This is a genomic window from Shewanella fodinae (assembly GCF_014651955.1).
GTDB lineage: Bacteria > Pseudomonadota > Gammaproteobacteria > Enterobacterales > Shewanellaceae > Shewanella > Shewanella fodinae.
This window is the reverse complement of record NZ_BMXW01000002.1, coordinates 287,830-345,500: the sequence shown is the minus strand read 5'-3', so window position 1 is coordinate 345,500 and position 57,671 is coordinate 287,830. Positions and strand designations below refer to the sequence as shown.

The following is a 57,671-nucleotide window of genomic DNA, read 5'->3' as shown; positions in this document are numbered from 1 at the left end:
GGCAAAATTTGGTGAGCGGGAACCAGCGGATATGCGCTCCGTGTTTCAGTATATTGCACTGCTGGCAGCGCAGATACGCGAGCTTGGGATCTTCAATATGATCCTGAGTGATGGACGTTATTTAATGAGTTTCTGTAGCAACAATCTGTGTTATATCACCCGAAAAGCTCCTTTTGGCAAGGCCAAGCTCATTGATACCGATGTGGTAATCGATTTCCATCAAGAAACCACACCTAATGATATTGTCACTGTGGTAGCCACCCGGCCGCTGACAGATAATGAGCACTGGCAGCGGCTGCAGCCTGGAGAATGGAAACTATTCTGTCTGGGCGAGTTGATCTGTGCCGGTAGCACCCGTGAACTGCACCCGCTTTAATGTCAGTTCTATGGCGCTGCCTTTCTCTTCGTGGATAAATTTCACTGGTAGATAACCTAAATCTGGCGCCATCCATACATCGGTATGGCGTTTTTGACTTTTGCGTATGAGCTGCAGATGTACTGTCTGATAACTACCACTTGGTAAGGTCACGGTTTCCGTTCCCAGATTTCGAAAATGATAATTTTCTATTTCGTTATCTTTCACCATCTTATAGCTAAATTGCTGCTTGCCTTTGGTCAGATCAAGGCGAAATTGCAACTGTAGCATCATGGCGTCATACAAAGTGCCAGCGTAGTCGAGTTTGCTTTTTTCTCCTTTATAGACGCTGAAGACTTTTCCCAAGTCTTTGGCAAACGCAATCTGCTCACTGAAGTTTTTGCCGGTACCTGTGCGTTCATGGATAAAACGTAATGGCAGTAACTGACCATTGTCGTCGGTGAAAACACTGCTGATTTTGCGCTTATCAGAGAGCAACAATAAACCTAAATCACTATCCATTTCATAGTGATAGGTGTTGCCTTTGGGGGGGCTTAATATGAAACGGGCGCCGCCGAGGCTGAAGCTGCCATATTTCACCTGATATTCCACCACTTGTGGGGCTAACGGGCTAGGCGCAGCCAATACTGTCAGTGGTAGTAACCATAGCAGCAATAGCAAACGACAGGTTTTCAAATAGTCTCTCCTCTATATTAAAACGGTAGGCATAGCACCAGTGTTGCCAGATCTGGTCGCCACTCAAATTCAGACAAGGCAACGCGTCCATGGTTCACCGGTATTCCTTCATTACGTAACAGATAGCGCTGTTCACGAAATGGCTCAGTATCTTTGGCGAAAGCGATTTTTCCCTGTGCGTTGATTACGCGATGCCAGGGTAGCTGGAGGCTGTCTGGCGCCAGTTTTAGTGCCCGAGAAACATAACGTGCCCGTCCGGGTAATCCGGCATAATCCGCAACTTTACCATAACTTGCGACTTTCCCTTCTGGAATCATTGCCACTACCTGCCAGATACGTTGTTGCGGCGAGGGTTTGGTGGTAGCTGTGGATGATGACATAACACTATTGGGCTCCTGTTATCGTTAAGTGAATTGTAGAAAAACCCTTGTCATTACAAAAGCAACATTTTACCCACTCGTTATTGTTGGATGACTGAGAACTTGCAGCTATCAATGATTGATTTATACTGTATAAAAATACAGTATTTCGGTGGTATTGATGAACAATGCACTTGAATCCTTGTTGCAACGGCAAGATCTTTGGCGCGGTCAACCTGAGTTACAAGCTGTTGCGGGCTACAAGACTGGTTTGTACGAATTGACAGACCATATGCCTTATTGGCCAGCCCACGGTATTTGTGAATTATTCACTCCTGCACCAGGCTGTGGCGAGTTAGGGTTGCTACTGCCATTATTCCAGCAGTATCTGTCTGCCGCCACACTTAAACCTATTGCACTGGTAGCGCCAAAGTTTATCCCTAATGCCCAGATGCTGGCTTGGATGCAGCTCAGCCCAGAATATGTGTTATGGCTGGATGTGACTGCGCGTCGTGACGCTTTATGGGCAATGGAGCAGCTACTGAAAAGTGGTAGCTGTCCATTAGTATTGGGTTGGTTTGATACCTTATCGCTTAAAGAAGCACGTCAGTTACAGTTAGCCGCAGAGTCGGGTAATGCCTTGGGATTCTGTTTGTTGCCTATGTCACAAGCGGGCAACAACCATCCGATACCGTTGAAACTGGCATTGACACCGCTGATAGAGAATCGGTGCTGTCTGCAGATCCTTAAACGTCGTGGTGGTTGGCCGGTACCAGAGATCCGGTTATCCGGCATTGCAGTACCTGGCTGGCGGCCCGCAATGACGGTCACTCATGACGCAAATGTTGTTATTGGCCCTTGGCATGATTCCGAAGGCAAACAGTCGATGCGGCAACAGCATCATGGCTGAATGTTGGTTGGGGGTCTATTTGCCTCAGTTGTTACTGCAATATCAGGCTTGGCAACTGCAAACCATTTCAGCGGAAACTGCAACTTTTACTTCCGTATATGCGGGATTGCCGCCGTTGGCTTTGTATGATGCAGCGTTTAAACAACTGCATTCCGTCAGCCCCCAAGCAGCAACTATGGGTGTTAAGCCGGGAATGAGCCAAGCAACGGCACAAGCACTATTGCCGGAACTGAGATTGCTACCTTTGGCACAAATGGATATTGCTGCATTGCAACACTGGTTATGCCAGTGGAATTATGATTTCAGCGCTCGGATCTGGCCCCCACTATTATGGCCTGAAGCGATAACGCCAACGGCACCCTCAGCGATTCATTGGCCAACTGAAACCTTAGTGCTAGAGATGGGCTCTATGTTGCGATTATTTGGTAGCCAGTGGCGTTTTCTTGATAGCTATTGCCAGCGATGTCGGCAGTTCGGGTTGCATTATTCATTGGCGTTGGCGCGTTATCCCTTACATGCAGCATTGTTGGCGAGAGGTTGGATGACATCAATATTGACAGCAAATAGCGTTAAGCCGACAGCTACACCCAGATCAGCATGTTATCGACAACTGGCAGCGCCTGAGGGCCTTTTATCAGACAAACCACAGACAAAAAAACAAGCGTATGAACAGCAAGAAACAGCCTCTGCTGTGCCGGTGATAACACAGCTGCCACCACAGTTACCGCTACAATCATTGCCATTGGCGGAGAAAACACGACAGCGACTATTGGCAATGGGGATTCGGGATTGGCAGCAACTACAGTCTTTACCTCGGCCAGAGTTGGGTAAGCGCTTTGGCCCGTCATTGCTGACATCGCTGTTGCAACTGGAGGGGCGTCTCACTTATGCCCGGATGGCGTATCAGTTGCCGCCGCAGTTCCAACTCAAGCGGTTATTACCGCACGATGTTAGTTATATTCAGGGATTGCTATTCCCATTGGCTCCCATGTTCAGTCAATTGGCTACTTACTTGCGGGCACGGCAATTGGCGGTTCAGCAACTGCAGTTGCGTCTGTATTTTCGTGATAGCAGTCTTTCGCCTATGACGTTGACGATTGTTTACCCGTTGGGCGAGTTTCGTCAGCCAGAACTGTTACAGTTATGTCGTCTGCAATTGGAACGGTTGACCTTGCCTCAGCCAGTCACTGAGCTAGTGCTTGTAGCTGATCATTTTATTGCACAACAACAGCAACATCCGCCTTTGAGTAAAGCCACGCATGAACAGCAACCACTACCGGAACTGCTGGCACGGTTGCAAGCCAGACTGGGCAATCAACAGGTACGGCAACTGTGCTATCAGGCTTCACCATTACCGGAACTGGCGAGCCACAGTCGCCCCATCCAGCAATGGCCTCCGCAAACTGCAACTTTGCCTGTACCTACCGCTGCACTCAGACCATTATGGCTACTGGCTACACCACAACCGCTGCTAAGCACCGACATTGAGATTGTCAAAGGGCCGGAGCGTATAACCTCACCTTGGTTTGCGAGTGACTTCCCAACGCGAGATTACTATCTAGCGCGTCATCAGCAAGGTGGCTATTGCTGGGTATTTCGTTGTCAAGGCCAACTGTTACTACATGGCTGGATGAGTTGATGTACGCAGAGTTACATGCCATTTCGAATTACAGCTTTTTGCGCGGCGCTTCTCATCCTGAAGAACTGGTGGCAACCGCCGCCAGCTTGGGTTATCAGGCGCTCGCCATTACTGATGAATGTTCTCTGGCGGGAATAGTAAAAGCCCATGATGCCGCCAAGAAACATCAAATCTCTTTGATTGTTGGCGCAGAGTTTCAATTACCACAGGGGCTACTTGTGGTTTTAGCGCCAGATCGGTTGGGGTACGCCCGCTTAAGTGCGCTGATTACCCTGGGTCGCCGTCGGGCAGAGAAGGGCAGTTATCAGTTAGATTTGGCTGACTTTTCTACCTTGGAACAACGCTGTATTTGTTTATGGCGACCACCTTTGTGGCAAGGTACGGTAGCGGTTGACGGTCATTTTCGGCCACAGGGTTTACAATATCTACAGCAATTGCTGCAGCAATGGGTGACGGTACTAGGAACGGCTCCCTATTTATTAATGGAACGGCTGTTAGATGCTGGAGAAGCCTGGCAGCTTGAACTACAGCAACAATTGGCGGAAACGGCTGACTTAACCTGCGTCGCCGCCGGTAATATCCGTATGCATTGCTCACAGCGCCAGCAGTTATTGGATGTTCTTACATGTATTCGCCATAACACCGATATCCCCCATGCTGGAGCGTTGCTTAGCACTAATGCCGAAATGGCGATGAAGCCAATATCCGCCATACAAAAACGTTTTCCTCAAGCGTGGCTGGATAATAGTGTGCAGATTGCCAAGCGCTGCCATTTCTCACTGGATGAACTCAAATATGAATATCCGGCGGAACTCGTGCCTAAAGGCATGACGGCCGCACAATACCTAGCGCAGGAAGTAACGCTGGGGGCGCAACGGCGCTACCACAACAACGTGCCAGAGGTTGTGCGTCAGCAATATACACGTGAACTGCAAATTATCCGTGAACTGCAATATGAGTATTTTTTTCTGACCATTTACGATTTGGTCAACTTTGCCAAAGCACAACAGATCCTGCATCAGGGACGAGGTTCCGCGGCTAACTCTGTGGTGTGTTTTTGCCTAGGGATTACGGAAGTAGATCCGACGAAGATCAATATGCTGTTTGAGCGATTTATTTCCAAAGAGCGACATGAACCACCTGACATTGATGTAGATTTTGAACATGAACGGCGCGAGGAAGTCATTCAGTATATCTATCGAAAATATGGGCGAGAGCGCGCGGCATTAGCCGCCAGCGTTATCAGTTATCGTTTTCGCAGTGCCATGCGCGATGTGGGCAAGGCCTTGGCGTTGGATGAACAGCGCATTGAGACATTGATGGCTGCCGTGGATCGCCGAGATACTCAGGAAGACTGGCAGCAACAATTGCAACGTCAGTCATTAGTACCACAGCAAGGACTTGGATGTTGGTTATTGCCATTGGTACAAAGTCTTATGGGGTTCCCCCGACATCTGTCACAGCATGTGGGCGGTTTTATTATCTCTGCCGGACCGCTGGCAGAATTGGTGCCCATAGAAAATGCCGCCATGGCAGAACGTACCGTGATCCAGTGGGATAAAGACGATCTGGAAAGCTTAGGTTTGCTGAAAGTGGATGTGTTAGCGCTGGGAATGCTGACGGCCATTCGTAAGTGTTTTACCTTACTCAGTCAACATGTTAAACCGTTTTCTATGGCCCAAATTCGTTGGGAAGATCCAGCGGTTTATCAAATGTTGCAGCGTGGTGACAGCATGGGGGTCTTTCAGGTGGAATCTCGCGCCCAAACCAGCATGTTACCGCGACTGAAACCGGCTTGTTACTACGATTTAGTGATACAGATTGCCATTGTTCGTCCTGGACCCATTCAAGGGGATATGGTGCATCCTTTTCTACGTCGCCGTGATGGACTGGAAAGTGTGTCATTTCCTTCTGAAGCTGTTCGGGGCGTACTTGAGCGTACCCTCGGCGTGCCGATTTTTCAGGAGCAGGTGATCCACCTGGCAATGGTTGCGGCAGGTTTCAGTGGTGGTGAGGCTGATCAGTTACGCCGGGCAATGGCCAGTTGGAAACGTACTGGTGAACTGGAGCAGTTTGAGCAAAAGTTATTGGATGGTATGGCGGCGCGCGGTTATAGCGAAAGTTTTGCCAAACAGATTTTTAGCCAGATACGGGGATTTGGTGAATATGGTTTCCCTGAATCGCATTCAGCCAGTTTTGCGTTACTGGCCTATGTGTCTGCTTATTTGAAGCACTACTATCCGGCTGCTTTTTGTTGTGCGCTGCTCAATAGTCAGCCAATGGGATTTTATAGCCCATCACAATTGGTACAGGATCTGCGCCGTCATGGCGTTAGTGTATTACCGGTTGCCATTAACCACAGTGATTGGAACTGTACACTAGAAGCAACTACCGATGGCACTTTGGCTTTACGACTGGGGTTGCGATTGGTTAAAGGTCTAAGTTTCAGGGCTGCACTAACGTTGTTAAATGCCAAAGGTGCAGGATTTCAGCAGATGTCGCAGTTGGTATCTTTACCGATCGCCAGCGACGATCTTGAAGCTTTAGCCAGTGCCAATGCATTTGCTGAACTCAGTGGTGATCGGCATCAGGCGCGCTGGCAACTGGCTGCAGCACAACAGCAGTTGCCCTTGCTCGGCAATGTTGAAGCGACCGAAGTTGCGGTGACATTACCCGTAGTGACCGAAGTAGACGCAATATTAGCGGATTATGCGCATATTGGCTTGACACTGGGACGCCATCCCATAGCGCTATTGCGGCAACAGGGTTCTCTGCCGCAATGCTATACTGCAAAAGCATTATGGCAGTGTCGTCATGGACAGTTGGTCAATGTAGCCGGGTTAGTCGTTGGACGCCAACGACCGGGAACGGCGAGTGGCGTGACGTTTATAACGTTAGAAGATGAAACGGGTCATATTAATGTCATCGTCTGGAGTGGAACCGCCAAGGCGCAGCGGCAACCCTACCTGTCAGCCCGTATACTTAAAGTCAGTGGCATTGTGGAGTTTTCTGCCGGCGTGTTGCATTTGATTGCTGGTAAGTTACAAGATTTATCATCGGTAATGGAGCAACTGTTAGTGTCATCACGGGACTTTCACTAACGCTTTCGTTATTCAGGGATCACACCAAGGTAGATACACAGAAAATGGCAGACTGCGCCACCCAAGACAAACAGATGCCAGATGGCATGGTTAAAGGGGATGGCTTTAACTGTGTAGAATAAGACCCCAACGCTATAGCTTAATCCTCCGGCAACGAGTAACCAAAACCCCTTAGGCGAGAGATGCGCAATAAGTTGAGGCAGGATTAACATACAAAGCCAGCCCATCACTAGATATAACGTCAGACTCAGCACCTTGAATCTATGCACGAAGAAACTTTTAAACAGCACCCCGCCTGCCGCCAGCGACCAGATGGCGATCAGCACCCATTCAGTGTTAGTCCCCTGCATTGAGATCAACATCATCGGGGTATATGTACCGGCAATCAGCAGATAGATAGCACAATGATCTAATACTTTCAGACGCCGTTTCCAACGTACCTGCGGAATACTATGGTAGAGCGTGGAACAGAGGAACAACAGGATGAAGCTAGCGCCATATATGCTTACACCTGTTAACTGAACTGTATTGAGTGAATCCCATCCCTTAGTCAACATTAGCGTCAGTGCTACAACGCCCAATATGACACCTAGACCATGACTGATACTGTTTGCTACCTCTTCACTGAGTGAGTAACCCCCAATAATGGATTCTTCAGCTGCTCTTACTGCCATGACGATAGTTTCTCAACCTGCCAATTTTGTTGCCTTGAGTGTAACAACAGCAATAATCAATTACTATATTTAAGTGAACATGTGTTAGCTAAAAATTTTATCGGCTATGACTATAAACGCCTTTTGTTGTTGCGACCAATCAGCGAATACACACAACCATGCAGGGCCGTAGCAGCTATTTGGCAATTTTTACACGGCCAGAGTAGGACTAACACTGTACATGGATGCCAATTTGAACAATAATCAAACAATGTTAGTGTATGACATACACTACAACACATCTTTATTGTTGGAGGAATGACCATGCAAATACAGTCCGCTTTTGCTGCCGGAGTTCAGGGACTGCAAGCCGCTCAATCAGGTCTGACCCAAGCCACTGTTGATGTGGCTCAAGCATCCGTATCACCAGCGTCCCCGACCTCGACAGACACGAGTAGCTCTGTGGCCTCTGTCAGCAGCCCAGACACCACCAGTGCTCTGGTTTCCGCTATGGCTTCTGAGCGTCAAGGTGAAGCTTCTGTAAATGTGCTGCAACGAGCTTCTGACACTCTCGGCAGCATTATTGATATCGAGGTTTAACATGTTCCCGGCGCTTCTTTCTCTGAAAGCGCCAACCGTGACTAGCCTCAGTAACAGTGCGGTTGTTACTGTGCCAGTCAGCTTGGAAGCGTCTGCCAATCTTCATTCCGCAGTAAGTAATTCTCGTTATAACAATACTGATATTAATACGGCTGTGCTGTCTGCAGATAGCTCAGCCGTATTGCCTCAAAGAAACCGTTCTGGATTAGTCAGTTTGTCATTAGGCGTATTAGGGGCCGCTGCTTTAACGGACAATGGAACAGAAACTACCACAGAACAGGATGCTGCCATTGATGATGCGAGTCAGAATGACAGTACCGACAAAGCCAACGGCGATAGTGCTACTGTGGCACAATCACCGCAGCAACAGCAGCAATTAGAACAGCTTAAGCAGCGGGATGATGAGGTTCGCACTCACGAGCGGGCGCATGCCACCGTTGGCGGTGTTTATGCCGGACAACCTCAGTTTGATTACGAAGATGGTGTGGACGGCAAGCGATATGCCGTAAATGGGGAAGTGGACATTGATGTGTCGGTGATCCCTAGCGATCCTCAAGCAACCATGAATAAAATGAAACAGGTTTATGCGGCGGCAATGGCACCCAATGATCCTTCTTCTGCGGATATTCAGGTGGCAGCAGAAGCGATGCGCAAGTATAACAGCGCAAGAGAACAGCTCACTGCACAGCGTAGTGGCACTGATCCTCAGTTAGTCAGCGACGCGGCAAAACAGTATACCTCGCAGACGCCTGTTGCCGACAGTGAACAATCTGCCCAGGATAACGTCAATGCTTATCCGTTGAGTATTGCCAGAATTATGGGACAGGTGAATGCTCAACAACATCATGCTTCGAGTGAAGATCGTAGTCTGCCACCCGTTGCAGCCCATGATCTTGATAATATCAGCCTGCCTAATGCAACGTTAGAAGAGCAGCAATTGCAGCAACAAGATCCTCACTATGTGGGTAATCAATCGGCTTTTGCTGCTGCTTAGTTGCTACGCGGTAACTCCCCATGTTGGGCTAAAATCAAAGCTTCTAGCAATTTAGACGCGGGACCCTGCTTATCTCTTTGGGGGACGACTAGTGTCAGCACAATTCTCCGGCAACTCGAACCTTTGATCTTTAATCGCACCAAATCACCATTCGCCAATTCTTTTTCGACCATATGTGCCGGTACCCAGCAGAACCCAATGCCTTTACTGAGAATCACTTTGGCCTCATGGAAATTACTCACAGTCCAGCGTTGTTCCGCTTTTAGCCAACCCGTTTCCTGCTGTGAGTTAACTCCGGTATCCTTGATGACTATCTGCAGATGCTGCGCCAAGATGTGGTCATCTTCCAGTTCTGGGGTCAGTGCCAATGGATGTGAAGGATGACATACCAGATAAAAATCCAGTTCACATAGGGGCTGAGCGATATAACCTTTGGGAGGGATACCACATATTGCGATATCTACTTGGTTATTCTGAATCAATTCACTAGTGCCGTTGATCACAGTATCGACAACAGTGATACGAGTACCGCGACTTTCGGGTAGGAATGCCGCCAATGCGTCCGTCAACTTATCCATGGGGTATACCAGTTCCCTGGCAACGATTAATGTTGGCTCCCAGCCTTGCTCCAGGTTGTTGGCAAGTTGCTCCAACTCGCCGACAGCTTGTGTTACATGACGAGAACGCCGCAATAGCACTTCACCCTGTTCTGTGAGATAAGCTTTTCTACCACGGACTTCGAGTAATTGAATACCGAGTTGTGATTGCAGCTTGGCTACGGCGTGATTTAGCGATGACTGGCTCTTGTTGAGTTTATCTGCAGCCTGCGCATAGCCGCCGAAGTCAACTACCGCTTGCAGAATACGCCATTGTTCCAGTGTGGATTTTGGTCTATGCATCATCGTAAAAATTAGCTGATTTGATGCTCCATCATGCTAATTTCTTTCGAAATATTCAAACAAAATTCGCTCGATGCTGTGTCAGTGAGGGCGATTCCGTCAATTTACACTGCATTTCAATATTTACCTCAGGGCGTGAAGTGCTCTAAAGGACACCAGGAGGGTAGATGATCAGCAACAAACTGACCTTGATGGATCTGTGCAATGATGCGGTCAAGGGTATTTGTTCCCCAGATTTTTTCCATTAATGGTTCGATACCGCTGCTGTCTTCATTTACCACCAACTCATCAAAAAGTTGATTGGCGGAGCAAGCGGTCGTGGTCTGGTAAATGGCTAAGGCAATGATTTGTTGCCACAACGGTTCATACACTAATGGCCCAGCATCCGCGATTGCATTGAATGAGTATGCGTAATCCTCAGCTTCCGGCCAACGACCGGCAAACAGAGAAGCATAAATCTCTGGTGACGGTGTTGCATCAGGCTGTTGGTAAAACGTTAGTGCGACTGACGCCTGGAATAGTGCCAAATGCTGGCGATAATCCTCAGCAAGCTGCTCCCGACTGTGCGGTTGTGGTTGCAGTTCATGGCTAAAAGCGGCGCTGAGAAAATGCTCTAACCATAATTCACCCACTCTGCCGGCATCCTGGGGTAAGGCAAAACCATTATCAAGATAATAGCGGCCGCCAGATGCCAACTGTGTGACAGCTTCACTTATCGCGCTCACTGCTGTTTGGTAGTCCCACAGGGTTTTCAGTTGTGATTTCAACGCTAACTGACTTTGCCCTGATTGCTGACCAATGACGCTGCGGCGGATCAGTAAATGACGATTTTGGGGCGCATCTGACAGCAGGATTTCCCCTAAAAGACGGTGTTTATGCCACAAGCGGATCCAATGTTCATTAATATATTCATGGCTTATCCCTAAAGACTGCAACCGCGACAGTATGGTCTTTACGAAGGCGCTGCTCGGCATGGTATCTACTTTTGTTGATGGCAACTTTGCTAGTTCTATACCGATATTCCACGGCGATATCGGTAATTTTGTTGTCATTGAATTCAAAAATTTTGATAATTGCTCAGTGGAGCCAATTAACTGTTGTCGCAATAAAAAATCGGCGTAGTTATTGGCTCCGGCACTGATAGCCTGCTGTTGCCGTAGCTGCAGTATTCTCGATAGCATTGGCTTGATCGACGCTTTAGCTCGGGATTGGTAACGTCGCCATACTTCATAGCGGCAATGTTCATCTGGTTGTTGTATCAAATAGCTGGCGATATTGCGCACCAGCCGCTGTTTATTGTCTGCAGTCTGCTCTGATGCTGGTGTGGATACGTTTCCAGTTGTTATCTCTGGTTCTGATGAAGGTAGTGCACAGTCACCAAGCAGCAGCTGAAAATTATCGCTCTTTAAGTGTTGCCGAATGCTAGCTTGAGCGGTACTGAGTCCAGCTTTTTGTTCCAGTGGTAGCTGATGCGTCAACAGATACTGATATTTCTGTGCCAGTGGCCCAAGCCCGGGCGAATCAGTGTGGCGCATTTGGACAATCAACTGTGGGAGTTGCGGATTGGTCAGTACCCGGTCAACGGCATCTGCCAGTGTCAGTTGGCACTGTAATAGCGCTTCTCTGGCTGCATTTGGTAGTGGGAAGCTGCGGTAATAATTCACCTGATCACCGATATTCTGCAAACCGATAGTCTGCCGCTCTAACGCAATGGCCGAGCTGAAATCAGGATGAAAATCCGTACTGTAATTAAGACACTGATTTAGCAACAGTGGAATCGCCCCATTATTGGCGGCGGCGGTGGTTGCAAGACCGCCGCAGCACAGTACTGCAAGCAGTTTCAGGCATTTTGATGTTGGTATCGGCAATAGGGCATTCCTTTTTGGTGACGTTGCCAAGGCCATCCGATGGCACAATTTCCTTATTACCGTTTAGCGCGACTATTTTTTTACTTTACCGCAATAATAGTGGCTCTCTTAGGGGCGGGATAGCCTTCAACGGTAAGATCTATATTGTTTGGATCGAGATAATCCACCAAAGATTCATTGCGCATCCACGGCGTTGTGCGCTGCTCCGCTAATGACGTGACATCAAGGTTAACACAACGGATCTCTTTGAAATCACAACGTCTAAGCCACAGTTCCAGAGCTGCAACTGATGGAATAAACCAGACGTTGTTCATTTTGCCATAGCGATCTTCCGGTACCAATACGGTTTGTTGATCGCCATCGATGACCAAGGTTTCCAGAATTAATTCGCCGCCATCGCGTAGCTGGTCGCGCAATTGCAGTAAGTGTTCAATTGGCGATTTTCTGTGGTAGAGCACGCCCATAGAAAATACAGTATCAAAGGCTTCCGAAGCTGGCATATCTTCGATGCCTAATGGCAACAGATGAACAGGGAACTGGCCTCCTGCAAGTTTTTTAACCGCCTCGAATTGGCATAAAAACAGCGGTGAAGGGTCAATTCCTACCACCATTCTGGCGGCTGCTCCGTACATACGCCACATGTGATAACCACTACCACAACCAACGTCCAATATTGTACGGTTTTGCAGCGGGCTGATGTGGGGGGCCACTCGTTGCCATTTCCAGTCTGAACGCCACTCAGTATCGATGTGGATGCCGTGGATGTCATATGGCCCTTTGCGCCAAGGGTGCAGTAATTGCAGCAGATTTTCCAACTTCTCGCGTTGCCCTGCGGAAAGCTGCTGGCCACTGCCCACTGTAACACTGTCGGCGAAATCAAGCTTGTCTGGTGCCGGGTAGTTGAGTTTAGCCAAGGTTTTTTCCCATTTAGGCAACGCACCGTGATTATTCTCACGTTGCCAATTGCCTAATTTGGCTGGCAGGCTTTCCAACAGACTACTGAGTTGAGAATCGGCAATATCCTGATAAAAACTGCTGAAACTAATCACTTGATTGCTACCATTGAGGCAAAATTAAAACACTGAAACCAGAGATTGGCATGCTGGAAACCGGCTTTGGCAAATCTGGCATAATGTTGCTCGAGCGTGTCGGTTTTCATCACGTTTTCCAGTGCACTGCGTTTCTGACTGATCTCTAACTCACTGTAACCATTGGCACGTTTGAAATCCAAGTGTTGGGCTTCAATCAACTGTTGGATGGTGGCATCTTCAAAGCGCAACTTTTCTGAAATGATTAAGGCTCCACCTGGCAATAACCCCTGATAAATCCGAGTTAGCAGCGTATCGCGTTCTGCTGGCGGTAAAAACTGTAGGGTAAAGTTGAGCACTACCAGTGATGCATTCTCAAAAGTAATATCACGGATATCGGCGCACAATAGTTCAACAGGGGTGTTGCTCACATATGCCGCCAAGTTTTCGCGGCAACGCTCGACCATTGCCGCTGAATTATCCACGGCAATGATGCGGCACTGTCGGTTTTCAATATGGCGCCTGATACTTAACGTTGCCGCACCGAGTGAACAACCTAGGTCATAGACTTGGCTGTTATGTGTCACCAAACGCTTGGCAAAATCGCCAATCGTGTTAACTATCTGGCCGTAACCGGGAACTGAGCGTTTGATCATATCGCTAAAAACGCCAGCAACCCGGTCATCAAAGGTAAAATCTGCAACCTGGTCGTGCATAGTTGCGTAAATGGTGTCCTGAGAACTGTTCATGAGCATATCTGATAGGAGAAAACCGCCGCATTTTACCGAATGCTTGAGTGCGGCAGCAAGTTTGCCGCCAATATATCGCAAACTGCATATATGAATGGCATATTTTAGCGAATTTCTGGCGGAATTTTGAACGGTTATTGAACCGGCGAATAACCGCCTATAGCCAAAGCAGTTAAAGTGTTTGATACTTCACCGTCTGAAACAGAAGGGCTTTGGTAAACGGCAGTTTTTTCATATAATGCCGCCCTTATTTGTGTAATTCATTCCGGCGCCATCCGGCAGCAACAAAGGATAATAAGATGCGCAGCCATTATTGTGGAGACGTAAACAAGTCTCACGTTGGACAAGAAGTCACCCTGGCAGGGTGGGTCAATCGCAGTCGAGATCTCGGCGGCGTGATATTTTTGGATCTTCGTGACCGTGAAGGTTTGATCCAGGTGGTATACGACCCGGATATGCCTGAGGTGTTCAAAGTTGCCAGCAGTCTGCGCGCTGAATTCTGTGTTCAGGTCAAAGGGATTGTCAGAGCTCGTCCCGAAAGCCAAGTGAACAGCCAGATGCGGACAGGCGAAATTGAAGTGCTGGGAACCGAACTGACGATTATCAACGCCGCCGATCCGTTACCGCTGAGTCTGGATAACTACCAGAACAATAGCGAAGAGCAGCGCTTGAAATATCGGTATCTGGATCTACGCCGCCCTGAGATGACACAGCGGTTGATGTTCCGTGCCCAGGTGACCAGTGCAGTGCGCCGTTATATGGATACCCATGGTTTCCTTGATATCGAAACGCCCATTCTGACCAAAGCCACACCGGAAGGTGCGCGTGATTATCTGGTGCCAAGCCGCACTTATAAAGGTGAGTTTTTTGCGTTGCCGCAGTCACCGCAGCTGTTTAAGCAGTTGCTGATGATGTCTGGTTTTGACCGTTACTATCAGATTGTTAAGTGCTTCCGTGACGAAGATCTGCGTGCCGACCGTCAGCCTGAATTTACCCAAATCGATATTGAAACCTCATTTCTGACCTCGGCGCAGGTGCGTGAGATCACTGAAGACATGGTGCGTGGGTTATTCCAAGAACTGCTAAATGTTGACCTTGGTACATTCCCGGTCATGACTTGGCAAGAAGCGATGCGTCGTTTCGGTTCGGACAAGCCAGATCTGCGTAACCCGCTGGAGCTGGTCGATATTGCTGACCTAGTTAAAGATGTCGAATTTGCCGTGTTTAAAGGCCCGGCAAATGATGCCGAAGGTCGCATAGTCACCATTCGGGTACCGGGCGGCGCAGCCATGTCACGTAAACAGATTGATGACTACGGTAAATATATCAGTGTGTTTGGTGCCAAAGGTTTGGCGTGGATGAAGGTCAATGATCTGGCCGCCGGATTAGAAGGCATTCAATCGCCAATCCTCAAGTTCCTCAATGAAGACGTGGTCAATGCTTTGCTGGCACGCACTGAAGCCCAAAATGGTGATATCCTGCTGTTCGGTGCTGACAATGCCACGGTTGTGGCAGAGGCGATGGGCGCGTTGCGTTTGAAGCTGGGTCAGGATTTCAATCTGTTACAGGGCGAGTGGCGCCCGTTGTGGGTGATTGACTTCCCGATGTTTGAGAAGGTTGATGGTGGCTGGCATGCCGTGCATCATCCGTTTACCGCGCCAAGTTCAGTCACCGCCGAAGAGTTGGCTGCCAACCCTGGTGCCGCAGTGTCTGATGCTTACGATATGGTGCTCAACGGCGTTGAATTAGGGGGCGGTTCTGTGCGTATCCACAAACAGAAGATGCAGTCCACCGTGTTTAATATTCTGGGGATTGCAGAGGAAGAAGCGCAGGAAAAATTCGGCTTCTTGTTGGAAGCGCTGCGCTATGGTACTCCGCCACATGCAGGTCTGGCGTTTGGCCTTGACCGTATGGTGATGTTGATGACGGGTGCTAGCTCTATCCGCGACGTGATGGCATTCCCGAAAACCACTACTGCGGCTTGTCCGCTGACCAACGCACCAAGTCCCGCTAACCCACAACAGTTGGCGGAATTGGGGATCAATGTAGTGGCAAAAAACAGCGATAAAGCTGAATAATTATAGTGTTTAACCCGCAATCAAACCGGGGCCAGTGGCCTCGGTCTGTTTATATCAGGCCACTGTTTGCCTGATAGCATGAGGAGTGATTTATGGCAGGTCATAGTAAATGGGCCAACATCAAACACCGCAAAGGTCGTCAAGACGCTAAGCGCGGTAAGCTTTTCACCAAATTTATCCGGGAACTGACGGTCAGTGCTCGTGAAGGTGGCCCTGATCCCGATTCTAATCCTCGATTGCGGGCAGCAATAGACAAGGCCCTGTCTAACAACATGACCCGCGATACCGTCGATCGCGCTATCAAACGTGGTGCCGGTGAGCTGGATGGTGAAAATCTGGAAACCATCGTCTATGAAGGTTATGGCCCCGGCGGCACTGCCGTGATGGTGGAATGCATGACCGACAACCGCAATCGCTCGGTGACTGGTGTGCGTAACGCCTTTAACAAATCAGGTGGTAATTTAGGTACCGATGGTTCAGTTGCCTACCTGTTCACCAAACAGGGAGTGATTTCTTATGATGAAGGCACCGATGAAGATGCCATTATGGAAGTTGCACTGGAAGCGGGTGCTGATGATGTTGTGGTCAATGATGACAGTTCTGTTGATGTTTACACCACACCCAGTGCTTTCGGTGCGGTAAAAGACGCACTGGATGCGGCAGGGTTTGAATCGGTTAACGCGGAAGTGACCATGGTGCCTTCGACCAAAGCTGATTTGGATGAAGAAACGGCGCCAAAATTCCTGCGCCTTATCGATATGCTGGAAGACCATGATGACGTACAAGAGGTTTACCATAATGGTGAAATCTCTGACGAAATTATGGAAAAACTGGACATATAAGGCGGCTTATGTCGATTATTCTGGGTGTTGACCCTGGCTCAAGGATCACCGGTTACGGTGTCATCCAGTGTCAGGGAAGACACCAGCTTTATTTAGGCAGTGGCTGCATTCGTACCTCTTCTGAAGATCTTCCCTCCCGTCTGAAGCAGATTTTCGACGGTATATCTGAAATCATTCGCCAGTATCAACCCGAGCAACTCGCCATTGAACGGGTATTTATGGCAAAAAATGCGGATTCGGCGTTAAAACTCGGCCAGGCGCGGGGCGCAGCGATTGTGGCTGCTACGGTTGCGGGGCTACCCGTTGCTGAATATTCCGCGACGCAAATTAAAAGTGCTATCGTAGGCACCGGAAGGGCACAGAAGTCCCAAGTGCAGCATATGATCCAGCATTTACTGCAACTGCCAGCTAAACCTCAGGCCGATGCAGCAGATGCACTCAGCGTGGCACTATGTCATTATCATACCTGTCAAAGCCTGGTCTCTCTTGGTGGCAAGGCAAGTATCAGAACTTACGGAAGATATAAATGATAGGGCGTTTACACGGTATTTTGCTGGAAAAGCAGGCTCCAGATGTGCTGTTAGATGTGCAAGGTGTAGGCTATGAATTGCAGATGCCGCTCACCAGTTTTTACGAACTACCTGAATTGAACCAAACGGCTACCATCTACACCCATTTTGTGGTGCGAGAAGATGCCCAGCTGTTGTATGGTTTTATCACTAAACAGGAACGTTCACTATTCCGGTTGCTGATCAAAGCCAACGGTGTCGGCCCGAAACTGGCATTAACCATTCTTTCCGGTATGACTGCCCAAGAGTTTGTTAATTGTGTGGAACGCGATGATATTGCCACATTGGTAAAACTGCCCGGTGTGGGTAAGAAAACTGCTGAGCGGTTATTGGTGGAGATGCGTGACAAGCTAAAGAGCCTGCTGGAAACCGCCAGCGGTAATGAGCGCGAGTTCATGCTCAAATCCAACTATACACCTTCAAATCTCAATAGCGCCGAAGAGGATGCGATGGCGGCCTTGCTGGCATTGGGTTACAAACCGGCACAAGCCAGTAAAGCGGTGTCATCGGCCGCTGAAGAGGGGATGGATTCTGAAACCCTCATCAAGGCTGCGCTTAAATCGATGTTATAAGCAGAGACCTGGTTATGATTGAGGCAGACAGACTGATTCAGCCCCACAGTAATAATCCGCAGGAAGAGTTGATCGATCGTGCCATGCGGCCAAAAATGCTGGATGAATACACCGGGCAGAATGAAGCCAGAACGCAACTGAAAGTATTTATTCAGGCAGCCAAAAACCGTAACGAGGCGCTGGATCATATGCTGATCTATGGTCCTCCGGGATTGGGCAAAACCACCTTGGCGATGATTGTGGCCAACGAAATGGGCGTGAATATCAAATCTACATCAGGCCCTGTGTTAGAGAAAGCTGGCGATCTGGCGGCACTGCTGACGAACCTAGAAGCCGGTGACGTACTGTTTATTGATGAAATTCATCGCCTAAGCCCGGTGGTGGAGGAGATCCTTTATCCTGCGATGGAGGATTACCAGTTAGATATCATGATTGGCGAAGGCCCGGCGGCGCGTTCTATCAAGTTGGATATACCTCCGTTTACGCTGATCGGCGCCACCACCCGCGCTGGCGCATTAACCTCGCCACTGCGGGCGCGTTTTGGCATTCCACTGCGGTTAGAGTTTTACAATGTGGATGATCTCAGCACTATTGTGACTCGATCCGCCTCGGTACTCGGGTTGCCATTGGAAGCTGACGGCGCGCGTGAAATTGCCTGTCGTTCTCGTGGTACACCGCGTATTGCCAACCGGCTATTACGGCGGGTACGTGATTTTGCCGAAGTAAAACATGATGGGCGTATTACCCAAGTGGTGGCACAACAGGCGCTGGATATGCTGGATGTGGACGGCGAAGGTTTTGATTACATGGACCGTAAACTATTGTTGGCAATTATTGATAAGTTTATGGGCGGCCCTGTGGGATTGGACAATATCGCCGCCGCGATAGGGGAAGAGCGCGAGACAATCGAAGATGTGCTAGAGCCTTTCTTGATCCAGCAGGGATTTATTCAACGTACGCCGAGAGGCCGTATTGCCACCGATAGAGCTTATCGTCATTTCGATATGATTAAACCAGAATAGCGTGTTTGAACACAAAAAAAGCCGCTCGTTGAGCGGCTTTTTGATGACTTAATGTGTGCTTTCGTGATGATGCAAGTCATGGGGTAGCAACAGATTCATCAGAATCGCCACAATACCGCACAGGCTGATGCCGGTCAGGCTGAAATCCCCCACACCGAACGCCATGCCGCCGATACCAAACACCAAAGTTACTCCGACAATGGCCAAGTTGCGCGGCTGCGCTAAATCCACCTGTGCGCGGATCATGGAGTTAAGACCAATTGCGGCAATAGAACCGAACAGTAGACACATAATCCCACCCATTACTGGCACTGGAATGGTCTGCAATGCGGCGCCCAACTTGCCGACAAATGCCAGGATAATGGCAGTAATGGCGGCCCAAGTCATGGTGACCGGATTAAAGTTACGGGTAAGGGTCACTGCGCCAGTAACTTCAGAATAGGTGGTGTTTGGTGGGCCACCAAGGGCGACAGCGGCCATCGTTGCCAGACCGTCGCCAGCTAAGGTGCGATGAAGCCCGGGTTTTTTCAGAAAATCTTTACCGGTAACATTGGAGATAGCCACAATATCACCAATATGCTCAACTGCCGGTGCGATGGCGACCGGGATCATAAAGGCAATCGCTTTCCAGCTAAATTCGGGAGCAACAAAGTTTGGCACAGAGAACCACGCCGCTTTGTCAATGGCACTGAAATCCACAATACCCATTAACAAGCTCAAAACATAGCCCACAATAATGCCTGCAAGAATAGGCATCAAGCGCAGCAATCCCTTGGCAAAAACAGCCACTGCTATGGTGGTAACCAGTGACGCGATAGAAATAAACAGTGCCGTTTGTTGCGACACTAATACGACACTACCATCGCCGGTTTTCCCCAGCGCCATGTTGACTGCGGTAGGCGCCAAGCCAAGACCAATGATCATGATGACGGGGCCGACGACGACAGGTGGTAGCAATTTAGTGATAAATTCTGGCCCACGTAGTTTGACCAGTGTGGACAGCACCAAATATACCGCGCCAGCGGCGATAAGCCCGCCCATGGTTGCGGAAATTCCCCAATTCTTTACGCCATAGGTAATGGGCGCAATAAATGCGAATGAGGAAGCCAAAAAAATTGGCACTTGGCGTTTAGTCACAATTTGGAAAATCAGGGTGCCGATGCCGGCGGTAAATAAAGCAACACTGGCATCAAGCCCCGTCAACAACGGGACAAGCACCAGCGCACCGAAGGCGACAAACAGCATTTGTGCGCCCTGCAGTGGAAGGGTGAGGTTTTTCATCATTATTATCCGTGGTGTAGGTAAACCGGCATATGCTACCAGCAACCGAATTATATGTTTTGGGTTTTTTAGGCGATATAGTTCAAAATTTTTACAATTGTGCTGATGAGCTTCTCTACGATGTTATGGAACCAGCTGAAGCTGTGGATTAGTCGATTCCGCCAACAACGATCTATGGTACACTTGCGCCACAGGCGCCATTTCAGATTAACTAATTTATGCGCAAACTATTTTTCCGACTGCTCAGTTGTTACTTGTTGTTAGGCTGTATACCAGCGAACGCTGTTGAGGTTAGCCAATTAGATCAATCCATGGTCAGCGCGGCATCGCGATCTGATGCCGACCGTGATGCCGCGCTTCGAGAAGCGCTGGGAAATGTGTTACTGAAAAATTCCGGTGCTCGAGGAGTGCTAAGTAACAGTATGATTGTTGAGAAGTTGTCGCAAGCCTCTTCAATGGTGACTCAGTTCGGTTACTTTGACGATCAAGGACAGCTCAAGATCCGGGCATTATTTGAACACGACAGGATCATCGCCCTGTTACGCGCTGCCGGAGAACCAGTGTGGGGCCGACAACGGCCGTTGACGCTGCTCTGGCTAGCTGCCGACAACAATAGTCAACCGCAGATTGTGGCTGATGGCGCGGATATTGATGAACGTAAATTGTTTGCTGATGCATCTTCTCAGCGAGGCATTCCGGTGTTATTCCCCTTGATGGATCTGGATGATTTGCAAGCGGTAAACATCAACGATGTGCGCGGCCAGTTTGCGGATGCTATCGCGCGCGCTTCCAATCGCTATCAGACAGACTACTTCGCCATGGGTACGCTAGAGCCTGTCGCTGATGGGATTCGATATCAGCTGGCGTTATATACTAAAACCGCAGGCGGTCAGCCTTTTATGCTGCCGTTGGTTTCTGATCAAAATACCGTTGCCGATAAACCAGCCGCTGTCGCAGCCATGATGCTGGCGTTATCAGACTATTTTGTGTCCCGTTATGCGGTGGCAGATTCTGGCGCGTCACAGCAAACAACTGTGTCATTTTCTGGCATTAGTCAAAAGCAGTTAGTGGAAATTGAAGCCTTTTTAAAACAGCTAACCGCAGTAAAGTCTTTTACTATGAGTAAATTGCAGGGTGAGCATGTCAGTTATCGCTTGCAGCTGTTTGGTTCTGTTGATGAATTGAAAAATTTGTTTGGACTGGAATCGCGCATGACGCCGCTCCCAGCCTCAAACAGCAGTGATTTTGATACTGCGGTGAGTGCCGGGACATACGAATGGCACAGCCGTCAGTAACATCGCGGATAATAACAGGCTTGATGGGATAACGCCGATTGACTCAGAATGCGCCACTTCAGTTATCGTTGCCAGTGCACTTACCTGATGACGAAACCTTTGAAAGTTACTACCCCGCTAAGGGCAATGATCAACTGATCCAGACTTTAATCGCCTGCGCTGAAGGGCGAGGACCGCAAGCGCTATTTTTATGGGGCCCAGAAAAGTCCGGGCGTACGCATCTGATCCATGCCGCTTGTGCCCATGCCAACGAAAGTGGGCGTTCCAGCTTTTATGTACCGCTTGGGATCCACGCCAGTATTGCTACTGCATTGCTGGAAGGGTTGGAAATGATGGACTTGGTGTGTATTGACGATGTTGATGCCATTGTCGGTCATCCTTTGTGGGAAGAGGCGTTGTTCGACCTGTATAACCGGGTACTGGAGCGTCAGGGATGTGCGCTGGTTGTCAGTGGCAGACATGCGCCAGCAGACTGTGGTTTCAGTCTGCCGGATCTGGTGTCTCGCATGCAATGGGGGTTGAATTATCAACTGCATCCTATGGCTGATGATGAAAAACTGGCTGCCTTACAGCGCCGCGCCGCCATGCGAGGACTACAACTCCCCGAAGATGTCGGTAAATTCTTGCTAAACCGACTGGCGCGAGATCTGCGGACCTTGTTTGATGTACTGGATAAGCTTGATAAAGCGTCAATGGTGCATCAACGTAAGCTGACCATCCCTTTTATCAAAGAGATGCTCAGGCTTTAGTGCAACTAACTTATAAAGAAGGCCGCAACTGCGGCCTTCGACTTTCATACATAGCGACTATTGCTGCGTCCGTGGTTGGCGCTCGCCACTCAGTCGCAGCGGTTGTTCGGAAATATTCTTCGGTGAGACTAATTGTGGTGTATTTTTGCCATTGTTGCTGAGCGCCAGATTAGCCAGCCAACTTTCGCCGGCACGCATTGCCACTGGCGGTGGCAGGGCCGCCTCAATGGCCGCACCATCCAGTTCCGGCATCAGATAATCAATTATCATCGCCGCTCTTGGCTGAATTGCTGGCTCCGCTATGCGGCCACGCTGGCCCCAGTTCACCGTCACAGTGCTTGAACTGATGACTGCAGGTTTATCAGTAACGGCGACGTCGCGCTGGATCCCCAGCCGATAGCTCATCATCGCCTCTTCAAACAGCATCGCCGCATCTTCTCTGGAGGTGCTGTAGTTATAGAAGTCATTGGCACGGTCAGGGCTAAAGAAACTCGCCACGTCTGCGGGTGAGTAGCTCCTTTCTGTGGCTGTTGCGTTATCACCTAAAAAATTTACCTCAGCTAGCGATTGCATTTCTGTCGATTGCAAAGGCAATGTGTTGGTTAATTGATCTGAACCCAACGCTTTGTTGGCTGAGCGGCGATTGTAATCATCCACTAAGGTTGGCCCTTGCAGACTGCTGTGAATACTGCGCGGGAAATAGTCGTTAGCATGTGCGAGTTCATGGTAGAGCAGGGAGGCTAAATCCGGTTCTAACTCCGATAGCGAACGTGACTGGCGCAGGGCGGGGCTGCGGTATATCGAGGCATAATCGTTGTTCTTTACATAACGCCAAGGCACCAGAAATTGCAGATCTTGACCAAAGGCGGAACGATAATCTGCCGCTTCATTGATGGTATCCCGTTCTGCGGCGGTCAACCAAAGGTCTTCAGGATCGAGATAAATTGCCCCGGTGGCTACCCAATAAAACGATGGCCTGACATCGTAGCTGATCACTATGGCGGTTACTGATTGCAATAATGTGGCGAAGTCGCCATGGGGATCAAGGTTGTCTAGAAATGCTTCAAAATTCTTGCCCATCCAATCATGAGATACCAGCACCCGATTCATAATGGCGGCTTTATCACTGGCATTTTCGGCGGTTTCTTGGCCGATAAGGGGTAATGTGGTCAATGTACAACTGTTGGCCAGCTGATTAGAGTAGACACACCCTCGAAGGACATTACGCCAAGGAGAATCGGCACGATAGCTATGAGTTCGAGCAATGGGTTTGTCAAAATAAGCGGAGTCTATGGCCGCTTCATTTGTAATCAATAGATTGACGTCATCGCTGAGCTGCACATCGTTTGCGGTGCCGGTTGCTCGAAGGATCAGTAGTGAATCACTATTGACTTGTGGCGTTGTAAATAAAGGCACTTCCACATCGTCCAGATTTAATGTGACATCTGGGCCATAAGCAACACACCAACTGAGATTTTGTATTGAACTACCACTGCGACGGTCCACGCGTAGGCTGACATCAGCACCTTCCACCACTTGGTGATCTAGGCGAATACTTAAGCCATCGCCCTCTGTCACTATGACATTTATGATGGCGGTATATTGCTGTTCAGCATTAGCTATCGTCACTTCAAAACCATAATCGCCAGAGCTATCAGCCACAAAAGGTAATACCGCATTATCGGTCACTGTTAGCGTCAGCGGAGTTCCTGACGTCTGCTGCCAGTGAAACTGATAACCGCTACTTGTGCCATTTGCCAGTGTCGCCACTACACTACTTTGTTGGTGAGACAGGTATTGTGACTGCAGATAAAAGCGGATGTTATCGCTGGTGATAATCTGCGGTGTGCTTTGCACGGCGCAGCGAGAAATTGAATTGGCTGGCGTTTCTGGAGGTGTGTTTGCACCGGAATCGCTGCCAGAACCGCCACATCCGGCCAATATAATGCCTATCAGAAAAAACGCTATCCGTTGCATGTGAGGAACCTCCGGCTATATCTGTTATGGAGATATTACAGTTTTGTATCACAGAATATAACATAGCCGATTTTAAAGTCCCTAATGCTTAACGAGTTGAAGATAAGCTGAAAAATCCGAGCAATGTCAGGCGGTTCAGGGCTATTACAGAATACTCAACACTTGCTCTGGTGGCCGGCCAATGACGGCCTTGCCGTTGGCAATAGCAATAGGCCGTTCTATCAGCTTAGGGGTCTGTGTCATGGCGGCAATCAATTGTTCATCCGTCAGTTCGTGGTTGTCCAAACCAAGTTCTTTGTATTCGGCTTCTTTGGTACGCATTAGCTCCCGTGGCGACAGTTGCAACAATGCCAACAGCGTTTTGATGGTGTTGCTATCGGGCGGTGTTTTAAGGTACTCGACAATGTCAATGTGGCAACCGGTGTGTTCTAACAACGCCAGTGCTTCGCGGCTTTTGGAACAACGAGGGTTATGAAATAGGGTTACGTTTGGCATGGAACTCATCACCTTAGCTAAAATATAAACGCGAGCATAACAAAAAAATAACGCCACGTCAGACGCAGCGTTATTCATCGATACCTTGCGATTTATTGCTTCAAACTCTTCATCTGTTCCTGTGCATCTCGGAACTGCCTTAGCTTGGCCTCTATGCGGGCAATCTGTAATGGCTTGCCGTCGGATTCACGGTAAGCGAAGTTTAATTGATCAATGGCGCCTTCATAATTGGCCCGCAACGCCATCACCTCGGCTTTTTCGTAAAACTCCATTGCCTTATCGCCCGTCTGTTGGTAAGCCTCTGATAACATTTGGAAGGGCAACAGGTTTTCCTTGTCGTCAAAGGTCATCTGTTCCAATATCGGGATGGCCTTAGCGGCTTGTTTGTTTTCCAGATAAGCGTTAGCAAGGTTGGTGTTAATCACTAGTGATGAAGGTCGGAAACGTCGCTGAGATTCAAGTAATTTAATCGCTTGATCGTATTTTTTGGCTTCTGTCAGCAAGTCGGTTTTGGTATCCAGATAAAACAGGTTATCAGGATCCTGCTTCAATAAATCATCAATGATTGCTTCAGCGCCTTTGTAATCTTTGAGGCGGAATAATGCTAATGCTTTACCGTACAGCGCTGCTTCTTTGAATACGTAATCCTTTTTATCTAGCTGTTGGTTAAACAGTGATAAAGCTGCCGTATCGCTATAGCTGGAAAAACGCACCTGGATCCTCGCCTTTGCAAGGTGAAAATTCAGGTTAGGTTGCACATCTATGTGTGGATACTGTGCGGCGCGGTCGCGCGCTTCAGAAATTCGCGATTCTGGCAAAGGGTGAGTCAGCAACATTTGTGGTGGTTTTGATGTGTAGCGGTACTTGGCGGCCAGTTTAGCGAAGAAAGTTGCTGCGGCATTCGGGTCAAATCCCGCGGCCACCATAGTGCGCATCCCAAACCGGTCGGCTTCCTGTTCATGTTGCCGGGTATAGTTAATCTGCGACTGCGCGCTCAGTGCTTGGGTACTGGCCAGTGCTGCCATACCCGCCTGCGGGGCGGCAATCGTCAACAAAATTGCACCGAGCATCCCGGCGAGGGTGACGGGCCCGGTTTTCTGCTGCGCTTCAATGGATCTCGCCAAGTGCCGTTGCGTCACGTGCGAGATTTCGTGTGCTAACACCGATGCCATCTCACTTTCGTTATCGGCATACAAAAATAGTCCGGTATGCACTGCCACATGTCCACCAAAGAAGGCGAAGGCGTTGATTTCGTCATTCTGCAGCATAAAAAAATAGAAGGGTGTTCGGACATCGTTAGCATGTGCTACTAGACGGTTACCCAGCTCGGTGATGTACTGCTCAAGCAGCGGATCGTACAGCACCGGCGCCTGTGCGCGAATTACCCGCATATAGGCATCACCGTAGATCATCTCTTTATCAATGCTCAACGCATGACTGGCCGCAGTACCGAGATCCGGTAGGTCATCTATCGCAGCAAAACTGTGAGCAGAGGTGCCAAGACCAACCGCAAGAGTTGTGGCCAGTATCAGGTGTTTACAACGGGAAAACATCAATGTACTCAAGCTGAACCTTCAGAAATATTGCCTCAGCGGTATCACTGCTTGGCTTGTGGTTTGACGTGCAACTTAGGATAATAGGGCAAGTTTATGTTTAGCAAGCATATACGGTTATTTGTTGCACATGCTGGTGATAACATCTGTGACATTATCCGATTGCAGTCATCATTGTGCAATCAGACAATCCCATTTGATAGTATGTTCCCGCAAAGTTCTGTAAATTGGGAACGTTTATACTGGGAGAAAAGTGACTCTCCAGACGATATGCCTGTCACCATGCCAAATCGCTTTTTCATACAGGAAATCTTGAATGTTCGACTATCTTAGCCGTTGGTACCGCGCACGTTTCAGCGATCCACAGGCGTTAACACTGTTATTTATTCTGCTAGGCATTACCCTCATTTTGTATTTCGCCGGCGGTTTGCTGATGCCATTACTGGTTGCTCTAGTATTGGCATTTCTGTTGGAGTGGCCAGTAGCTCAGATGGCGCGAATAGGGATTAATCGCACCATGGCGGCATCGTTGGTCTTGGTACTGTTTATTGGGGTGATGATCCTGATTTCATTTGGTTTAATTCCCAGCATCTGGCGTCAAGGCAGTTCGTTGCTGGCAGAGTTGCCCAATATGCTAGATAAAGGGATCACCTTATTACAGCAACTGGCACAGCAACATCCGCAGTTTATCAGTGTCGAGCAATTAGATTCCATGTTGGCAGAGCTGAAAAAGTTACTGGATACCCAACATCTGCTGGGCATTGGCAAACAGTTGTTAGGTTATTCAGCATCGCTGTTAGTGTTGATGGTTTATGCGATTCTGGTGCCCTTGCTGGTATTCTTCTTTTTGAAAGATAAAGAGCCGCTGATAAAAGGCAGTAAACGTTTTTTCCCAAGCAATCGTGAGTTGGCCCGCAAAGTGTGGTTTGAGATGGAGCAACAGATCTTTAATTACATTCGCGGTAAAGTGATTGAGATTGTGATTGTTGGTATCGCCACTTACATATTCTTTGCTTTAATGGGGATCAATTATGCAGCCTTGTTGGGGGTGGCAACCGGATTGTCGGTACTGATCCCTTATGTGGGGGCCACGTTAGTAACGCTGCCGATTGTCTTGGTGGCATTTTTCCAATGGGGATTTAGCGCCGAATTTGGCTATTTGATGTTGGGCTACGGTATCATCCAAGCGCTGGATGGTAACCTGCTGGTGCCTTTGCTATTTTCCGATGCAGTCGATTTGCATCCAGTGGTGATCATCGCCGCGGTGCTGATTTTCGGAGGACTGTGGGGTGTCTGGGGCGTATTTTTTGCTATCCCGTTGGCATCATTGGTAAAAGCGGTGATTAATGTTTGGCCTAGCACTGATAACACAGCGGCAGTTGCTAAGGTCTCAGTCACTCAGTAATGAATATCCCCGATTAAAAAGCCACTGCAATAGTGGCTTTTTATGATTCGCAATAATAACTAGAGCCATCAGCCCTTGAGGTAATTTAGTACCACCTGGTGATGATCTTTGGTTTTGAACTGATCAAAGACAGTTTCTATTTTGCCATCTTGAGCAATAAGAAAACTGATGCGATGCAGGCCGTCATAGACTTTGCCCATAAATTTCTTTTCACCCCAAACACCAAAGGCATCTGCTATTGCATGATCCTCATCACTGAGCAGATCAAAATTCAGTTGGTGTTTTTCCATAAACTTATGCAGTTTGGCGACCGGATCTGTGCTTATCCCTAACACCACCACGCCAAGTGCCGCTAATTCCGCTTTGGTATCGCGTAGGCCACACGCCTGCACGGTACACCCTGGTGTGAGTGCTTTGGGATAGAAATAAACCAGCACTTTGTGCTGCTGCAGCTTATCCTGCAGTGATATCGGCTCGCCATACTGATTGGGTAAAGTAAAGGAGGGCGCAACTGCACCGGCTTTTAGCGTATTCATGTTGACTTGTCCTTGTAACTTTTGATTAATCTCTTTCGACGACCGGGACGCCTTGCATACGCCGTATGGCACAACTCAGAGATAGCTCTGCGGCCAGCGTGTGCAGGCTTTGCTCCAACTGCGGCAAATCCACTTTTTCCGGCACATTGATGGTGAACAGCAGATGTTGTGTCTGCTGGCCATTATCTAATTCTTCGGCAAAAGATCTTACTGTTGCCAAGTCCAGCGAACGGTCAGCCAGAAACTGCGTGATATTGCGCATGGTGCCACGTTGATCCTGTCCATTAAAGGTCACTTCTAGGCGCGAGATATACGTCAATGGCACATGTTTGGAAGTACGTTTCATGACCATCAGCAGTTCCAACTCAACGCACAACCCTGGCAGTGATGTTTCCAGCTTAGTGATGGCAGGCCAAGAGCCCGCCATCATCATAATCATGGTGAATTCATTACCGAACTGCGCCATGCGACTATCCACAATATCACAATCACAATCTGTCGCCAGACGGGCAAGCTTAGCAACCAACCCGGGGCGATCGGTGCCCATGGCGGTAACGACCAGGTAATTGGTCATGAATTTTCCTCGTATTCTAGGGGCGTTCTGTGACGCTAACACAGCGACACAGGAGAGATTTTTATGCTTTGGCTAATGCTACCACAACTTATTCCAATTGTTAGCCCTCGGCCCCTTGTCATCATTTCGCAGGCTCAGTACCATAGCGAATCCTGAATATTTGGGGAAATCTCATGATTAGCGGAAGTATCGTAGCCTTAATTACCCCTATGAGCCCGGAAGGCTCAGTGGATTACGCCAGTTTAGAACGTTTAGTTGAATTTCATATCAACAATGGTACCGATGCTATTGTTGCGGTAGGTACCACGGGGGAATCTGCTACATTGCCGCTACGTGAGCATGTGGATGTGGTTGCTCACGCGATAAAATTTGCGGCAGGACGTATCCCTGTGATCGGGGGTAACGGTGCCAATGCAACAGCTGAGGCAATTGAGTTGACTCATGCAATGTCAAAGCTAGATGTCGCAGCCATGTTGGGAGTGACACCATATTACAACAAACCACCACAGCATGGGCTGATTGCGCATTACAAAGCTGTTGCCGCGAGCACTGATATTCCGCAAATTCTTTATAATGTTCCGGGCCGTACCTCTGTTGATATGAAGCCCGAAACCGTCGCGCAGCTCGCCAGTGTCCCCAATATCATTGCGGTGAAAGAAGCAACCGGCGATCTCAGCCGGGTAAAAAAATTACGCGAATTGTGTGGCGATGATTTCCTGTTATTCAGTGGCGATGATGCCACCGCCAGAGAGTTTCTTGAACTGGGGGGAAATGGCGTCATTTCTGTGGCAAACAACATTGTGCCAGCCCAGTTTAAAGCCATGTGTGATGCGGCCTTACGAGGCGATGATGCCGCTGCGGTTGCCGCAGAGGCAGAGATTAAAGATCTCTATAAAGCGCTGTTTTGTGAAGCTAACCCTATCCCCGTAAAATGGGCGGCACATCGTATGGGATTGATTAGTTACGGTACAATTCGTTTACCGCTGACTGAACTTTCTGAGGAGTTTCATGGTCTGTTGCTTCAGACAATGAAAAAAGCCCGTATAGAGGTCAAATAATTAGATGTTAAAACTGAAGGAAATTTCACTGGTTGTCGCTACTTTAACAGTAACAGCCTGTACTACACCATTGGAGCGGCGTCAGGCAGATGGCGGCTTTGATTATGTCAATGCGCCAGAGACTAAACCTTTGACAATCCCGGAAGGTTTAAAAACTCCCAAATACAGTCAGGAATATGCCATTCCGCCATTAAAGGCAAAAGCTAATAATGCGGTGGTAGGAGAGGCGTTGGATATTCGACCACCACTACAGATCCTACCCATGGCGGATGGCACCCACGTTGAAGAGGGGAGCGATAATATCAAAGTGGTGGTGGAAACCATTGACAACAGTGTGGATCTGAAAAAAGAGATGTTCACTGTGGTGGAAGGTTTTCTTAAAAGCAAAAATTATGGCATCGCTAAAGAAGATTACGACACCGGCGTCATTGATACCGACTGGATTGACCATGAAGAGGTGATCGACAGTTCTTGGTTTGGTGCTGATAAGGTGTACAAAGTGCGCCAACGTTATCAGTTCATCGTGGAAGTACGCCCCCATGGACGTACCGGTAATCTGATCATTAACTTGTTGGATCATCAACAAAGTTATAACGGTGAAGACAGCCAACAACTGCTGAACAGTGAAGACAAAAAACGTTACACCATCGATATGCTTAACAGTGCTGTTGGCTTTATGGCAAAAGAACGTGCCCGTATTGTGCAGGATATGAAAGTCAAGCAAAGTAAAGGCATAGACATGTCTTATGTTGCAGCGGCAAATGATAAGGGTGAAGGCTACTGGTTGGCTGATGCGCCGTTAAAACGTACCTGGGATCGTTTAGCCTTAGTATTACCAGAAGTGGGCTTTGAGGTGGTGGACATGGACTCTGCCAAAGGGCTTTACTATGTCAAATTCAATGATACCTCTGGTTTCTGGAGTTCATTGTTCAGTGATGACAGCATCAAGCTGAAAGACAAAGCAAACTATCGGTTGTTGGTGGCTCAAGACAAGAATGACGCCAATAAGACAGAGATCCGCATTCGTGATAACGAAGACCAACCGCTCAGTGAAGATAAAGTGCAGAGTGTTTATAAAGCGGTTTCTGGCATTATGAGCGAAGACCGTAAGATCCGCTGATTTTGTCGGTCTGTGAAAAGGCGCCTTTCAGGCGCTTTTTTTATGCCGGTAGTATTTATTTACATTTATCTTCCATCACTAATTATTTTTCACAATATCCGTCACTTCCGCTATTTCGTCGATAATTACTTGAAATGACATAATAAAACTTTTTAAATTCAGTAATATCCGTAATAAAAACATGGTGATAGCACTGGCATTCTGAACCTGTTTTAAGACCCTATTCATATTTCACTTTCAACATCATTGGTAATTGCAAGTATTGCTGCCTCGTTACAGTCTACGGGCTAGCGTCATAAGCTGGGGTTCCGATGAAAAAACTGCTGTTACTGTTAGTTGTCATATCCATATTGCTGGCAGTCTGGTGGCGCTTAGACCGTACGCCGCAAGCGCTAAGCAGTGCAGATCAGCATATAGCGGAAGTTGTGGTGTATCACGCATCGACTCAACCAATACGAGATGAAGTCGAGGCTCTTGGGAGTGTCAGCGCCAACGAAGCTGTGGTCGTTACGCCTATTGTAAGCGACCTCGTCACCGCGATTTATTTCAACGATGGTGACATGGTGAAGGCCGGACAGCTGTTAGTACAGCTAAACGATGCACAGCAGCGGGCGCAGTTACAACAAGCGCAAGTACAGCTAGCTGAAAGTCGCCGAGAACTGAAGAGAATCCAGGGACTCGTGGATAGTCACACCATTGCCGCTTCTGAGCAGGATCGCTTACAAACGCTGATAGACAGTGCCCTTGCTCAAGTAGCGGCAGCCAATGCCGCTGTGAATGATCGACAGATCCGGGCGCCATTTGCGGGGCGCTTAGGCATGCGACAGATTTCCCTTGGGAGTTTAGTGACGCCAGGAATGGAGATCACCACATTAGATGACATCGCCACCATCAAGCTGGATTTCCCAGTGCCAGAGCGGTTTATCCAGCAGCTACAACCGGGCAAGCTGGTGGAAGCGTCCGCGGTAGCTTATGACAGTAAGGTTTTCAATGGTGAAGTGATAACTATCGACAGTCGCGTTAATCCTGAAACTCGAGCCATCACTGTTAGGGCGAAGTTGCCAAACCCTGATGCCAAATTGCTTCCAGGAATGTTGATGAAAGTGCGGCTCATCAAACAAGACCGACAGGCAATATTGTTACCTGAGTCCGCCATTGTACCTGTTCAGCAAAAGCATCAAGTGTATGTGGTAACAGATGAAAATACAGCAAGCCGCCGTGAAGTAACGATAGGGCAGAGAACTCACGGCTGGGTGGAGATCATTGATGGTGTGACGGCTGGTGAGCAAGTGATTGTCAGAGGCTTAATGAAAGTCCGCGAAGGTCAGTTGCTGCGCGTGAAAAGCGCTGAAAGTTTCAGTCAATAGCGGCGGGCCAATAACATGATACTTCCCGATATTTCAGTAAAACGTCCCGTATTTGCATCCGTTATCAGCCTACTGCTTATCGCCTTTGGGCTGGTGTCATTTGATAAGTTGCCACTGCGGGAATACCCCAATATCGATCCGCCCATCGTTGCCATTGATACCAACTATCGCGGTGCCAGTGCCGCCGTGGTAGAAAGCCGCATCACCCAATTGGTGGAAGATCGTATCAGTGGTATTGAAGGCATTCGTCATATCAGTTCCTCTAGCCGCGATGGCCGCTCTTCTGTAGTCCTTGAGTTTGATATCAACCGTGATATTGAAGCTGCTGCCAATGACGTCCGAGATCGGGTTTCAGGTTTACTCAACAATCTACCAGAAGAAGCCGACCCACCCGAAGTACAAAAGGCCAATGGTGGTGATGAAGTGATTATGTGGTTGAATCTGGTGTCGGAGCAATTATCTACCATTCAACTTACTGATTATGCAAGGCGTTATCTGACAGACCGTTTCTCCGTGATTGATGGTATTGCTACCATCCGTATCGGTGGTGGCAAAGTTTACGCGATGCGAGTCTGGCTAGATCGCCAAGCGTTGGCGGCAAGGCAACTGACTGTCGCAGATGTTGAAGCGGCGCTACGCGCTGAAAACGTTGAATTACCGGCAGGCTCAATTGAATCAGCAGAGCGCCACTTTACCGTGCGGGTTGAGCGCGGTTTTCTGACCGAAAAAGATTTTTCCAGATTGGTTATCCATCGTGGTGACGACGGTTATCTAGTGACGTTGGGGGACGTGGCCCGTGTGGAACTCGGTTCGGAAGAAGACCGGATCATGTTCCGTGGTAATGGTGAAGCCATGATCGGACTGGGAGTGTCCAAACAATCAACGGCTAATACACTGGAGGTCGCAAGAGCGGTAAATGAATTAGTTGATCAGATAAACCCTACGTTGCCGCAGGGAATGCAGATCAAACGCTCCTACGATAGCTCGGTATTTATCGAATCCTCCATCAATGAAGTCTATCAAACCCTGTTTATTGCCGTGGTGTTGGTCATTATCGTTATCTATGTGTTTCTCGGCAGTGTTCGCGCAATGTTGGTGCCCGCACTAGCAGTACCAGTCTCTCTGCTGGCAACCTTTATCGTGCTATATGCCCTGGGATATACCATTAATTTACTGACGCTGCTGGCATTAATTTTGGCTATCGGCATGGTGGTCGATGATGCGATTGTGATGTTGGAGAATATTCATCGGCGCATAGAAGCGGGAGAACCACCGCTGAAGGCCGCTTATCTGGGCGCTAGGGAAGTCGCTTTCGCCGTCATTGCGACCACGGCGGTACTGGTATCCGTGTTCATGCCTATCAGCTTCCTAGAAGGGGACCTAGGTAAGTTATTCAAGGAGTTTGCGGTGACTATGAGTGCGGCGGTAATTTTTTCTTCACTCGTAGCACTAACGCTAAGCCCCATGATGTGCTCCAAAGTACTAAAACCCGCAACTCAAGACACGGCGCTGATGCGTTATGTTGATGGCGCAATGACCAAACTTGGACATGTCTATCAGGCCAGTCTTGAACGCGCTTTTGCAAAACCGTTACTCACAACAGTATTCGTGGGGCTGGCATTTATCGGCAGTGGCTTCTTGTTGAAGCTGATCCCGCAAGAATTTGCGCCGCAGGAAGACCGTGGCTCACTGTTTTTGATGGTCAATGGGCCGGAAGGCGCCAGCTACAGTTACATCGCCGAATATATGGATGACATTGAGCGGCGACTGATGCCGTTAGTGGACAATGGTGAAATCAAACGCTTGCTGGTACGCGCGCCACGTGGATGGGGAGGCAATGCTAACTTCTCAAATGGCATGGCCATTATCGTGCTTAATGACTGGTCGCAACGCCGTCCAGCGAAGGCCATTGTGGCGGATATCAACCGTCGTCTTAAAGAGCTCTCGGGTATTCGCGCCTTTCCGGTGATGCGTCAGGCATTTGGTCGCGGAGTCAATAAACCGGTGCAATTTGTGCTGGGTGGTCCTACCTATGCCGAATTGGCCCAATGGCGAGACATCCTGATGCAAAAAGCTGCGGATAATCCAGGACTTTCCGGGCTGGATTTTGATTACAAAGAAACCAAGCCACAGCTCAGGGTGGTGATTGATAAAGATCGTGCCGCAGATTTAGGGGTTTCGAATGCGCAAATCGGTCGTACGCTGGAATCTATGCTGGGGTCACGGCTGGTGACGACTTTTATGCGAGATGGTGAGGAGTATGATGTCGTCATTGAAGGGGAGCGCCAGCAACAGAATACCCCCAGTGATATGCAGAACATCTATGTGCGCTCAGAACGCAGCGGCGCGCTGATCCCGTTGTCCAATTTGGTGACCATCGAAGAATTCGCTGATGCCAGTGAATTGAATCGCTACAATCGGATGCGCGCCATTACGATAGAGGCCAGCCTTAACGATGGCTATTCACTAGGTGAAGCACTGGAATATTTCAACGATCTGGTACAACAACATCTGCCTGCCGAGGCGGTGATCAGTTATAAGGGGCAATCGTTGGATTATCAGGAGTCAGGTAGCTCCATGTATTTTGTGTTTATACTGGCTTTGGGAATAGTATTTTTAGTGTTGGCGGCGCAGTTTGAAAGTTATATTCATCCATTAGTGATTATGCTGACGGTACCGTTGGCAATCTCGGGGGCGCTTGTGGGGTTATGGCTCACGGCGCAGAGCCTCAACATTTACAGTCAAATTGGCATCATTATGCTGGTTGGTCTGGCGGCCAAAAATGGCATTTTAATCGTGGAATTTGCCAATCAGTTACGTGACCGCGGGATCACTTTTCAGGAAGCGATTATGCGAGCATCGCGTCAACGCTTACGACCTATTCTGATGACCGGGATTACTACCGCGGCGGGAGCCGTGCCTTTGGTGATGGCTTCAGGTGCTGGAGCTGAAACCCGGTTTGTGATTGGTGTTGTGGTGTTATTCGGCATCTTGTTGGCGACAGTGTTGACGCTGCTGGTGATCCCGGTGGCGTATGTTATCCTCGCGCACCACTCGGGTTCTCCGTTAGCTGTGACACAACAGCTTGAGCGGCAGCTCGCGGAATAACGCCATAAAAAAGACCTGCATTGGCAGGTCTTTTTCGTCTATTCGGCCATTACTTGGCGTTCATCAAGGCGACAGCGTTGTCCAGCATACGATTGCTGAAGCCCCATTCGTTATCGTACCAAGACATCACTTTAATGAGTCGGCCATTTACCCGTGTTTGGGTGGCATCAAAGTTAGATGAATAGGGATTGTGGTTAAAATCAATCGATACCAGTGGTTCTGTATTGATTGCTAGCACTTCATTCATGGGGGATTGCAGGGAGGCTTGAACAATAATGTCGTTCACTTCCTCAACGGTGGTGTCTCGGGAAGCGATAAATGAGAGATCAACCAGTGAGACATTCACGGTTGGTACTCTGACCGCTAACCCATCAAATTTGCCCTGTAACGCTGGAACCACCAATCCCACAGCGGCAGCCGCCCCTGTTTTAGTCGGGATCATTGATAAAGCAGCTGCTCGTGCGCGGCGTACATCTTTATGGTAAACGTCAGTCAAACGCTGGTCATTGGTATAGGAATGAATGGTTGTCATTAAACCAGATTCAATGCCCAGTGCATCGTTCAGCGGTTTAGCAATAGGGGCCAGACAGTTGGTGGTGCAGGAAGCGTTGGATATCACGGTCATATCGGCGCGGAGTACCTGATTGTTAACACCGTAAACCACCGTGGCATCAACATTTTTACCAGGAGCAGAAATAATCACTTTTTTGGCTCCGGCATTAAGGTGTGGTTGAGCACTCTCTTTGCTGGTAAAAATGCCAGTGCATTCAAATACCACATCTATTTTGAGTTGCGCCCAGGGCAGGTTATTGGGATCACGTTCTGAAAAAGTCAAAATTTTATCACCATTAACATAAATGGCCTGGTCATCATGTTCGACTTTAGCGTTAAAACGCCCATGTACTGAGTCATATTTAGTGAGATGAGCATTGATACTGGCGTCACCCAGATCGTTAATGGCCACAATCTCAATTGGATAGTCTTTGTCACTTTCGTATAACGCCCGCAGTATGTTGCGTCCGATGCGACCATAACCGTTAATAGCTACGCGGATAGTCATAAAATATCCCTCAGGTTTCGATATGATTTGGTAATAAAATTACAAAACTGCATGGTTTAGTCAAGTTAAACCAGGACGAAAGCGATAATCCGCCTTTTTTATGAACAAATTTAGTTGATGCGTTCAAAAATTGAAAAATAATTATGTTGGAGTAACTGAGGTGGCAGGTATCTTGCCTGTTGCTGTGACGCCTATAACTGCAACCACAACTCCATCACTGCACTATCTTTCACGACTTAACGGGGTCTGTATGTTGGGTTTGATTGATTGCCGTCTGTGCTGCGACTGCTAATCTTCGCGGCCAGTCGCTATCGGGGTAGGCACCATTACGTAACGCGTCCGCCAGTTCCTCTGCCTGCTCATTGAGTTGTTTTAGCCGAATTTTAGTACTTACGAGCGCATTGAGTTTTTCTTCATTGGCCGGATTGTTACTTAATAGCAAATTAGCTCTAGACATCAGATAGTTTTGCTCCGGTAAGCCTAATTGCATAAATGCCTGCCCGGCCCCTAAGAGCCAATCGCTGTTAAACGTCTCCTCTGAGGCTCCTTTCATCGCATCCAGATATAACGTGAGTGCTTTGCTGCTATCTCGTTTCAGGTAATATCCACCAAGCGCAGCGAGGATTTCTGGTGTATGGATCTGTTGCTGTTTTTCGGCTGTTAATAGAATTTCCAGTGCGGATTCATCACCTAAGCGGCTCCAGTGATAAAACGCAAGTAGAGGATCTTTACTGTTTTTAGTCTGCTCTTGCAGTGCTGTGAGCGCTTGTGAACTCATGGTATAGGCACGGGCACGATCATTACTGCGTTCTGGATGTTCAATGTGTTTCACTCCAGAACCTAACCAGACACAGTTGTTATAGCGCTCAGTGTCCAGCATTAAGCGGTAAAGCTGCTCACCTGTTGCCGTCGAAGCGTTTTTTACCTCGAGTCGATCATTGACCAACGCTGTTCGCTGGGCGCGACACCAGCCATCTTTATGCAAATCAGTACAAATTTCGGGATTATTCTTACAGATTTTGGCCGTGGGAGTGAGTCTTTCGCAACCACTTAGCAGGATTATGAAAGAAAATGATGTAATTATTACAAAATTCCGTATTAACAACATTATTTCTCCCTGAAAAATATAATAAAATTACAAAGTTATTCAGAATTCCGGACTGGCCTGTACCGCAAGATTTCTTTAAAATAGCGCCGACCAAAAACGATGGCACTGATGTCATTGTTCTGATTATTGGTCGTTTCTATTTGTTACTCAATCATTTCCTGTCATTTTTGGAGATTGGGACCTAAAGGATCTGTAAATGAGCGCTGATAAATACCTGCAAAGTTGGCAAGAACGTTTTGAATTGGCTGAAGCCATGCAGCCGATGCTGGGTAAACTGTACCGTAATCAGGGCGTTGAAGTAGTGGTGTACGGCAAACCACTGTTGAACGCTTCCACAATCGATATTATTAAAGCCCATCGTCTGGTAAGACGGCATGTCGGTGAAAAACTGCGTCTGCGGGAAAGTTTTCCATTTCTGGAAGCGCTCAGCAAATTGCCGGTGAGACAGTGCAAAGTGGATATCGGTAAGTTGGCGGTTAAGTACTGGGCCAACAATACCGGCACTGAAGCGATTGAACGTTATATGAAAGAAGAACTGGCAGAAGCTATTGCGTGCCAGGATGAAGTAGAACCGCGCAACGTAGTACTTTACGGCTTCGGTCGTATCGGCCGTTTGTTGGCGCGCTTGCTGATTGAGCGTACTGGTCGCAGTAACAAACTGCGTCTGCGGGCAATTGTATTGCGCGGTGGCCGTCCGGGGGATCTGGAAAAACGTGCCAGTTTACTGCGCCGGGATTCAGTGCATGGTCCGTTTAACGGCTCTGTAGAAGTCGATGAAGAAAATAACGCCATTATTGCCAACGGTACCTATATCCAGGTGATTTATGCTAATTCTCCAGACGAAGTGGATTACACCAAATATGGTATCGACAACGCATTAGTGGTTGATAACACTGGCATCTGGAAAGACGAAGCCGGGCTTGGTCAACATCTGAAATGCCCTGGTGCTGCCAAAGTGCTGTTAACAGCACCGGCGAAAGGTGCTATCAAGAATGTTGTATACGGTGTTAATGACAACGATATTCTGCCAGAAGATATTATTGTTTCTGCCGCTAGTTGCACTACCAATGCAATTACGCCGGTCTTGAAAGCAGTAAATGATAAATATCACATCGTCAATGGACACGTCGAAACCATCCACTCTTATACCAACGATCAAAACCTGATCGACAACTACCACAAAGCCGATCGTCGCGGACGCAGTGCACCACTCAACATGGTGATCACTGAAACCGGCGCCGCTAAAGCGGTTGCTAAAGCGTTGCCAGTGTTAGCTGGTAAGTTGACTGGCAACGCTATTCGCGTGCCAACGCCAAACGTTTCATTGGCAATATTGAGCCTCAATCTTGAAACCGATACCAGCAAAGAAGATATGAACGAATATCTCAAAGGTGTTGCGTTGCATTCTGCACTGCAGAACCAGATCGACTTTACTGAATCGCATGAGATTGTTTCCAGCGATTTAGTCGGCTCACGTTATGCGGGCGTGGTCGATTCTCAGGCGACCATTGCCGATGGCAACCGTGCGATTTTGTATGTCTGGTATGACAATGAATTCGGTTATAGCTGCCAGGTGGTTGGCGTTATGCGCAAAATGCTGGGGCTGGAATTTGTTAGCCTGCCGAAGATAGACGAGTAATGCAGAATAAGGCAAACATGGAGGTTTGCCTAAATAGCGAATGCGCGGGAAAATCAATCAATTGGACAAATTGCCAGCATCTGATTCAGCATTGCTTTAAAATGCCCAATTGGCGATTGACTCCCTTCGTTAAATAGGTAGAATGCCAACCGCAGTCGGGGCAAAACCTCCGGCAGCGATAGGAATGCGACATTAGCTCAGTTGGTAGAGCGATACCTTGCCAAGGTATAGGTCACCGGTTCGAACCCGGTATGTCGCTCCAAAAAAGGCGCGATGGCAGAGTGGTCATGCAGCGGATTGCAAATCCGTGGACCTCGGTTCGACTCCGGGTCGCGCCTCCATTTATCGATGAGCCCGAGTGGTGGAATCGGTAGACACAAGGGATTTAAAATCCCTCGCTGGTTACAGCGTGCCGGTTCAAGTCCGGCCTCGGGTACCACCTACTTATCGATAATAATTAAGAGGTTAGCTTAAACGGCTTACCTCTTTTTTTATGCCTTAAATTCGCTTGCCGAACATTTTCCGAAGATGATTTCCGAAGATAAATGCTATTTTTTATGGCCTTCAACGGAATCAACGATCTTTGTTTTACGATCATATCTAGCCGTTTGACCAACTGATTTATGACTTGAGATGGCTTGCTTCTCTTGCACCGTTCCATCGATATCCAAAATGCCGTTGGCTTTAAGATTTTGAAAGGTGAAGTCTAAGAGTTGGGTGGCTAACTGCTGTGGCGGTACGCCAATGGCTTTGGCCATAGCCAACACGAACGTCTCGTCTTGGTAGTCAAAGCTTATGCGGTTATCAAACCAGTTAATGAGTCCACCAAAGCAGGGGTAGTCGTCGCACTCACTTGGTGTTAAGTTCACATAACGCGATGTTTGTGCGTGTATTTCCCAACAGTTCTGGCATGTTTTAAAACTGGCGGGTTCGCCATCCCATACGCCTGACGTAAACGTGTATTTTTCACACTGCTTGATGGTGTTATGGCACTCGCAGCACTTGTGCGGTTTACGAGCAGTGCGAATGCGTGTTGATTGGTAGTCCATATCAGCCTCCTACGCGATTGCGTGGCTGAATAGCGGGTGAATGGCGGCAGCATGATGGCTACTGCGCCAGAGGGTGGCTTGGTAATTACTGCCGTTTACGCGCAGAACGAATGAAGGCCCCAATTCGCCAGCACGATTGACATACAATTTGTCGATAGCTGGCTTGGGTGGTATTAAACGATTCAACTCTGCGACGCGTTGCTGTACCCGCGGGCAGTCCATTGGATTGCGGTGTTTGGTCGTCAAGCAGGCAAAGCGCAGTGACACTAACAAGGGGTGTTCGGCGCGTTCCTTGGCGGTGCTTGGGTTGGTGGTCAGAATTGGCATTTAAATTTTCATATTAAGTAAAATTAAGTGTAGGTTAGGAAAACATAAGTACACTGCCAATATAAAAGTTACATTAATCAAAAAGATCAATGTTGAGACTATTTCAGTTTTGGTTTAAACGTAAATAACATGATGAAATTTGAGAATTTTATGTTTATTTGATGGTGAGAAATAGATGGACGATAAATTCATAATAGACAACCTAAGGAATAAAAGGTTTTCAAACTTAGAGTTTTTATACCGTTATTTGGATGATTTCACAAATAACGCCTATCTGGGTTTTTTTATTTTTTACAATATCTAAAAAATGAGTCGACTGATGTTACATTGAAAAGAATTATTGATGAAAATGGTTCAGAATCAAATGCCTATTGTTATTTAGGTAATGTAGCATTTAAAATATTTAATACATTTGAACTTCTTCATATCCCCTATGATTATTATCAATTTTCAATAAAACTTGACTCGGAAAATATTGAAGCGCATTGGGGCATTTTTAATACTGGACATGATATAGTATCATTACTCGTTTGTATAAAACTGCTTTATAAATCAGGTAATAAAAAATCAATAGGCACTAGGTTAACTAATGCTTATTATATAACCAGAAATTTAAATACGCTTGAAAAAGATGATATGCTTTTTTTAAAAGAAGTATTGGAAGATGATGATGTAGAATGTCATTACAAATATGAATATTTGATTTCTATATATTTTTACTTAGGTGAATCAGATAAATCTATTGAGTTAATGGAATCTGTTAAATATGTTTCAGTTTTTGTAATAAAGGAAATGTTCAACTCTGGTGCAATAGATAAAAAATATGCTTTATCTAAATTATTTGATTTCGAAATATCAATATTTTTTGAAGACGATTATGAGCAAATTTTCCAAGAGTTTTTTTATCGTTACTCACTTTGTGAGGAGAAAGAGAAAGTTGTATCATCGGTGATCTCAAGTGCATTTAAGGCAAAAAGGTTTGATTCTGTCATTTCAATTTGTAACGAAAATCAATTAAATAAAATACTTGCCGATAATAAATTATATTTGATTTTCTATATTTCTAATTTATTTGTAATGAATGAAGATATTGATTTAGATGTATTAGCTAAAATTAAGGGGATTAACTCTCGCGATAATGAAGTAAAAATTTTAAGAAAAATATTTCTATTGAAGAAAAATATAAATTTAATATCAAGGCAGTTAGAACGTGATGAAGAGTTAGATTGCGATATTGAGCATTATGTAAGTTATATTGATTCTAAGTCTATTTTAGATAGTTCAGCAATGAATAATCATTTTTTATATGCTGATCTAAGTGACGAGCTAAAAAACTTAGAGATGATTTGGAATGCAAAATTTTATCGAAGAAGATTTGATGAAAGCAAAACTATGTTTCTAAATGGAGGCTTTGATGAAAAATCATTTATGGAGCTTGTATCTTATAGCGTAGAGTGTTCAGAATTCAGTTATTTAATTGACATCATAAAAGATTTACACTCAAAAATTAAACCAACAATGACTACATTAAATGCATTGGGAGTTGCATATCAGAGACTAGGAAAGTTAAAAGAAGCTTTTAAAGAATACGAACATGCAATCGAATTAATGATTAAGTTTAATCAGAAAAATCACGTTGTAATTGGAAACTATATAGAAACATCAAAGCTATTATCCAATGTTTCTATTTCAAAAGATAAAGTAGGAAATCTCAAAAAACTTTTCAATGACGATATATCTAATCATTTTAAGTGGAATACATTTATTGCTAACAGGAGAAGTACTCTATTTAAATATTCATATTTTAATATTAATACAATTGATTCATTGATTAATGGATATTTTTATTTATCTTCTAGGGAACAATTAAATGATCCTGTAGAAATGCCAACTCTTGAACGTATAGGAGGTGAAAACTTAATAGATTCTGATTATAAGATATGTTCATTTTCAAACAATATAAACTCAATGCTTATGTGGTCGCATTATGCTGATGAGCATAAAGGTATTTTAGTGGAATATTGGTTTGGAGGGGAATTTCCCGATGGATTTGGTATTGATAAAGTTACCTATTCTGATGAGTTTATCAGGAATAGAGAGCGAGACCTTTATGTTTTTAATCAATACTTATTGACAAAAAACAGTGATTGGAGCTACGAAAATGAAGTCAGAATTTTTTCATGTAAATCAAATAAAGTTAATTACGAGAATTACACCTATCCAAATGTTGATAGAGAAAAGATAAATGCTAAAATTTGCAGCATTACTTTAGGTTATAAATTTCCAAGTCATAAAAAAGACTTGGTTTGTAAAATAATTAACTCTATGAATCAAATTAGAAAAACAAATGAAGATAAAGTTGTTTTAAAAGAGGCATACATGGATGAGGGAGATCACTTTGCTCTGAAATATAGAATTGTAGATATTTGAGAGTGTCAAATAAGTACTGAATACCAAGACACTCGTCCAATAACAATAATCACTTTCACTTGGTCGTCGTTATAGCTTTCATCAGGATATTCATCTTGGTTATAGCTGCGTAGGCGTAGGCCATTGCCAGGCAGGGTATACAGCAATTTAACACGCAACATACCATCGTGATTGATGGCATACATTTTTCCATAGACAATGGCTTTACGTGACGAAAACAGATGTTGTTCAGATGGTTACGCATTAAATTTCTTCCGACACAGGGGAGAATGCAAAACATCAGTTCCCGCTTATCTTCTTAGCTCAACGTTCTCGCTCTGCGTTGCCGCGTTTCACTTTAGATGCATTTCCTGTTTGTCCCCAATAGTCTCAAAACCACTATTTTACTTTTTAATAACATTTGACTAGGATTTGTTCGGGATACGCCGATGCCAAGGAACGGGAATGAAACTGCTACGACTCTTGCCACTAGTGTTAATCACCACAGGTTGCACCTCGCTGGGGATCACTGAACAAAAAACCATGAAACTTGAGCTGTCGGCACTCAGTAAGACGGACGCCCCAGGGCTAGAAGTCGCCTCATTACCTGCACAACTGCGCAATGTTTATATCTGGACCAAGAGCAATGGCGAGAAGGTTGTTTGTTCTGAACCTGTACCGGATGTTGCGGCGTCAACAACGTTCAAGGCGACAGCCGAAGCCGTGAATAATCTTACTGCTGTAGTGAGTCAGGCGCTGGAGTATCAGATTGAGCGAGACAGAAGTTTAAGCCGTAATTCAACAGCAGAAGATGGTAGCGCGGCATCTGGCAGCAGTGGGGCAACCGGTTCAAATGATTTTTCCACCAATAACAGTGTGAACAACACCCTAAGCCAGACCCTGAAACTGGGGATGGAAACAACCAGTACTATGGTGAATCTTGGTGGCCGTAATGACCTAGTGTTGCTGTCCCGCGAAATGCTGTTTTCCAACTGCATGTTGGCTGCTAATGGTTTCACCGGTAAACCAACGGATGCAGAATTGCCAACCAGTGAAGCTCAAGCGAATATCAAACAAATTATAACTGTCATAAGCGAAATGGTGACAGCCGACAGATTGAAAGCTGAAGCCAAAGCTAATGAGGCTAAAGCTGCAGAGAATACCGCTGCTGCAGCTAAGGCAAAGGCGGAAGAAAGCCTCAAGAAGACTCAAGCAAGCACCAACAGCGCTTTGTTAGCAACCTACACCGCGAGTTTGGACAAACAGCTAGCGGCCTGTAAGACGGCGGCGGGCACAGACAAGGTGAAGCTATCGACATGCCAAACTCAGTACAACGAAGACCTAAAAGCGTTACAGGAAGGGTTCAAATAGGAGGAACACATGGGAGACAGTGAATTTGGTAAATTTTTGCTCGCCAATAAAAATAATTTACCCATCTTGCTCAACGGCTCGACAGTGAGTGCCCAGATCCTCGGTGTGGATGGCGATATGGTAACGCTTTTGGCAAGTCCAAGCGGTGGTAACTCTGTTCGTCTAACTCTGCACTATACCAACATTGTGGTGATCAGCTAACGGTTTTGTTGAGTCAGTCAAACGGGGTTGTATGCTTATTGATTTATAGGCCCGTTATGTTGATTTAAAAACGACGCTGTATAAATAAAACAGCCGCTGGTAGCAGCATAAGCTCTATTTAACAGCCAAAATCTACGGCGAACATACAGTGATAATACTTTAACGTTGTTGGTGCTTATAGCCGCCTCGGCAACGGCGGGGCGAGCATAAACGGATTTATATCTTTATTGCTCGAGCAGCCAATGCCCGTCCACTAGCGCCAAAAATTGAATGGGTAGAGTAGGCGCTGTTTTTGAAGTGTCCTAATCGCGCCATTATGTTCAATAATTAGTCAGTTGAAGCAATGGTCGTAATTTCCTTTAGCCAAGTGTTAAATAAAAATCTACATTAGGCGATGATTATAAATCATCGAGCAATGCATTATTGATTCTTAAGTAATCCCGGATTCAATAAAAAATAAAATGATTTACTACAAAAAGTTGAAGGTCACGAAAGTTGGCTAATACTTATGATACCTGTGTAATCGCTAATTGCTGGATTCCCTCAGCGGAGTTCAAGGGACTGAAACCTCTATGCGAAAAAATTTACCTGTCACCGACCGAGAGCGCACATTCAGTGAAAATCAGAAGCTGATTTCTGTTACTGATCTTAATGGCACTATTACTGAATGTAATCATGCTTTTGTTGATATCAGTGGTTACAGCAAAGAAGAGCTGATAGGCCAGCCTCATAATCTCGTCCGTCATCCAGATATGCCAGCAGAGGCTTTCCGTAATATGTGGGAATACCTCAAGCAGGGAAAGCCTTGGATGGGAATTGTCAAAAATCGCTGCAAAAATGGCGATTTTTACTGGGTAAATGCGTATGTCACCCCGATGACAGAAAATGGGAAAATAGTTGGGTTTCAATCAGTAAGAACTAAAGCTAAACCCCAGGATATTGAACGTTGTAATGCGTTATATCGACGTTTGAATGCTGGTAAAGGGTTGCAGCGTCAGCGTTTGCTTGGTGTTGAAAACGTGTTTATCACGGCCGCTATTACCGTTTGTACCTTGCTATATTTTTCTGGATATAGCAATTTTTCAGAATCCTTTCTAACGCTCTCTTTTATCATCTACGCCATCTTAGTTACTGTGTCGAAAAAGCAGATATACACCAATTTAATGGAAATGCTGGAGGGCGGTTTCAGAGATCCATTGGCAGTGCAAAGTTATACCGACCAGCGCAATCTGCTGGGCGCAATCAAAGTTGCGATTCTCAGTGAACGGGCCCACCTTAACACCGTTTTGACGCGGATGGACCATGCCGCTACTGTCATGGTGAATGAAACAGACGCGTCTGTTCATCTCACTGAACGCTCAGAGCAAACACTGGATAGGCAACATCAGGAAACGGAACAGGTCGCAACGGCCATGAACCAAATGACGACAACGATTACCGAAGTGTCTCGTCATGTGTCCGAGACTACTGAGCGGGTAAGAAAATCCACCACACTTGCCAGTGAGGCCAAAGCGGTTGCCATAAAAACCAGTGATGCGATTGAAGAGCTACGGGTGGCGGTTGACAACATTTCGGAGTCGGTTGCCAGCGTGTCGGAGCAAACAGACAAAATTGCGTCTGTTGCACAGATAATCCAGCAGATTGCAGAACAAACTAATCTACTGGCGTTGAATGCCGCTATTGAGGCCGCACGGGCAGGAGAACAGGGGCGCGGTTTTGCGGTGGTTGCCGATGAAGTGCGCTCTTTAGCAAGTCGGACTCAGGAATCGACCAAAGAAATACACGCCATTATAAAAGAGTTGGCAGACCGCGCTGGGGTGGCCGTAACGGTTGCCCAGCAAGGGCAGGGGAAAGCCCAGATAGGTTTAGATCGGGTGAAAGACAGTGAGAATCTGTTGTGCGGTATCGCTTCTGAATTAAGCAGTATTTCCAACATGGCGGTGCAAATGGCGGCTGCAGTAGAAGAACAAGCACATGTATCGGAAGATATTAATCACCAGATCAACAATATATCGGTGATGGCTCGCAGCTGTCAGGAAGATGCAGAAGGTGCGTCTTCTCGTATCCATAACCTGAAGAAAATTGCCGGCAATTTGGTGGAAGTGGTACAGCGATTTGCGCGCTAGACTTTGATTTGGGGACGGCAGGTGACGACTGCCTTTTCTCAAGTTAGGTAACTATGCCATCATACAGCCATTAGTTTCTCTGAGGCCGATTGCCATTTGTTAGTCCATAGTCGTTACGTTCGTCAGGGCCCAGATTACCGTTTGGGAGAGCCAAAGACGTTTCTCGATGTCCGCGATACTTTTGGCTTCGCCGCTGTTAGAGTCGGGCGCTGGGTGTCTGATGAAGAGTCTGCGATTGCGGCAAATTTGGTGTTTGATTCGTTAGCGGATTTAGCGTTTATTCTCAATATCCCTCCGGCAACACTAGGCTTGCGACAATCACTTAATCTGGATTTTGGCATTGGTGGGCGTAAAGGTGTGCAGGCGCATTATGCTCCGGCTAATCGTACTCTCGCGCTGGCGAAAAATGCGGGGGCCGGCGCTTTGGCACATGAATTCTGGCATGCACTGGATCATCATTTAGCATTGGCTGCGTTTGCTGATGACAGTGACATTTCGCCTATCAGTTTTGCCAGTGAACTCTGGCTGCAAGATATAAAGTTAAAATCACATCCTCTGAATCAGGCGTTAGCACAGCTATTTCAACAGGTGTTATTGAACCGTGATGGCTCGGATGCCAGCCACTATGTTTCACGCGCCATCAAGCTGGATCAAGCACGTGGCACTTATTATTTTTCCCGTCCAACAGAGTTAATGGCGCGCGCCTTTGAAAGTGCGATTGAGCACTGTGCTGAGGTGCGTAATCAATATTTAGTTTCTGGTACTCGTTCGGTCGAAGCATCAGCCAGCGGTGCATATCCTGAGAATGGACATTTAACACAGATTTTTGGCGCTATCCGAGAGTATTTCAGGATGCTTGGACAAGCAGTGGCTAGGTGAATGCTAAGCACTTCACGAAGCTGCAAATTATTGCCGCAATACCCAGACATCAACGGTTGACCGAGATGTCGCTGCTATCACACAATGTGTTAGACATGCTTAAAAAAGGAAATATCAGCGATAGCAATCTGGCTTCGCTGCGCGGGAGAATACATGCCACAACTGTTGATCACCGGTGCTAATCGCGGCATTGGTTTAGCCTTAACCGAATTATATCTGGCATCTGGCTGGGATGTGGTTGCCTGTTGCCGCGATCCTTCCCAAGCCGATGACTTGCTCTATTTGATCAGTGACAATCCAGGGCTTGAGGTTTATCAACTGGATGTCACAGATTACGATGGACTGGCAGCGCTGGCGCGGGAACTCGATGACCGTCCTATTGATTTATTAATCAATAATGCGGGTTATTACGGCCCTAACGCCGTGTTGCTTGGAGATATTCCGGTGGAAGAATGGCGCAAGGTGCTAGAGATTAATACCATTGCACCGCTAAAAGTGACCGAGGCTTTTTTACCACAGTTACGGGGGGCGAAGGGAACCGTAGCCTGCATCAGCTCAAAGATGGGCAGTATTGAGGAAAATCATAGCGGTGGCAGTTATCTTTATCGATCTTCCAAGGCGGCACTGAATGCTGTGAATAAAAGTTTGGCACTGGATCTGTCCCCCGATGCGATAACAGCCGTCGTAATCCATCCAGGCTGGGTGCGTACCGATATGGGTGGTCCACACGGTTTGATAGATGCAGCTACTTCAGCCCAGGGTATCAAGGCTCTGTTAGATCGTTTAACCCCTCAAGACAGCGGTAAATTTTTTGATTACCAAGGTCGGCAACTTGCTTGGTAGCCTTAATCAGTTGAGCAGCGCAACAGTGCTCATCAATGCTGCTGAGATGGGCAGTTCCAGCAACAGTGTCAAGTGATGAGTGTAATTGACATGTGTAGCCGATAGGCTCATTACTTCATTAATTGTGGGATGAGTGTGGGTTGACTAGTGCCGGACATTACTTCACTTAACGGGTTAATTAAATTCTGCTTTAAACTGGCAAGGTACACCTTATCTCCGGCGTCGATTATCTGCTTGAATTAAATAAACTATAGTTTTTCTGCAGTTGGTAACTGAGCAACAACAAACTTGTATCAAATATAGTGAACCAATAGTTTTTAACATCCTGAAAAATATAAACCAATTATAAGGATAAACTTAATTACTAATAAATTTGGATGTTAAACCCCCATTGTTGGTTAAATTTGCTACAATAACCAGTCTGATTTGGTCGTTACAAAGATAATAGTGGTGACGGTCATATCGTTAGAGCCTTCCCGGTTGCAATATTTTGATCCCCTGTGTTTTTAGCGTAAGGGTTGTTGTGTACTGCTGGAATTGGGCTCGCGGATGCCAATTTGGCAAGAGTGTCAGGCCCATCAGGACCTGCATAGATGTCAGAAAACAGATTCGGGAGGTAAAGTAAAAAATGAGTATTTCTGACTTATCCCAAGAACACCCTGCATTGATCCATACTGAACACTGCACTGTGCTGTCACATACTCAACGGGATCAAGGGGAATGGGTACAACACACGTTGATGCTTAAAAACTATGAAACACCATTTCGTTTTCGACGTCCCAAAAAATATCGTAGTCTGAAAGGGGCGCAAGTTACGCTGGATTACTATCCACAAACCACCTTAGTGGCCGGTTTTGAAGTGGAAACCATGCGAGTTGTGCGCATTCGCCGCAGCTGATACTTGGTGTCACGCCAACGCCATCAATAGCCGATATTCATCTAAAGCAAATTCGTCTGTCATGCCGCTGATATAGTCCTGTATCAGTCGGCAGCGATGGTAAAACTCGGGTAATTGCCGTTCACCAACAGCGCGTTTGTATGTAGCCAAATGCTTGAGCGGCAATCGTTTCAACAGCCTGTGTTCAATAAGGTATTGCTGTCCATTGCCTTCTAGCATTTCCGTAAATTGTGCTTCCTGTAAACACAGTAAAGGACGATAGCAGTCCAGCAGCGTTGTCACTATGCGATAGCCTCTAAGCTCCATCTGTTCCACTTCTTTATGACTGAATACGTTACGTATAGCGACCTGCTTCAGCGTTTCAGTAATTGCATGCTGATAGCCTTTGTCTTCTAACAGTGGTTGGTTGAAATCACCACGAAATACCGCTTCAAGATTATCGATAAAGCGTTGCGCAGCATGTTCTACCAGCGGATGAATTAACTTGACCCGTAAAAAGGTGAAGAACTGACTCTGGGGATTGATGGCGCTTTTGGCGGCGGCGTCTGCGGCATACTGGATAGCATGTTCCATGAACAACAGACGTTGGTTGGGCAGAGACATTTGCTGACATTGCTGCTGATACTCGGTAATTAGCAGCTGTTGTAGCAGTGAGAGGGAAATGACATCTTTTTCCACAGCATCTTCAATATCTGCTAAACAATAAGAAATATCATCAGCGGCCTCCATGATATAGCTTACGGGATGGCGGTTACCTAACGTCATTCCCAGTGCTTGGCACACATCGCTGACTACGCCAGTCTCGCTGGCATAGTAACCAACCTTTTTCATTAAATAGGATTTATCCTCGGGACGCGCAGATTTAGGTAATGTGCCGCAACGAGTGTACTTCAGGACCCCGGCCAATTGACTGTAGGTCAGATTAAGTCCCAGCAGCGTGTGCATCAATCGTAGCCCTTGGGCGTTACCTTCAAAGTGGCAGATATCCAGACAGAGCTCTTGCTGTAATTGGAAGTCAATTGGCGCGATATCAGCCAAGTGCTGGCTAAACCAATGGCTAATGGCCGCTTCACCGAAATGTCCGAAAGGGGGATTGCCCACATCGTGCATCAGACACGCCATCTCGACCAAGGTTTCCAATGGCCTTGCCATACCATCCAGTCCAATATCGGTTAACGCCACGCCTTGTTGGTCTAGGGAATCAAATATTTTTTGTACAATAAACCGCCCAGTTTGCTGTACCTCGAGTGAATGGGTTAATCGGCTGCGAACGGCGGCGTTGCGTTCTAGCGGAAACACTTGTGTTTTCTGCTGTAAACGGCGGATAGCGGCTGAATTGATGATGCGTCCACGGTCACTTTCATAGGCGCGTTGCAACGTCGCGCGATCGCCATTGCTATTATGCTGGCTATTATAAGGACGGGCCAAAGTGATACGTTTGGAAAAATCGATATCTGCCATAACAATTCCGGTTAATAGTTATCTTGCTGATCTATAGACAAAAGATAATTCACGCTAAAGTGCTCAGTCTAAATCAATCTGTGGTATTGTCACAGCGCCTTATTTTTACAGTGTTTTCTGGAGCATATAGATGTCAAAAACCATTGTTATCGCCCTCGTCGTGATCGGCCTAGTAATTCTGGGATTGTTTGGCTGGCAGCATCAGCAGGCAAAACAACTACCATTAGCCGGTAGTTGGAGCAGTGGCTGTATTGTGGACGGCAGTAAGAGCAAGGAATTTATCATGGAATTTGGTAAAGATACTTACCGTAGTAATGCCAAGTTATATGACAATACTCAGTGTCAGGCGCCTAGCATCAGCGAATATCACGGCAGTGCTTACGCTGAGGTCGCAGATGCCCATCTGCAGACGTGTGATGGGGCAGAGGCCATTATGCTCACGCTGTATTGGGATGATAAAACGCAACCTAAGCCTTTAGTGCTACAACATACAGCTGATAACAAGCTGATGACCGGATTTCCGCAAGAAAAATCTAGCGACGGTAAAAGTGCTTGGTGCATAGACAAGTCCACGGTTTACTCCCCGCTTGCCAAATAGGTTGAACGCTAAACTGTAACAAACTGTGATATGTGGCGATTTTGAGCTGCAATCAGCCACATCTCGTGGTTAACTCGGACGCAACAAACCGCAAGGAAGGAATGATAATAATGAAAAAACTGCTATTGCCATTGACCATTGCGTTGGCGTTAGGTGGCCTAAACGCCTGTCAGTCGCAGCCGAGTCCCGAAGCCAAAGGAAATCAGCTAATCACGGCCATAAAAACCGAACAAAATCAGCAGTTCCAGCGTTTCAGTCAGCAATTTATCGATGAATTCTGGAAACAAGCACCGACGTATGCACTTTACAGTGGTTATCACAAATATGACGCCACATTGGAGATCCCAGATGCCGCCAGTCGCACTGCGATTCTGGCGTTTATCGCCAAATACCAGGGATTGTTAACAGCATTTGATACCGACGCATTAACGCCAGCGAACCTGATTGATTATCGCTTGATTGAAAATCAGCTGGCCAGTAGCAAATGGGAAATCAACGATTTCAAATCTTGGCAGTGGGATCCATCCAACTACAATGTCGCAGGCGGGTTTGCGCAGATCATCAATGAAAATTATGCGCCACAGGATGAACGCCTGCGTTCCGTATTAGCTCGGCTAGAAAATGTGCCAGCTTATTATCAGGCCGCCAAGGCCAATATCAGCCATCCAACGCTGGAACACACACAACTTGCCATCTTGCAGAATCAGGGCGCTTTTTCGGTTTTGTCAGATGACTTGCAAAAGACGGTGGCTGATTCGTCACTTTCAGACGCGGAAAAGCAGTTATTCAATCAGCGGTTGAGCGCTGCCAAAACGGCAATCAATGATTACATCAGTTTTTTACAAAACCTTGAAGGCCAATTGCAACAACAGGGGGCTAGAAGCTTTCGTATTGGTGAAAAACTTTATGAGCAAAAGTTTGCCTATGATATTCAGTCGGGTATGACTGCTAAAGAGCTGTACGAAAAAGCCTTATCCGATAAGGAAAAAGTGCAACGGGAGATGGCAAAGCTCACCGATAAGTTATGGTCAAAATATTTCACATCAGCCAAACCTGCAGATGAAAAACTAGCCATCCGCCAGCTTATCGACAAGTTATCTGTTAACCACGTCAAACGCGAGAATTTCGTCGATGAAGTCAGGAAGCAGTTGCCACAATTAATCCAATTTGTGAATGACCACCATCTGGTGACGCTGGATAAAGATAAGCCATTGGTGGTACGTGAAACACCTGCTTATTTTGGTGGCGTCGCGGGCGCGTCAGTTAGTGCACCAGGGCCTTATGATAAAGGTGGTAATACCTATTACAACGTGACACCTCTTGATGGCATGTCTGAGGCGGCTGCAGAAAGTTATTTACGAGAATACAACCACTGGGTGCTGCAGATCCTCAACATCCACGAGGCAATTCCCGGCCATTATGCACAGTTGGTGTACGCCAATAAGTCTCCAAGTTTGATCAAAAGTTTGTTCGGTAACGGTGCCATGATTGAAGGCTGGGCGGTATATGCCGAACGTATGATGCTGGAAGAGGGCTACGGCAACTTTGAACCCGAATTGTGGTTGATGTACTACAAATGGAATTTGCGAGTGATCTGCAACACCATTCTGGATTACAGTATTCAGGTTAAGGGAATGACCAAAGAACAAGCCATGACGTTAATGACGCAGGAGGCGTTCCAGCAGCAGGCCGAGGCCGAAGGTAAGTGGCGCAGGGCGACATTGAGCCAGGTTCAGCTAACCAGTTATTATGCTGGCTTCCGCGCTATCTATGATTTGCGTGATGAAATCAAAGCGAAGGAAGGTAAGCAATTCAACTTGGAACAGTTTAATGAACAGTTCCTCAGCTATGGCAGCGCACCGGTAAAATATATCCGGCAGTTGATGTTACAGCAAAAGTAACGGTGATTTATAACAGGGAAAGGCAGTATTCACTGCCTTTTTTATTGCCTTATACCTCAGTTGCTATGCATTTAATCTAATACCGATTTGGTTTATCCTAGGGCGGTTTTTGGCTTACCGGTTACTTGTTTTTGCCGGTTGACAATCAAGGAATTTTTATGCGGATCAGTGCCAATTTTGATGGCGGCAATATTCAGGTGTTAAGCCTGGAACACAAAGATAATATCCAACTGGCAATACGTCAGGATGAAGGCGGCGAATTCTACCAATGGTTTAATTTCCGCTTCGAAGGTGAAGTGGGGAGTAGTTACACGCTCAACATTGTAAATGCTGGCAGTTCTTCTTATCCCAAGGGTTGGCAAAACTATCAGGCGGTGGCCAGTTATGATCGGCAGCATTGGTTTAGATTACCGACACAGTACCAAGACGGCACGCTGAGTATTGCTGTGGAACTGGACGCCGATGCTATTCAGATCGCTTATTTTGCACCATACAGTTACGAGCGACATCTGGATTTGCTAAGTGCGGTGCAGGTACACCCAAAAGTGTCACAGGAACATCTGGGGCTGACGCTCGATGGCCGTGATATGACGCTGATAAAAATAGGTGATGATAGCGATGAAAAACGCACGATTTGGATCACCGCACGTCAACATCCTGGTGAAACCATGGCTGAGTGGCTAGTAGAAGGGCTGCTGTACAAATTGCTAGACCCCGACGATCCGGTTGCAAAGCAATTGCTGGATAAAGCGAATTTTTATGTGGTGCCTAATATGAACCCTGACGGCAGTGTCCGGGGGCATCTGCGTACCAATGCCAAAGGTGTCAACCTCAATCGTGAGTGGCAAACGCCCTCTCTGGAAAACAGTCCTGAAGTCTATTATGTCGTCAATAAAATGCAGCAGACCGGTGTGGATCTGTTCTATGACATACATGGCGATGAAGGGCTGCCTTATGTGTTCCTGGCAGGTTGTGAAGGCATACCAGGCTGGAACAGTAAATTGCAATCACTGCAAAGCTCCTTTGAGAAAGCCCTGCAGTTGGTCAGCCCCGATTTTCAGACTGAGTTTGGTTACGGTAAAGACGAACCAGGCAAAGCCAACCTGACCATTGGCTCTAATTGGGTGGCGCAGACCTTTAATTGCTTATCCAACACCTTAGAAATGCCATTTAAAGACAACGACAACCTAGCCGATCCTATGGTGGGTTGGTCACCAGAACGTTGTATTCACCTTGGCGAAGCATCGTTAACTGCGATGTTGGCTGTTGTTGATCAATTGCGTTGAGGAATCGTGATGGCTCTGACAACGTGTCCCATATGTGATAAACGCCTCTCTGATAAAGCGAAAGTCTGTCCTCATTGTCAGACAGCGCTCGATAGCGATACCTCCTCGGCCAAACGGATTAGGCAGATAGAAAAGTCTACCCGATTGATGACTCACAGCTTCATCGCCATGACGATTTTCATTGCCGGCGTTGTCGTCTGGTTCTGGGGCGGAGAAGTTGCTAGCGGTCCCCGCGCGATTGTTGGTGGGGTTTTGTTTGCTTTCGGTTTTGTGGGGTATCTGATTACCCGAGTACGTATTGTTCTGAATAAACGGAAACAGCTATGACAGATCTGTTGAAAGTCATTGATGAGATGCCGCTTGCAGTCTATGAACGGCTAAAAAATGCCGCCGAAACCGGTAAGTGGGAAGATGGTAGTAGCTTGTCTGAAGAACAGCGCGACTCTACCTTGCAGGTGGTGATGTTGTTTCAGCAGCGCCGTCTGCAGCAGCAAGAACATTTCACTATTGGCAGCGATGGCAAGGTCATCGAGCTGTCGAAAGCTGAACTGAAAAAACGTTTCCGCGGCGATAACATTGCCCAATTCAAAGAAGACGAACTCTGATGTAGCAAAGGCCCCAAAGGGGCCTTTTTACTGGACAACTATTAATCGTTTGTCAGTTCGCCACAGAGATTTTGCTGCATCTTGTCGCGGATTTCGGCCACGGTAAGATTTTTCGAAAACAGATAATGCAGTTTTGCTAATGCCGCTTCTGTGGTCATATCGAAACCACTAATAAAGCCTGCTTCCGCCAACGCATTGCCAGTGGCATAACCGCCCATATTGACTCGCCCCTGACGGCATTGCGTCAGATTCACCAGCACAATACCGTTATCATTTGCTTGTTTCAGTGTCTGTAACAGCTCAGGGTTCTGCGGGGCATTGCCCACACCATAAGTTAACAAAATCAACGCCTTTACCGGTTGCTGCAGAATATTACGAAAGATCTCATTCGAGATCCCGGGATATAGCGTCACAATACCTATGGGCTGAGGATGAATATGGGTCACCTGCAATGGCTCACCAGTATAGTGGGCAATGGCGCCCGCTCGTAAACGGATTTTAATGCCCGCTTCCAGCAATAATGGAAAATTGGGCGAGGCAAAGGCATCAAAACCATCAGCATGGGCCTTGGTGGTGCGGTTACCACGGAACAATTTGTTGTTAAAAAACAGGCAAACTTCGGCCACCGGATAATTAGCGGCAATATACAGCGCATTGAGCAGATTGGTCTGGCCGTCAGAGCGCAGCTCTGATAACGGAATTTGTGAACCGGTGATGATGACTGGCTTCGACAAATTCTGCAGCATAAAAGAAAGCGCTGACGCGGTAAAAGCCATGGTGTCGGTGCCATGCAGGATCACAAAGCCATCATACTTATCGTAATTAGCTTCAATATCGTCAGCAATCATCTGCCAATGTGCGGGAGACATGTTGGAAGAATCAATCAGTGGCGAATACTCATGCAAAACAAACGCAGGCATCTCTTCGCGGAAGAACTCTGGCATGGAGTTAAGACATTCCGTCAGAAAGCCCGCTACCGGTACAAAGCCGTGTTCAGCTTTTTGCATACCGATGGTGCCGCCTGTATAAGCGATATAGATATTTTTTTTGGTCATCGGAGACAGCGATTGAGGGTACGTTAAAAATGAGAAGCAAATTATATCAATAAAAAAAAATAAAGCCCGGATAACCGGGCCTTATTGAAGTTTTTTCAATAACTGCAACTATCGCAGTAGAGGTACACGTTATTAGGATCGTCAAACGCCGCGAATTCCTCAGCAATAGAGGTCAGCTGTCCAAGCAACTGCTGTGCAGCACTACTGTGTGCAATTCCGTTCGGTACCCAAGCGGCAACATTGGATAGTAACTTCTGCATAAAGAGCTGTTCTGGCGTCAATTCTTTTTCAATTACCCGGGTATCATAATTGGATAATCCGGCTAATTCTGCGGCTTTGGCAATCGCGGCATCTTCATCGCCTAGGTCATCTACCAAACCCAACTCTTTGGCTTTAACGCCAGACCAAACACGGCCCTGCGCGATTTTATCGACCTGTTCCAGGGTCATATGGCGCTCTTTTGCTACCAGCGAGATAAAATCCAAATAGCCACGCTCGATATGGCGCTGGATCACCGCTTTAACACCATCCGACAAGGGGCGGGTCACCGACAGACTGGCCCACTCAGACGTGGCGACGCCGTCGGTATGGACTCCCAGTGCCGCTAGCGAATCCTCAAATGTGGTAAGCATGCCAAAAATGCCGATAGAACCCGTTAAGGTAGCCGGGTTAGCATAGATATAGTCAGCACTGGCAGAAATCCAGTAACCGCCAGAAGCTGCCAGACTGCTCATACTTACCACCACCGGTTTACCCGCGGCTTTCAGCGCCAGCACTTCCTGACGGATCTGTTCTGACGCAAAAGCACTGCCGCCAGGGCTGTCGACCCGTAATACCACAGCTTTAATCTTGTCATCAAAGCGGGCTTTGCGCAGCAATGCAGAGGTACTGTCACCCCCAATGGTACCCGTAGGTTGGTTACCATTAAGAATATTGCCCTTAGCCACAACAATACCGATGCCATCATGAGGAATGATGGTGGGTTGCGGTGCAACTAAGGTGGCATAATCGTAATAGTCGACCTGTTTAAAGCTATGTCCCTTGCTGGCTTTGCCAACCAACTTAATCATGGCCTGACGGAACTCATCATCGGTTGCCAGCTTATCAACCCATTTCATGTTAACTGCCATTACCGCTGACTGGCCATCAGCGGCATTGAGCGCCTGCAGGTAATGGGCAGAATCAAGGCCAAAATCTGCAGGCTTAACGCCACGATTCTTGGCGGCGGTGGTCGTGTAAATATTCCAGATATCACTTAACAAGGCACTGTTGGCTTCTTTGGCGGCATCCGACATATCATCACGAATAAAAGGTTCCACTGCGGATTTGTAAGTCCCAACCCGGAATACGTGGGTGTTAACTTTGAGTTTATCCAGTGCCGACTTGTAGAACTGGCGATAACT

At 47.1% G+C, this 57,671-nt stretch carries 51 protein-coding genes, 3 tRNA genes and 1 pseudogene (2 of these 55 only partly in view); 34 read left to right on the top strand and 21 right to left on the bottom strand.

Going from position 1 to position 57,671, the window contains the following annotated elements; all coding sequences use genetic code 11:
- On the top strand, positions 1-376 hold the final stretch of the coding sequence (locus tag IE064_RS03775; RefSeq protein WP_189616515.1) for a class II glutamine amidotransferase. 428 nt of this gene lie to the left of the window's left edge; the window shows 376 of its 804 coding nt (coding positions 429-804); its start codon lies off the left edge, out of view; its stop codon occupies positions 374-376.
- Here the strand turns inward: IE064_RS03775 and IE064_RS03770 are convergent.
- Positions 317-1,051, bottom strand: a complete 735-nt coding sequence (locus IE064_RS03770) for a DUF3108 domain-containing protein (protein ID WP_189616513.1) — start codon at positions 1,049-1,051, stop codon at positions 317-319. The two genes, IE064_RS03775 and IE064_RS03770, sit on opposite strands and share 60 nt — an antisense overlap.
- 17 nt (positions 1,052-1,068) lie before the next feature.
- Positions 1,069-1,431 (bottom strand): MGMT family protein, encoded by a 363-nt coding sequence (locus tag IE064_RS03765; RefSeq protein ID WP_189616511.1) that lies wholly within the window; start codon positions 1,429-1,431, stop codon positions 1,069-1,071.
- A 160-nt stretch (positions 1,432-1,591) separates the two neighbouring features.
- Here IE064_RS03765 and IE064_RS03760 point away from each other — a divergent pair, with 160 nt between their 5' ends.
- From IE064_RS03760 to IE064_RS03750, 3 genes are read left to right on the top strand one after another with little or no spacing between them, the layout of a single operon-like run.
- Positions 1,592-2,320, top strand: coding sequence for a DNA lesion error-prone repair protein ImuA (locus tag IE064_RS03760; RefSeq protein ID WP_189616509.1), 729 nt, complete (start codon positions 1,592-1,594; stop codon positions 2,318-2,320).
- Positions 2,313-3,959 (top strand): Y-family DNA polymerase, encoded by a 1,647-nt coding sequence (locus IE064_RS03755; RefSeq protein WP_189616507.1) that lies wholly within the window; start codon positions 2,313-2,315, stop codon positions 3,957-3,959. The genes IE064_RS03760 and IE064_RS03755 overlap by 8 nt, the downstream gene beginning before the upstream one ends.
- Positions 3,959-7,060, top strand: coding sequence for an error-prone DNA polymerase (locus IE064_RS03750; protein ID WP_189616505.1), 3,102 nt, complete (start codon positions 3,959-3,961; stop codon positions 7,058-7,060). Before IE064_RS03755 ends, IE064_RS03750 begins: the two co-directional genes overlap by 1 nt.
- Before the next feature lie 8 nt (positions 7,061-7,068).
- On the opposite strand, the gene trhA is transcribed toward IE064_RS03750, so the two are convergent.
- A complete protein-coding gene (trhA, locus tag IE064_RS03745) occupies positions 7,069-7,734 on the bottom strand; it encodes a PAQR family membrane homeostasis protein TrhA (protein ID WP_189616503.1) in 666 nt (221 codons plus the stop codon).
- 303 nt (positions 7,735-8,037) lie between these two features.
- On the opposite strand from trhA, the gene IE064_RS03740 reads away from it, so the two are divergent.
- Together IE064_RS03740 and IE064_RS03735 are read left to right on the top strand one after the other, a co-directional pair.
- Positions 8,038-8,313 (top strand): chemotaxis protein, encoded by a 276-nt coding sequence (locus IE064_RS03740; protein WP_189616500.1) that lies wholly within the window; start codon positions 8,038-8,040, stop codon positions 8,311-8,313.
- Position 8,314: 1 nt separating this feature from the next.
- Positions 8,315-9,307 (top strand): putative metalloprotease CJM1_0395 family protein, encoded by a 993-nt coding sequence (locus IE064_RS03735; protein ID WP_229799843.1) that lies wholly within the window; start codon positions 8,315-8,317, stop codon positions 9,305-9,307.
- Here IE064_RS03735 and IE064_RS03730 read toward each other — a convergent pair.
- The 4 genes from IE064_RS03730 to cmoA form a co-directional block, all read right to left on the bottom strand.
- A complete protein-coding gene (locus IE064_RS03730; protein WP_189616602.1) occupies positions 9,304-10,206 on the bottom strand; it encodes a LysR family transcriptional regulator in 903 nt (300 codons plus the stop codon). The two genes, IE064_RS03735 and IE064_RS03730, sit on opposite strands and share 4 nt — an antisense overlap.
- Before the next feature lie 128 nt (positions 10,207-10,334).
- Positions 10,335-12,074: a M3 family metallopeptidase gene (locus IE064_RS03725; protein ID WP_189616496.1), complete on the bottom strand. Its 1,740-nt coding sequence runs from the start codon at positions 12,072-12,074 to the stop codon at positions 10,335-10,337.
- A gap of 80 nt (positions 12,075-12,154) precedes the next feature.
- Positions 12,155-13,123 carry a tRNA 5-methoxyuridine(34)/uridine 5-oxyacetic acid(34) synthase CmoB gene (gene cmoB, locus IE064_RS03720; RefSeq protein WP_189616493.1) on the bottom strand — a complete coding sequence of 323 codons (969 nt, stop codon included), beginning with the start codon at positions 13,121-13,123 and terminating at the stop codon, positions 12,155-12,157.
- Positions 13,120-13,851, bottom strand: a complete 732-nt coding sequence (gene cmoA / locus IE064_RS03715; protein ID WP_133039612.1) for a carboxy-S-adenosyl-L-methionine synthase CmoA — start codon at positions 13,849-13,851, stop codon at positions 13,120-13,122. The genes cmoB and cmoA overlap by 4 nt, the downstream gene beginning before the upstream one ends.
- A 299-nt stretch (positions 13,852-14,150) precedes the next feature.
- On the opposite strand from cmoA, the gene aspS reads away from it, so the two are divergent.
- The 5 genes from aspS (at position 14,151) to ruvB (ending at position 18,934) form a co-directional block, all read left to right on the top strand.
- Positions 14,151-15,929: an aspartate--tRNA ligase gene (gene aspS, locus IE064_RS03710; RefSeq protein ID WP_189616491.1), complete on the top strand. Its 1,779-nt coding sequence runs from the start codon at positions 14,151-14,153 to the stop codon at positions 15,927-15,929.
- 92 nt (positions 15,930-16,021) lie between these two features.
- Positions 16,022-16,771 (top strand): YebC/PmpR family DNA-binding transcriptional regulator, encoded by a 750-nt coding sequence (locus IE064_RS03705; protein ID WP_189616489.1) that lies wholly within the window; start codon positions 16,022-16,024, stop codon positions 16,769-16,771.
- 8 nt (positions 16,772-16,779) lie between these two features.
- Complete coding sequence (gene ruvC, locus IE064_RS03700) at positions 16,780-17,301, top strand: crossover junction endodeoxyribonuclease RuvC (protein ID WP_133039609.1); 522 nt, start codon at positions 16,780-16,782, stop codon at positions 17,299-17,301.
- Complete coding sequence (gene ruvA, locus IE064_RS03695) at positions 17,298-17,912, top strand: Holliday junction branch migration protein RuvA (RefSeq protein WP_133039608.1); 615 nt, start codon at positions 17,298-17,300, stop codon at positions 17,910-17,912. The genes ruvC and ruvA overlap by 4 nt, the downstream gene beginning before the upstream one ends.
- A gap of 14 nt (positions 17,913-17,926) precedes the next feature.
- The gene (gene ruvB / locus IE064_RS03690; RefSeq protein ID WP_189616486.1) at positions 17,927-18,934 is read left to right on the top strand and encodes a Holliday junction branch migration DNA helicase RuvB; all 1,008 of its coding nucleotides are present in this window, start codon (positions 17,927-17,929) and stop codon (positions 18,932-18,934) included.
- Between the two features lie 48 nt (positions 18,935-18,982).
- Here the strand turns inward: ruvB and IE064_RS03685 are convergent, their stop codons facing one another.
- Positions 18,983-20,215 carry a uracil-xanthine permease family protein gene (locus IE064_RS03685; RefSeq protein WP_133039656.1) on the bottom strand — a complete coding sequence of 411 codons (1,233 nt, stop codon included), beginning with the start codon at positions 20,213-20,215 and terminating at the stop codon, positions 18,983-18,985.
- Between the two features lie 218 nt (positions 20,216-20,433).
- Here IE064_RS03685 and IE064_RS03680 point away from each other — a divergent pair, with 218 nt between their 5' ends.
- Entirely contained in the window at positions 20,434-21,510 is a 1,077-nt protein-coding gene (locus IE064_RS03680) for a DUF2066 domain-containing protein (RefSeq protein ID WP_268244728.1), read from the top strand.
- 38 nt (positions 21,511-21,548) lie between these two features.
- A complete protein-coding gene (hda, locus tag IE064_RS03675; RefSeq protein WP_133039605.1) occupies positions 21,549-22,259 on the top strand; it encodes a DnaA inactivator Hda in 711 nt (236 codons plus the stop codon).
- Positions 22,260-22,316: 57 nt separating this feature from the next.
- Here hda and IE064_RS03670 read toward each other — a convergent pair whose 3' ends face one another.
- The 3 genes from IE064_RS03670 to bepA form a co-directional block, all read right to left on the bottom strand.
- Complete coding sequence (locus tag IE064_RS03670; RefSeq protein ID WP_189616482.1) at positions 22,317-24,236, bottom strand: hypothetical protein; 1,920 nt, start codon at positions 24,234-24,236, stop codon at positions 22,317-22,319.
- Between the two features lie 144 nt (positions 24,237-24,380).
- Positions 24,381-24,731, bottom strand: a complete 351-nt coding sequence (gene arsC / locus IE064_RS03665) for an arsenate reductase (glutaredoxin) (protein WP_207569726.1) — start codon at positions 24,729-24,731, stop codon at positions 24,381-24,383.
- Between the two features lie 92 nt (positions 24,732-24,823).
- Positions 24,824-26,296 carry a beta-barrel assembly-enhancing protease gene (gene bepA / locus IE064_RS03660; RefSeq protein ID WP_373295245.1) on the bottom strand — a complete coding sequence of 491 codons (1,473 nt, stop codon included), beginning with the start codon at positions 26,294-26,296 and terminating at the stop codon, positions 24,824-24,826.
- 304 nt (positions 26,297-26,600) lie between these two features.
- On the opposite strand from bepA, the gene IE064_RS03655 reads away from it, so the two are divergent.
- Positions 26,601-27,689: an AI-2E family transporter gene (locus IE064_RS03655; RefSeq protein WP_189616480.1), complete on the top strand. Its 1,089-nt coding sequence runs from the start codon at positions 26,601-26,603 to the stop codon at positions 27,687-27,689.
- 68 nt (positions 27,690-27,757) lie between these two features.
- On the opposite strand, the gene bcp is transcribed toward IE064_RS03655, so the two are convergent.
- On the bottom strand, positions 27,758-28,225 hold the full coding sequence (bcp, locus tag IE064_RS03650) for a thioredoxin-dependent thiol peroxidase (RefSeq protein WP_189616478.1): 468 nt from the start codon (positions 28,223-28,225) through the stop codon (positions 27,758-27,760).
- Between the two features lie 25 nt (positions 28,226-28,250).
- Positions 28,251-28,799 carry a glycine cleavage system transcriptional repressor gene (locus IE064_RS03645; protein WP_189616476.1) on the bottom strand — a complete coding sequence of 183 codons (549 nt, stop codon included), beginning with the start codon at positions 28,797-28,799 and terminating at the stop codon, positions 28,251-28,253.
- A gap of 173 nt (positions 28,800-28,972) precedes the next feature.
- Here IE064_RS03645 and dapA point away from each other — a divergent pair, with 173 nt between their 5' ends.
- The 4 genes from dapA to IE064_RS03625 all read left to right on the top strand — a co-directional run bounded on the left by dapA (position 28,973) and on the right by IE064_RS03625 (position 35,452).
- Positions 28,973-29,857: a 4-hydroxy-tetrahydrodipicolinate synthase gene (gene dapA, locus IE064_RS03640; protein WP_189616474.1), complete on the top strand. Its 885-nt coding sequence runs from the start codon at positions 28,973-28,975 to the stop codon at positions 29,855-29,857.
- Positions 29,858-29,861: 4 nt separating this feature from the next.
- Complete coding sequence (bamC, locus tag IE064_RS03635) at positions 29,862-30,977, top strand: NlpB/DapX family lipoprotein (RefSeq protein ID WP_189616472.1); 1,116 nt, start codon at positions 29,862-29,864, stop codon at positions 30,975-30,977.
- A gap of 311 nt (positions 30,978-31,288) precedes the next feature.
- A complete protein-coding gene (locus IE064_RS03630) occupies positions 31,289-32,344 on the top strand; it encodes an efflux RND transporter periplasmic adaptor subunit (RefSeq protein WP_189616470.1) in 1,056 nt (351 codons plus the stop codon).
- Between the two features lie 15 nt (positions 32,345-32,359).
- Entirely contained in the window at positions 32,360-35,452 is a 3,093-nt protein-coding gene (locus IE064_RS03625) for an efflux RND transporter permease subunit (RefSeq protein WP_189616469.1), read from the top strand.
- Between the two features lie 49 nt (positions 35,453-35,501).
- On the opposite strand, the gene gap is transcribed toward IE064_RS03625, so the two are convergent.
- Both gap and IE064_RS03615 read right to left on the bottom strand, forming a co-directional pair.
- Positions 35,502-36,512 carry a type I glyceraldehyde-3-phosphate dehydrogenase gene (gap, locus tag IE064_RS03620; RefSeq protein ID WP_189616466.1) on the bottom strand — a complete coding sequence of 337 codons (1,011 nt, stop codon included), beginning with the start codon at positions 36,510-36,512 and terminating at the stop codon, positions 35,502-35,504.
- Positions 36,513-36,741: 229 nt separating this feature from the next.
- Positions 36,742-37,620, bottom strand: a complete 879-nt coding sequence (locus IE064_RS03615; protein ID WP_189616459.1) for a DUF2989 domain-containing protein — start codon at positions 37,618-37,620, stop codon at positions 36,742-36,744.
- A gap of 196 nt (positions 37,621-37,816) precedes the next feature.
- On the opposite strand from IE064_RS03615, the gene IE064_RS03610 reads away from it, so the two are divergent.
- The 4 genes from IE064_RS03610 to IE064_RS03595 all read left to right on the top strand — a co-directional run bounded on the left by IE064_RS03610 (position 37,817) and on the right by IE064_RS03595 (position 39,698).
- On the top strand, positions 37,817-39,259 hold the full coding sequence (locus IE064_RS03610; protein ID WP_133039223.1) for a glyceraldehyde-3-phosphate dehydrogenase: 1,443 nt from the start codon (positions 37,817-37,819) through the stop codon (positions 39,257-39,259).
- Between the two features lie 186 nt (positions 39,260-39,445).
- Positions 39,446-39,521: transfer RNA gene (locus IE064_RS03605), tRNA-Gly, on the top strand.
- A gap of 5 nt (positions 39,522-39,526) precedes the next feature.
- Positions 39,527-39,600, top strand: a tRNA-Cys gene (locus IE064_RS03600).
- An 11-nt stretch (positions 39,601-39,611) separates the two neighbouring features.
- A tRNA-Leu gene (locus IE064_RS03595) sits at positions 39,612-39,698 on the top strand.
- 109 nt (positions 39,699-39,807) lie between these two features.
- On the opposite strand, the gene IE064_RS18100 is transcribed toward IE064_RS03595, so the two are convergent.
- Together IE064_RS18100 and IE064_RS03585 are read right to left on the bottom strand one after the other, a co-directional pair.
- The gene (locus IE064_RS18100; RefSeq protein WP_229799842.1) at positions 39,808-40,308 is read right to left on the bottom strand and encodes a site-specific integrase; all 501 of its coding nucleotides are present in this window, start codon (positions 40,306-40,308) and stop codon (positions 39,808-39,810) included.
- Between the two features lie 9 nt (positions 40,309-40,317).
- Entirely contained in the window at positions 40,318-40,635 is a 318-nt protein-coding gene (locus IE064_RS03585) for a hypothetical protein (RefSeq protein WP_189616457.1), read from the bottom strand.
- 327 nt (positions 40,636-40,962) lie between these two features.
- Between IE064_RS03585 and IE064_RS03580 the strand changes: the two genes are divergently transcribed.
- Positions 40,963-43,065 carry a DUF2971 domain-containing protein gene (locus IE064_RS03580; protein ID WP_189616455.1) on the top strand — a complete coding sequence of 701 codons (2,103 nt, stop codon included), beginning with the start codon at positions 40,963-40,965 and terminating at the stop codon, positions 43,063-43,065.
- A 5-nt stretch (positions 43,066-43,070) separates the two neighbouring features.
- On the opposite strand, the pseudogene IE064_RS03575 reads toward IE064_RS03580, so the two are convergent.
- Positions 43,071-43,280: pseudogene (locus tag IE064_RS03575) on the bottom strand (S24 family peptidase); the annotation flags it as partial.
- Positions 43,281-43,509: 229 nt separating this feature from the next.
- Between IE064_RS03575 and IE064_RS03570 the strand changes: the two are divergent.
- The 6 genes from IE064_RS03570 to IE064_RS03545 all read left to right on the top strand — a co-directional run bounded on the left by IE064_RS03570 (position 43,510) and on the right by IE064_RS03545 (position 49,362).
- Entirely contained in the window at positions 43,510-44,415 is a 906-nt protein-coding gene (locus IE064_RS03570) for a hypothetical protein (RefSeq protein ID WP_189616452.1), read from the top strand.
- 9 nt (positions 44,416-44,424) lie between these two features.
- Entirely contained in the window at positions 44,425-44,616 is a 192-nt protein-coding gene (locus tag IE064_RS03565) for a hypothetical protein (protein WP_189616450.1), read from the top strand.
- 572 nt (positions 44,617-45,188) lie between these two features.
- The gene (locus IE064_RS03560) at positions 45,189-46,742 is read left to right on the top strand and encodes a methyl-accepting chemotaxis protein (RefSeq protein ID WP_189616448.1); all 1,554 of its coding nucleotides are present in this window, start codon (positions 45,189-45,191) and stop codon (positions 46,740-46,742) included.
- A gap of 96 nt (positions 46,743-46,838) precedes the next feature.
- Positions 46,839-47,621 carry a CLCA_X family protein gene (locus tag IE064_RS03555; protein ID WP_189616446.1) on the top strand — a complete coding sequence of 261 codons (783 nt, stop codon included), beginning with the start codon at positions 46,839-46,841 and terminating at the stop codon, positions 47,619-47,621.
- 153 nt (positions 47,622-47,774) lie between these two features.
- Positions 47,775-48,464, top strand: coding sequence for an SDR family oxidoreductase (locus IE064_RS03550; protein WP_189616444.1), 690 nt, complete (start codon positions 47,775-47,777; stop codon positions 48,462-48,464).
- Positions 48,465-49,092: 628 nt separating this feature from the next.
- The gene (locus IE064_RS03545; RefSeq protein ID WP_133039207.1) at positions 49,093-49,362 is read left to right on the top strand and encodes a hypothetical protein; all 270 of its coding nucleotides are present in this window, start codon (positions 49,093-49,095) and stop codon (positions 49,360-49,362) included.
- A 9-nt stretch (positions 49,363-49,371) separates the two neighbouring features.
- On the opposite strand, the gene dgt is transcribed toward IE064_RS03545, so the two are convergent.
- Positions 49,372-50,823 carry a dGTPase gene (gene dgt / locus IE064_RS03540; protein WP_189616442.1) on the bottom strand — a complete coding sequence of 484 codons (1,452 nt, stop codon included), beginning with the start codon at positions 50,821-50,823 and terminating at the stop codon, positions 49,372-49,374.
- A 130-nt stretch (positions 50,824-50,953) separates the two neighbouring features.
- Here dgt and IE064_RS03535 point away from each other — a divergent pair, with 130 nt between their 5' ends.
- The 5 genes from IE064_RS03535 (at position 50,954) to IE064_RS03515 (ending at position 55,213) form a co-directional block, all read left to right on the top strand.
- Positions 50,954-51,421 (top strand): hypothetical protein, encoded by a 468-nt coding sequence (locus IE064_RS03535; protein ID WP_189616440.1) that lies wholly within the window; start codon positions 50,954-50,956, stop codon positions 51,419-51,421.
- A gap of 110 nt (positions 51,422-51,531) precedes the next feature.
- On the top strand, positions 51,532-53,322 hold the full coding sequence (locus IE064_RS03530; RefSeq protein ID WP_189616438.1) for a DUF885 domain-containing protein: 1,791 nt from the start codon (positions 51,532-51,534) through the stop codon (positions 53,320-53,322).
- A 158-nt stretch (positions 53,323-53,480) separates the two neighbouring features.
- On the top strand, positions 53,481-54,608 hold the full coding sequence (locus tag IE064_RS03525; RefSeq protein WP_189616436.1) for a M14 family metallopeptidase: 1,128 nt from the start codon (positions 53,481-53,483) through the stop codon (positions 54,606-54,608).
- A gap of 9 nt (positions 54,609-54,617) precedes the next feature.
- Positions 54,618-54,935, top strand: a complete 318-nt coding sequence (locus IE064_RS03520) for a zinc ribbon domain-containing protein (RefSeq protein WP_189616434.1) — start codon at positions 54,618-54,620, stop codon at positions 54,933-54,935.
- A complete protein-coding gene (locus tag IE064_RS03515; RefSeq protein WP_189616432.1) occupies positions 54,932-55,213 on the top strand; it encodes a DUF1315 family protein in 282 nt (93 codons plus the stop codon). Before IE064_RS03520 ends, IE064_RS03515 begins: the two co-directional genes overlap by 4 nt.
- Positions 55,214-55,254: 41 nt before the next feature.
- On the opposite strand, the gene ansA is transcribed toward IE064_RS03515, so the two are convergent.
- Together ansA and sppA are read right to left on the bottom strand one after the other, a co-directional pair.
- Positions 55,255-56,268, bottom strand: a complete 1,014-nt coding sequence (gene ansA / locus IE064_RS03510) for an asparaginase (RefSeq protein WP_189616431.1) — start codon at positions 56,266-56,268, stop codon at positions 55,255-55,257.
- A 95-nt stretch (positions 56,269-56,363) separates the two neighbouring features.
- A protein-coding gene (gene sppA, locus IE064_RS03505; protein ID WP_133039199.1) for a signal peptide peptidase SppA crosses the window boundary here: on the bottom strand, positions 56,364-57,671 show its 3' portion. Its footprint extends 546 nt past the window's final position; the window shows 1,308 of its 1,854 coding nt (coding positions 547-1,854); the start codon falls outside the window, past its right edge; it ends in the stop codon at positions 56,364-56,366.

Bases quoted from the DNA above. Each gene is read 5' to 3' on its own strand.
- aspS (WP_189616491.1), top strand. From the start codon at position 14,151: ATGCGCAGCCATTATTGTGGAGACGTAAACAAGTCTCACGTTGGACAA.
- IE064_RS03585 (WP_189616457.1), bottom strand. From the start codon at position 40,635: ATGCCAATTCTGACCACCAACCCAAGCACCGCCAAGGAACGCGCCGAA.
- ruvA (WP_133039608.1), top strand. From the start codon at position 17,298: ATGATAGGGCGTTTACACGGTATTTTGCTGGAAAAGCAGGCTCCAGAT.
- trhA (WP_189616503.1), bottom strand. From the start codon at position 7,734: ATGGCAGTAAGAGCAGCTGAAGAATCCATTATTGGGGGTTACTCACTC.
- IE064_RS03560 (WP_189616448.1), top strand. From the start codon at position 45,189: ATGCGAAAAAATTTACCTGTCACCGACCGAGAGCGCACATTCAGTGAA.
- IE064_RS03535 (WP_189616440.1), top strand. From the start codon at position 50,954: ATGTCAAAAACCATTGTTATCGCCCTCGTCGTGATCGGCCTAGTAATT.
- IE064_RS03520 (WP_189616434.1), top strand. From the start codon at position 54,618: ATGGCTCTGACAACGTGTCCCATATGTGATAAACGCCTCTCTGATAAA.
- IE064_RS03765 (WP_189616511.1), bottom strand. From the start codon at position 1,431: ATGTCATCATCCACAGCTACCACCAAACCCTCGCCGCAACAACGTATC.
- ruvC (WP_133039609.1), top strand. From the start codon at position 16,780: ATGTCGATTATTCTGGGTGTTGACCCTGGCTCAAGGATCACCGGTTAC.
- IE064_RS03680 (WP_268244728.1), top strand. From the start codon at position 20,434: ATGCGCAAACTATTTTTCCGACTGCTCAGTTGTTACTTGTTGTTAGGC.
- IE064_RS18100 (WP_229799842.1), bottom strand. From the start codon at position 40,308: ATGGACTACCAATCAACACGCATTCGCACTGCTCGTAAACCGCACAAG.
- ansA (WP_189616431.1), bottom strand. From the start codon at position 56,268: ATGACCAAAAAAAATATCTATATCGCTTATACAGGCGGCACCATCGGT.
- bamC (WP_189616472.1), top strand. From the start codon at position 29,862: ATGTTAAAACTGAAGGAAATTTCACTGGTTGTCGCTACTTTAACAGTA.
- IE064_RS03750 (WP_189616505.1), top strand. From the start codon at position 3,959: ATGTACGCAGAGTTACATGCCATTTCGAATTACAGCTTTTTGCGCGGC.
- IE064_RS03760 (WP_189616509.1), top strand. From the start codon at position 1,592: ATGAACAATGCACTTGAATCCTTGTTGCAACGGCAAGATCTTTGGCGC.
- IE064_RS03630 (WP_189616470.1), top strand. From the start codon at position 31,289: ATGAAAAAACTGCTGTTACTGTTAGTTGTCATATCCATATTGCTGGCA.
- IE064_RS03525 (WP_189616436.1), top strand. From the start codon at position 53,481: ATGCGGATCAGTGCCAATTTTGATGGCGGCAATATTCAGGTGTTAAGC.
- IE064_RS03570 (WP_189616452.1), top strand. From the start codon at position 43,510: ATGAAACTGCTACGACTCTTGCCACTAGTGTTAATCACCACAGGTTGC.
- IE064_RS03515 (WP_189616432.1), top strand. From the start codon at position 54,932: ATGACAGATCTGTTGAAAGTCATTGATGAGATGCCGCTTGCAGTCTAT.
- bcp (WP_189616478.1), bottom strand. From the start codon at position 28,225: ATGAATACGCTAAAAGCCGGTGCAGTTGCGCCCTCCTTTACTTTACCC.
- IE064_RS03610 (WP_133039223.1), top strand. From the start codon at position 37,817: ATGAGCGCTGATAAATACCTGCAAAGTTGGCAAGAACGTTTTGAATTG.
- dgt (WP_189616442.1), bottom strand. From the start codon at position 50,823: ATGGCAGATATCGATTTTTCCAAACGTATCACTTTGGCCCGTCCTTAT.
- IE064_RS03565 (WP_189616450.1), top strand. From the start codon at position 44,425: ATGGGAGACAGTGAATTTGGTAAATTTTTGCTCGCCAATAAAAATAAT.
- IE064_RS03705 (WP_189616489.1), top strand. From the start codon at position 16,022: ATGGCAGGTCATAGTAAATGGGCCAACATCAAACACCGCAAAGGTCGT.
- IE064_RS03685 (WP_133039656.1), bottom strand. From the start codon at position 20,215: ATGAAAAACCTCACCCTTCCACTGCAGGGCGCACAAATGCTGTTTGTC.
- IE064_RS03730 (WP_189616602.1), bottom strand. From the start codon at position 10,206: ATGCATAGACCAAAATCCACACTGGAACAATGGCGTATTCTGCAAGCG.
- ruvB (WP_189616486.1), top strand. From the start codon at position 17,927: ATGATTGAGGCAGACAGACTGATTCAGCCCCACAGTAATAATCCGCAG.
- IE064_RS03550 (WP_189616444.1), top strand. From the start codon at position 47,775: ATGCCACAACTGTTGATCACCGGTGCTAATCGCGGCATTGGTTTAGCC.
- IE064_RS03625 (WP_189616469.1), top strand. From the start codon at position 32,360: ATGATACTTCCCGATATTTCAGTAAAACGTCCCGTATTTGCATCCGTT.
- IE064_RS03530 (WP_189616438.1), top strand. From the start codon at position 51,532: ATGAAAAAACTGCTATTGCCATTGACCATTGCGTTGGCGTTAGGTGGC.
- IE064_RS03645 (WP_189616476.1), bottom strand. From the start codon at position 28,799: ATGACCAATTACCTGGTCGTTACCGCCATGGGCACCGATCGCCCCGGG.
- IE064_RS03735 (WP_229799843.1), top strand. From the start codon at position 8,315: ATGTTCCCGGCGCTTCTTTCTCTGAAAGCGCCAACCGTGACTAGCCTC.
- IE064_RS03670 (WP_189616482.1), bottom strand. From the start codon at position 24,236: ATGCAACGGATAGCGTTTTTTCTGATAGGCATTATATTGGCCGGATGT.
- IE064_RS03545 (WP_133039207.1), top strand. From the start codon at position 49,093: ATGAGTATTTCTGACTTATCCCAAGAACACCCTGCATTGATCCATACT.
- IE064_RS03755 (WP_189616507.1), top strand. From the start codon at position 2,313: ATGGCTGAATGTTGGTTGGGGGTCTATTTGCCTCAGTTGTTACTGCAA.
- IE064_RS03655 (WP_189616480.1), top strand. From the start codon at position 26,601: ATGTTCGACTATCTTAGCCGTTGGTACCGCGCACGTTTCAGCGATCCA.
- IE064_RS03740 (WP_189616500.1), top strand. From the start codon at position 8,038: ATGCAAATACAGTCCGCTTTTGCTGCCGGAGTTCAGGGACTGCAAGCC.
- arsC (WP_207569726.1), bottom strand. From the start codon at position 24,731: ATGCCAAACGTAACCCTATTTCATAACCCTCGTTGTTCCAAAAGCCGC.
- IE064_RS03615 (WP_189616459.1), bottom strand. From the start codon at position 37,620: ATGTTGTTAATACGGAATTTTGTAATAATTACATCATTTTCTTTCATA.
- gap (WP_189616466.1), bottom strand. From the start codon at position 36,512: ATGACTATCCGCGTAGCTATTAACGGTTATGGTCGCATCGGACGCAAC.
- cmoA (WP_133039612.1), bottom strand. From the start codon at position 13,851: ATGAACAGTTCTCAGGACACCATTTACGCAACTATGCACGACCAGGTT.
- dapA (WP_189616474.1), top strand. From the start codon at position 28,973: ATGATTAGCGGAAGTATCGTAGCCTTAATTACCCCTATGAGCCCGGAA.